Origin of the sequence: Brevundimonas variabilis (genome assembly GCF_014199945.1) — a bacterium.
In the GTDB taxonomy this organism is placed as follows: Bacteria; Pseudomonadota; Alphaproteobacteria; order Caulobacterales; family Caulobacteraceae; genus Brevundimonas; species Brevundimonas variabilis.
The window spans coordinates 112,897-170,567 of record NZ_JACHOR010000003.1 but is presented as its reverse complement, the minus strand read 5'-3'; the positions used below and the strand labels follow the sequence as shown (position 1 = coordinate 170,567).

At 61.7% G+C, this 57,671-nt stretch carries 47 protein-coding genes (2 of these 47 only partly in view); 28 read left to right on the top strand and 19 right to left on the bottom strand.

Annotated features, from left to right (window positions below):
* Positions 1-164, top strand: partial view of a YybH family protein gene (locus tag GGR13_RS09500; RefSeq protein ID WP_183213295.1) — the 3' portion only. Its footprint begins 316 nt before the window's first position; only the last 164 of its 480 coding nucleotides appear in the window; its start codon lies off the left edge, out of view; its stop codon occupies positions 162-164.
* A 3-nt stretch (positions 165-167) separates the two neighbouring features.
* Here the strand turns inward: GGR13_RS09500 and copD are convergent, their stop codons facing one another.
* From copD to GGR13_RS09485, 3 genes are all read right to left on the bottom strand, one after another.
* Entirely contained in the window at positions 168-1,073 is a 906-nt protein-coding gene (gene copD / locus GGR13_RS09495) for a copper homeostasis membrane protein CopD (RefSeq protein WP_183213294.1), read from the bottom strand.
* A gap of 1 nt (position 1,074) precedes the next feature.
* On the bottom strand, positions 1,075-1,428 hold the full coding sequence (gene copC, locus GGR13_RS09490) for a copper homeostasis periplasmic binding protein CopC (RefSeq protein WP_183213293.1): 354 nt from the start codon (positions 1,426-1,428) through the stop codon (positions 1,075-1,077).
* A 270-nt stretch (positions 1,429-1,698) separates the two neighbouring features.
* Positions 1,699-2,907, bottom strand: a complete 1,209-nt coding sequence (locus GGR13_RS09485) for a hypothetical protein (RefSeq protein ID WP_183213292.1) — start codon at positions 2,905-2,907, stop codon at positions 1,699-1,701.
* Positions 2,908-3,355: 448 nt separating this feature from the next.
* Between GGR13_RS09485 and GGR13_RS09480 the strand changes: the two genes are divergently transcribed.
* The 7 genes from GGR13_RS09480 to GGR13_RS09450 all read left to right on the top strand — a co-directional run bounded on the left by GGR13_RS09480 (position 3,356) and on the right by GGR13_RS09450 (position 12,451).
* Positions 3,356-3,715 carry a helix-turn-helix domain-containing protein gene (locus GGR13_RS09480; RefSeq protein ID WP_183213291.1) on the top strand — a complete coding sequence of 120 codons (360 nt, stop codon included), beginning with the start codon at positions 3,356-3,358 and terminating at the stop codon, positions 3,713-3,715.
* 54 nt (positions 3,716-3,769) lie between these two features.
* Entirely contained in the window at positions 3,770-4,114 is a 345-nt protein-coding gene (locus tag GGR13_RS09475; protein WP_183213290.1) for a hypothetical protein, read from the top strand.
* 57 nt (positions 4,115-4,171) lie between these two features.
* The gene (locus GGR13_RS09470) at positions 4,172-5,425 is read left to right on the top strand and encodes a TolC family protein (protein WP_183213289.1); all 1,254 of its coding nucleotides are present in this window, start codon (positions 4,172-4,174) and stop codon (positions 5,423-5,425) included.
* Entirely contained in the window at positions 5,422-6,615 is a 1,194-nt protein-coding gene (locus tag GGR13_RS09465) for an efflux RND transporter periplasmic adaptor subunit (RefSeq protein ID WP_183213288.1), read from the top strand. The genes GGR13_RS09470 and GGR13_RS09465 overlap by 4 nt, the downstream gene beginning before the upstream one ends.
* A gap of 11 nt (positions 6,616-6,626) precedes the next feature.
* Entirely contained in the window at positions 6,627-9,848 is a 3,222-nt protein-coding gene (locus GGR13_RS09460; RefSeq protein WP_183213287.1) for an efflux RND transporter permease subunit, read from the top strand.
* A gap of 97 nt (positions 9,849-9,945) precedes the next feature.
* Positions 9,946-12,012: a heavy metal translocating P-type ATPase gene (locus GGR13_RS09455; RefSeq protein ID WP_221230593.1), complete on the top strand. Its 2,067-nt coding sequence runs from the start codon at positions 9,946-9,948 to the stop codon at positions 12,010-12,012.
* Positions 12,013-12,085: 73 nt separating this feature from the next.
* On the top strand, positions 12,086-12,451 hold the full coding sequence (locus GGR13_RS09450) for a hypothetical protein (protein WP_183213286.1): 366 nt from the start codon (positions 12,086-12,088) through the stop codon (positions 12,449-12,451).
* Here the strand turns inward: GGR13_RS09450 and GGR13_RS09445 are convergent.
* Both GGR13_RS09445 and GGR13_RS09440 read right to left on the bottom strand, forming a co-directional pair.
* Positions 12,441-12,647, bottom strand: a complete 207-nt coding sequence (locus GGR13_RS09445) for a hypothetical protein (protein ID WP_183213285.1) — start codon at positions 12,645-12,647, stop codon at positions 12,441-12,443. The genes GGR13_RS09450 and GGR13_RS09445 overlap by 11 nt on opposite strands.
* A gap of 540 nt (positions 12,648-13,187) precedes the next feature.
* Positions 13,188-13,853 carry an acyltransferase family protein gene (locus GGR13_RS09440; protein ID WP_183213284.1) on the bottom strand — a complete coding sequence of 222 codons (666 nt, stop codon included), beginning with the start codon at positions 13,851-13,853 and terminating at the stop codon, positions 13,188-13,190.
* Between the two features lie 808 nt (positions 13,854-14,661).
* On the opposite strand from GGR13_RS09440, the gene GGR13_RS09435 reads away from it, so the two are divergent.
* The 6 genes from GGR13_RS09435 (at position 14,662) to rfbA (ending at position 22,088) form a co-directional block, all read left to right on the top strand.
* Entirely contained in the window at positions 14,662-15,921 is a 1,260-nt protein-coding gene (locus tag GGR13_RS09435; protein ID WP_183213283.1) for a glycosyltransferase, read from the top strand.
* Between the two features lie 273 nt (positions 15,922-16,194).
* Positions 16,195-17,322: a glycosyltransferase gene (locus GGR13_RS09430; RefSeq protein WP_183213282.1), complete on the top strand. Its 1,128-nt coding sequence runs from the start codon at positions 16,195-16,197 to the stop codon at positions 17,320-17,322.
* A 113-nt stretch (positions 17,323-17,435) separates the two neighbouring features.
* Entirely contained in the window at positions 17,436-18,227 is a 792-nt protein-coding gene (locus GGR13_RS09425) for an FkbM family methyltransferase (protein ID WP_183213281.1), read from the top strand.
* A 1,020-nt stretch (positions 18,228-19,247) separates the two neighbouring features.
* The gene (rfbB, locus tag GGR13_RS09420) at positions 19,248-20,306 is read left to right on the top strand and encodes a dTDP-glucose 4,6-dehydratase (RefSeq protein ID WP_183213280.1); all 1,059 of its coding nucleotides are present in this window, start codon (positions 19,248-19,250) and stop codon (positions 20,304-20,306) included.
* On the top strand, positions 20,299-21,201 hold the full coding sequence (gene rfbD / locus GGR13_RS09415) for a dTDP-4-dehydrorhamnose reductase (RefSeq protein ID WP_183213279.1): 903 nt from the start codon (positions 20,299-20,301) through the stop codon (positions 21,199-21,201). The genes rfbB and rfbD overlap by 8 nt, the downstream gene beginning before the upstream one ends.
* Positions 21,198-22,088: a glucose-1-phosphate thymidylyltransferase RfbA gene (gene rfbA, locus GGR13_RS09410; protein ID WP_183213278.1), complete on the top strand. Its 891-nt coding sequence runs from the start codon at positions 21,198-21,200 to the stop codon at positions 22,086-22,088. Before rfbD ends, rfbA begins: the two co-directional genes overlap by 4 nt.
* A 719-nt stretch (positions 22,089-22,807) precedes the next feature.
* Here the strand turns inward: rfbA and csgH are convergent.
* The 5 genes from csgH to GGR13_RS09385 form a co-directional block, all read right to left on the bottom strand.
* A complete protein-coding gene (gene csgH, locus GGR13_RS09405; RefSeq protein WP_183213277.1) occupies positions 22,808-23,122 on the bottom strand; it encodes a curli-like amyloid fiber formation chaperone CsgH in 315 nt (104 codons plus the stop codon).
* A gap of 873 nt (positions 23,123-23,995) precedes the next feature.
* Positions 23,996-24,670: a hypothetical protein gene (locus tag GGR13_RS09400; RefSeq protein ID WP_183213276.1), complete on the bottom strand. Its 675-nt coding sequence runs from the start codon at positions 24,668-24,670 to the stop codon at positions 23,996-23,998.
* A gap of 103 nt (positions 24,671-24,773) precedes the next feature.
* Positions 24,774-28,106 carry a hypothetical protein gene (locus GGR13_RS09395; protein WP_183213275.1) on the bottom strand — a complete coding sequence of 1,111 codons (3,333 nt, stop codon included), beginning with the start codon at positions 28,104-28,106 and terminating at the stop codon, positions 24,774-24,776.
* 136 nt (positions 28,107-28,242) lie between these two features.
* Positions 28,243-29,346 carry a CsgG/HfaB family protein gene (locus GGR13_RS09390; RefSeq protein ID WP_183213274.1) on the bottom strand — a complete coding sequence of 368 codons (1,104 nt, stop codon included), beginning with the start codon at positions 29,344-29,346 and terminating at the stop codon, positions 28,243-28,245.
* Positions 29,346-29,834, bottom strand: coding sequence for a curli production assembly/transport component CsgF (locus GGR13_RS09385; protein ID WP_221230592.1), 489 nt, complete (start codon positions 29,832-29,834; stop codon positions 29,346-29,348). Before GGR13_RS09385 ends, GGR13_RS09390 begins: the two co-directional genes overlap by 1 nt.
* Positions 29,835-30,935: 1,101 nt before the next feature.
* On the opposite strand from GGR13_RS09385, the gene GGR13_RS09380 reads away from it, so the two are divergent.
* Together GGR13_RS09380 and GGR13_RS09375 are read left to right on the top strand one after the other, a co-directional pair.
* Positions 30,936-31,430: a DUF427 domain-containing protein gene (locus tag GGR13_RS09380; protein ID WP_183213273.1), complete on the top strand. Its 495-nt coding sequence runs from the start codon at positions 30,936-30,938 to the stop codon at positions 31,428-31,430.
* Between the two features lie 87 nt (positions 31,431-31,517).
* Positions 31,518-32,852 (top strand): Hsp70 family protein, encoded by a 1,335-nt coding sequence (locus GGR13_RS09375; RefSeq protein WP_183213272.1) that lies wholly within the window; start codon positions 31,518-31,520, stop codon positions 32,850-32,852.
* Positions 32,853-32,894: 42 nt separating this feature from the next.
* Here the strand turns inward: GGR13_RS09375 and GGR13_RS09370 are convergent, their stop codons facing one another.
* Complete coding sequence (locus GGR13_RS09370) at positions 32,895-33,056, bottom strand: hypothetical protein (RefSeq protein ID WP_183213271.1); 162 nt, start codon at positions 33,054-33,056, stop codon at positions 32,895-32,897.
* Positions 33,057-33,116: 60 nt separating this feature from the next.
* Between GGR13_RS09370 and galA the strand changes: the two genes are divergently transcribed.
* The gene (gene galA, locus GGR13_RS09365) at positions 33,117-35,579 is read left to right on the top strand and encodes a beta-galactosidase GalA (RefSeq protein WP_183213270.1); all 2,463 of its coding nucleotides are present in this window, start codon (positions 33,117-33,119) and stop codon (positions 35,577-35,579) included.
* Between the two features lie 211 nt (positions 35,580-35,790).
* Here the strand turns inward: galA and GGR13_RS09360 are convergent, their stop codons facing one another.
* Both GGR13_RS09360 and GGR13_RS09355 read right to left on the bottom strand, forming a co-directional pair.
* Positions 35,791-36,171, bottom strand: a complete 381-nt coding sequence (locus GGR13_RS09360) for a DUF2147 domain-containing protein (protein ID WP_183213269.1) — start codon at positions 36,169-36,171, stop codon at positions 35,791-35,793.
* Positions 36,172-36,217: 46 nt separating this feature from the next.
* Positions 36,218-37,339, bottom strand: a complete 1,122-nt coding sequence (locus GGR13_RS09355; RefSeq protein ID WP_183213268.1) for a serine hydrolase domain-containing protein — start codon at positions 37,337-37,339, stop codon at positions 36,218-36,220.
* A 256-nt stretch (positions 37,340-37,595) separates the two neighbouring features.
* Here GGR13_RS09355 and GGR13_RS09350 point away from each other — a divergent pair, with 256 nt between their 5' ends.
* The 3 genes from GGR13_RS09350 (at position 37,596) to GGR13_RS09340 (ending at position 40,575) form a co-directional block, all read left to right on the top strand.
* Positions 37,596-38,600 carry a sensor histidine kinase gene (locus GGR13_RS09350; RefSeq protein WP_183213267.1) on the top strand — a complete coding sequence of 335 codons (1,005 nt, stop codon included), beginning with the start codon at positions 37,596-37,598 and terminating at the stop codon, positions 38,598-38,600.
* On the top strand, positions 38,593-39,315 hold the full coding sequence (locus GGR13_RS09345; protein ID WP_221230590.1) for a LytR/AlgR family response regulator transcription factor: 723 nt from the start codon (positions 38,593-38,595) through the stop codon (positions 39,313-39,315). The genes GGR13_RS09350 and GGR13_RS09345 overlap by 8 nt, the downstream gene beginning before the upstream one ends.
* A 303-nt stretch (positions 39,316-39,618) precedes the next feature.
* Positions 39,619-40,575, top strand: a complete 957-nt coding sequence (locus GGR13_RS09340; RefSeq protein WP_183213266.1) for a class I SAM-dependent methyltransferase — start codon at positions 39,619-39,621, stop codon at positions 40,573-40,575.
* Positions 40,576-41,037: 462 nt separating this feature from the next.
* On the opposite strand, the gene GGR13_RS09335 is transcribed toward GGR13_RS09340, so the two are convergent.
* The 3 genes from GGR13_RS09335 to GGR13_RS09325 all read right to left on the bottom strand — a co-directional run bounded on the left by GGR13_RS09335 (position 41,038) and on the right by GGR13_RS09325 (position 43,126).
* The gene (locus GGR13_RS09335) at positions 41,038-41,475 is read right to left on the bottom strand and encodes a hypothetical protein (protein ID WP_183213265.1); all 438 of its coding nucleotides are present in this window, start codon (positions 41,473-41,475) and stop codon (positions 41,038-41,040) included.
* A gap of 225 nt (positions 41,476-41,700) precedes the next feature.
* Positions 41,701-42,810, bottom strand: coding sequence for an SDR family oxidoreductase (locus tag GGR13_RS09330; RefSeq protein WP_246347783.1), 1,110 nt, complete (start codon positions 42,808-42,810; stop codon positions 41,701-41,703).
* Between the two features lie 127 nt (positions 42,811-42,937).
* A complete protein-coding gene (locus tag GGR13_RS09325) occupies positions 42,938-43,126 on the bottom strand; it encodes a hypothetical protein (protein WP_183213264.1) in 189 nt (62 codons plus the stop codon).
* Between the two features lie 109 nt (positions 43,127-43,235).
* Here GGR13_RS09325 and GGR13_RS09320 point away from each other — a divergent pair, with 109 nt between their 5' ends.
* The gene (locus GGR13_RS09320) at positions 43,236-43,595 is read left to right on the top strand and encodes a hypothetical protein (RefSeq protein WP_183213263.1); all 360 of its coding nucleotides are present in this window, start codon (positions 43,236-43,238) and stop codon (positions 43,593-43,595) included.
* A gap of 88 nt (positions 43,596-43,683) precedes the next feature.
* Here GGR13_RS09320 and GGR13_RS09315 read toward each other — a convergent pair whose 3' ends face one another.
* Together GGR13_RS09315 and GGR13_RS09310 are read right to left on the bottom strand one after the other, a co-directional pair.
* The gene (locus GGR13_RS09315; RefSeq protein ID WP_183213262.1) at positions 43,684-44,421 is read right to left on the bottom strand and encodes a helix-turn-helix domain-containing protein; all 738 of its coding nucleotides are present in this window, start codon (positions 44,419-44,421) and stop codon (positions 43,684-43,686) included.
* A gap of 797 nt (positions 44,422-45,218) precedes the next feature.
* Positions 45,219-46,133, bottom strand: coding sequence for an endonuclease/exonuclease/phosphatase family protein (locus GGR13_RS09310; protein WP_183213261.1), 915 nt, complete (start codon positions 46,131-46,133; stop codon positions 45,219-45,221).
* An 80-nt stretch (positions 46,134-46,213) separates the two neighbouring features.
* On the opposite strand from GGR13_RS09310, the gene GGR13_RS09305 reads away from it, so the two are divergent.
* A complete protein-coding gene (locus GGR13_RS09305; protein ID WP_246347782.1) occupies positions 46,214-47,740 on the top strand; it encodes a carboxylesterase/lipase family protein in 1,527 nt (508 codons plus the stop codon).
* Here the strand turns inward: GGR13_RS09305 and GGR13_RS09300 are convergent.
* Entirely contained in the window at positions 47,737-49,092 is a 1,356-nt protein-coding gene (locus GGR13_RS09300) for a GH1 family beta-glucosidase (protein ID WP_183213260.1), read from the bottom strand. The genes GGR13_RS09305 and GGR13_RS09300 overlap by 4 nt on opposite strands.
* A gap of 258 nt (positions 49,093-49,350) precedes the next feature.
* Between GGR13_RS09300 and GGR13_RS09295 the strand changes: the two genes are divergently transcribed.
* The 6 genes from GGR13_RS09295 to GGR13_RS09270 form a co-directional block, all read left to right on the top strand.
* Positions 49,351-50,439, top strand: a complete 1,089-nt coding sequence (locus GGR13_RS09295; protein WP_183213259.1) for a LacI family DNA-binding transcriptional regulator — start codon at positions 49,351-49,353, stop codon at positions 50,437-50,439.
* A 1-nt stretch (position 50,440) separates the two neighbouring features.
* Complete coding sequence (locus GGR13_RS09290) at positions 50,441-53,476, top strand: TonB-dependent receptor (RefSeq protein ID WP_246347781.1); 3,036 nt, start codon at positions 50,441-50,443, stop codon at positions 53,474-53,476.
* Between the two features lie 99 nt (positions 53,477-53,575).
* Positions 53,576-55,015: a glucoamylase family protein gene (locus GGR13_RS09285; RefSeq protein ID WP_183213257.1), complete on the top strand. Its 1,440-nt coding sequence runs from the start codon at positions 53,576-53,578 to the stop codon at positions 55,013-55,015.
* The gene (locus GGR13_RS09280; RefSeq protein WP_183213256.1) at positions 55,012-56,274 is read left to right on the top strand and encodes a sugar ABC transporter substrate-binding protein; all 1,263 of its coding nucleotides are present in this window, start codon (positions 55,012-55,014) and stop codon (positions 56,272-56,274) included. Before GGR13_RS09285 ends, GGR13_RS09280 begins: the two co-directional genes overlap by 4 nt.
* Positions 56,271-57,173 (top strand): carbohydrate ABC transporter permease, encoded by a 903-nt coding sequence (locus GGR13_RS09275; RefSeq protein WP_343060333.1) that lies wholly within the window; start codon positions 56,271-56,273, stop codon positions 57,171-57,173. Before GGR13_RS09280 ends, GGR13_RS09275 begins: the two co-directional genes overlap by 4 nt.
* A protein-coding gene (locus GGR13_RS09270; protein ID WP_183213255.1) for a carbohydrate ABC transporter permease crosses the window boundary here: on the top strand, positions 57,170-57,671 show its 5' portion. 314 nt of this gene lie beyond the right edge of the window; only the first 502 of its 816 coding nucleotides appear in the window; its start codon is at positions 57,170-57,172; the stop codon falls past the right edge of the window. Before GGR13_RS09275 ends, GGR13_RS09270 begins: the two co-directional genes overlap by 4 nt.

Below are 57,671 nucleotides of genomic sequence, written 5' to 3'. Positions count from 1 at the left end.
GGGTGGAGGGCGACATCGCCTGGGTTCTGACAGAGGGCCGCACCAGTGGCGCGTTCAATGGTCGGCCCGTTGATCGTCTGACCGCCGAGACCATGATCCTGCACCGCCAGGCCGAGGGCTGGCGCATCCGCCACATCCACTGGTCGTCGCGCGCGCCGGCCTGAGCCTCACATCGAGGCGGGCGGCATCTGCACGCCCATCGCCGCGACCAATCCCAGCAGGGCAAACCCCGCCAGCATCTCCAGACCTATGCTGGTCCGCAGTCGCCGCACCGCGTCGTCGGCGTCGGTCTGCGCCTCGACGGCGCGCGACAGCGCGGGCGTCAGGTTGAACCGGTTGTGCGCCGCCAGTCCCACCATCACGGCGAACAGAACCAGCTTTGCGATCAGCAAAAGCCCCCAGGTTGAACTTGAAATATGGACGAGACCCTCCGCACCAATCAGGAAGGCCGCATTGATCAGACCGGTTATGACAAGGACGGCGACCGTGACCGTCCCGATCGACGCGAACCCTGCCAAGGACCGCGCCGTTGCGCCGACCTCTCTCGTAGAAGGGCGGATCAGCAGCAGGCAAAAGCCGGCCAGTGCGCCGATCCAGACGCAGGCGGCAAGCGCGTGGGCTATGTCGGCGGCCAGATGCAACAGGCCGAGGGAGCCTTCGCTGGCGGCACCATGGCCGCTCCAGGCGAAACTGGCGACGGCCCCAGCAAAGGCGAGGATCGCGATCAACTCTCCTGACTTACGACGCCACGCGACCAGGGTGGCGACTCCCAGCATAGCCAGTCCCGCCCGCACCACATGGGCAATGCCGAGGCTTGTGGACTGGACGACATAGCCGAGGGCTGCCGGGTCCACGCCTGCCGTCCAGCCCCCCGCCATCATCGCCGTCTGGGCTAAAAGACCGCCCATGGCCGTGACCGCAAGGACGAGGCCAGCGATGACAGCCGCGCGTCTGACTGATGGCGGACCGGGTTCGCTCAAGCCAAAGCCGTGGAACAGCGGCAGGCCGAGAGCCAAGACCGCCGCAGCAAACTGAAGCCAGCGAAGACCGACGACAGTCAGATCGATCGGCACGTCAGCGGACGGTGAAGCTATAGGTCCCGGTCATCCGATGGCCGTCGGCCGCCGCGATAGCCCAGGTCACTCGATAGACCCCGGCCGTCAGCGGCGCGCCAAACGTGCCACCCAGAGTCTTGCCGTCTTCTGACACCGTCTTGCTCATGCCGACCACTCGCCCCCGACTGTCCTCGACCTCAACGGTCGAAAAAGGCGCGGCGAACCGCTCGCTGAAGGTCAGGCTGATTGTCCGGGGAGCGGTCACGGTGGCACCATTGCCGGGGGTAGCGGACACCAGTCGGGCATGAGCCAGCGCCGGAGATGCGCTGAGAATCATGGCCGAGGCGACTGCAACGGGTAGAATCCGGTTCATGACAAACTCCTTCAATGCCCTCTCCTACGCCTGCCGCTTTGTCATCCCTCATAGTCGACGGCGCGGCGCAGGCACCCGACTTTGACCAGACGCCAGGCTGCGCTGTTCGTCTATCTTATCAGGTGTGAGGGGCGGCCATTGCCAACGCCGCTATAAGCCACCTTCGGGCTCGCGGGTTACAGTCCCGGGACGTCCGCTTCGGGACGGGCAGACACACTGACCTGATGCTTGTAAGCGGACCTGCAGGATCGCCGAATTTTGAGGACAAGCCTAGTGCTTCAGGTCGCTGCCGCCTTTGCCGCGACCGGTGTCGAGGCGGTTATATTCGCCCAAACAGATTTTGCAGACGTCGACGTCGTCCGGCATGAAATCGTAGGCGAGGTTCTGAGCGGCGTCGAAGGTTTCACACTGAAACTTGTGCGAGTCGCCCCTCTTACTCTGCCGGCCAGGGGTGTCGCGCAGATGCGCGCAGGAGGTTCGGTGAATCTTGGCGTATTTCTGGTGCAAGCTGACCATGACGGTGTATTCGCCCGGCTGTTCGTCGCGGGGGCCTTTTAGGCGGATGACGTTCTCATCCTCGGCCTGACGTTCCATTTGCATCGCGCCTTCACGCCGCGCCGCCCGCTGTGCCTCGGCCCTCTCATCGACGAGGTCCATAAAATTGTCCCAGGTCCAGATGTCGTCATCAATGCCGGCTTTCATCGCCGGCGTCGTCTTGATGGTCGTGTGGATGCGCTGGAAGTTGTAGTGATAGATATATAGCGCGAGAGCCCGCTTGAGATTGATCAGCGTTTTGGAGTGGAGCGCCGACTTTCGCGCGAACCGCCCCAGGTTTTGACGCAGCTTCTGGAAGAAGCTTTCGATGTGATTGGTTGTGATCCGGTTCTCGTCCGGTGTGCCGCTGCGGACGACGGGCGGATGCATTTCACGCTTGGCGCGCTTCTTCGGCCGGTAAGGCATTTTGACGCCGGTGTATTCCTCAACGACCAGTTGCTGCTCGTTGTCATCTTGCTTTTTTACCGTCGCGTAATCGATGTCGTCGCCGAACTCCGACCCGACCGCCTCGAAGTAGGCGCGGTGCGAGTCGGTCGTCAATTGGATGCGGCCAGCGCACCGCGCCTTCAGGTCAGCGATGAAAGTCTTCGCGTCAGCGTTACCACGACCTCCGACATGCCAGGCGACGATCACCTTGCTGACGGGGTCGATGGCCATCCAAATCCAAAAGACGCCCTGGCCCTTGGGTGCGCGCATCTGGTTCTTCAACAGGGTCAGGCCCCGGATGCCGACAAAGGCGAACATCTCGTCGGCCTCGACATACCTGACGGGTAAATCGCGCATCTTTTGGTCGAGGAAGTCGATGGCGGTATCGCCTGCGTCAGCAAGCAGCTTCAGGACCGTCACTTGGCTCGGGCGGCCAGACTGCCCCGTGTTGCCGTCTTTGGTCCGCGCCAGCGCATTGATGCCCTGGCGTTCCATCATATCCCGGAGGATTGCGGACCTCTTGCTGGTGCTGAGTTGGTTGACCATCGACAAGCGTATGCGTCAGGAGCCAAAAGCGGGTCAACGCCTTAAATACGATAATACGCAAACTCTCGTAATATGTTGCTTTGGGGCAACGCCGTTATTTTGGAGTGTATGTCTTAAACTCTAGCAAAATATTTGTCTGGTTAACCTGCGGAAAATAATTAGGACTTCGAGTTGCAAACTGTTGGGTGTCAAGATTCCTGACATGAAGTGTCAGTAATCGCGACGTCAAGACCTTATCGGTGTCAACCAACGTGACACCACTTTTGTTGGAATTGCGACAATGCGCCACATGAACAAATAAGCAACGGTGGAAGGTTGCTCTCTCCGATCACTGGCGCACTGAATGGCTGCCGATCATTCTTGATCTTGACCAATACGACCATTCGACTAGGATCAAATTATGGAAACAAAATCTGCGGTCGAGTCTCTATCCGCGCTGGGTCATGAGCCCAGGCTGGAGGTCTTCAAAATGCTGGTCGAAGCGGAGCCGGGCGGGATGAAGCCGGCTGCAATGCTGCAGAAGCTGCACAGTGCAACGCCGAATGCCAGGCTGCCGGCGAGCAGCCTGTCGTCGCATTTGTCGGTCCTCAAGAAAGCGAACCTGATAACGAGCGACCGGATCAGCCGTGAGATTCTCTATCGAGCCAACATGACTCAGGTGCAGGACCTGCTCTTGTTCCTAATCGCCGACTGTTGTGGCGGCCAGAGGGACGTCTACGAACCCTTGATCGCCAACCTTTCCTCTAGGCCAATTCAGTAAAAGACGCGACGCCATGCTTCATTGTTTCGGCGCAAAACCGTGATAGAGGGCGGTATGGGTCAGACGGCAAACAGGCATGGCATAGTGGCGGCGCTCATCGCGCTGTTCATCGCCGTGTTCGTTCTGATCCCCACCGCCGATGCGGCGGCCTGCGCTTTAGAAGTGCAACCCGCTCAGGCGGCGGCATCAGTCGCCGATGATGGCGGTGATGTTCCGTCTGATGTCGACGACCACGCCATCTGTTCGCACGGCCACTGTCACCACAGCGGCACCGCGATGCCTTCACAGCCCCAAACTGTCGCGGTGACGGCGGCTGTCGCGCCGAGTCTGCTGCGCCCGGCCGACGAGCCGTTGGCGTCTCGCGCGCCCAGCGGTCTCGAACGCCCTCCCAGAGCCTGACGATGCCCTGCGCCTTTCGGCGCTCGTCATTAGTCTGGAACTGCTGGGATATGGAACATGCCACCCCTGAAATCTGGCCGGTCGCGTCTCGCGATCGGCTGCGCCGTGGTCTCGATGGCGACGGCGGTCACCGGCCATGCCTGGGCCGATCCCGCGCCCTCGTTCGAGGCGCTGCTTGAACGCATCGGCCTTACGCCGGCGACCGTGGAGGCCGGCGCTCTGCTAGACGCGGCTGAGGCGCGCGCGCGTCAGGCGCGCGTTCGCCCCAATCCCGAACTGGGGCTGGAGGCGGAAAACGCCTTCGGCAGCGGTCCCTTCTCCGGCTACGACAACGCCGAAACGACCCTGTCCTTATCCCAGGACCTAGAACTTTGGGGACGGCGCGGTGCGAGGGTCGAGGTCGCGCGGGCCGACGCCGGCACGGCAGGTCTGAGGCGTGACCTGGCGACTGTCGAGGCGGGGGCCAGGCTGGCCCTGGTCTATGCCGAAGCGGAAGCCGCCCAGCGGCGGTTCCTGCTGGCCGAGGAGGCCCTGACGGTCACCATCGCCGACACCCGCGCGGCGCTGATTCTGGTCGAGGAAGGGCGCGAGCCCCTGCTGCGCGGCATCCAGGGCGAGAGCGAAGCCGCCGCTGCCCGCGCGACCCTGGACGAGACCGAGGCGGAACGGGACGCGGCCTTCGCGCGGCTGACCGCCGTGGCGATGCTGCCAACCCCGGTTACCTCAATCGACACCAGCTTGATCGACAGGGTGCCCGCCGCAGCGGCCGTGACGTCCGGCGCGACGCCGCAGGTCCGGGTAGCGGAGGCCGAGCGCGCGGCAGCCGAAACTCGGATCGAGGTCGAGCGCATCCGCGCTAAGCCCGATGTCCGCGCCTCGGTCGGCGTGCGTCGCTATGAGGCCGAGGACGCAACTGCCCTGACGTTCGGGCTCAGCGTCCCTCTGCCGCTGTTCGACCGGAACCGGGGCAATATCGAAGCCGCACAGGCGGACTTCCGCGCTGCCGATGCCCGTCTGATGGGTGCGCGTCAGGAAGCGGAGGCGGATCGCAATGCCGCCGTGGCGCGCCTCAGAGCGTCCGTCAGCCGCGTCACCGCCACCGACGCCGGGGTCACGACGGCCGAGGAAGCCTATCGCCTCTCGCGGATCGGGTTCGAGGCGGGGCGCATCTCGCAACTGGAACTGCGGTCGTCACGCGCCGCCCTCATCGCCGCCCGCAACGCCGCCGTGGACGCCCGCCTCGCGCGGGTCCGGGCCGAAATCGACCTCGCGCGCCTGCAAGGCCGCGCCCCCTTTGGAACGTCGCTATGAAACACACACCACCGATCAACAAGACCTGGCTGATGGCCGGCGTCGCCGCCGTCGTCGTCCTGGGCGGCGCCGGGCTCTATGCCATGACCCGCTCACCCACAGAGGCTCCAGCAGCGGAGGGTGAAGCCGGTCACTCCGAGGAGGACGGCGAGCATGCCGAGGGTGAGGAAGCGGGCGGCAAAGAAGGCGCCGTCGTCCTGACGGCGGCCCAGATCACCGCCGCCAACATCGCGATCGTCGCCGTAACCGGCGGCGGCGGGGGCGAAACCCGCCTATCGGGCCGGGTCGAACCGATGATCGACGCCAGGGCCGCCGTCGCCGCTTCCGTCGGTGGGCGGGTCGAGCGGGTTCTGGTCGCGCCGGGCCAGTCCGTGCGCGCCGGGCAGCCGCTGGCCATCCTCGTCAGCGGCGACGCCGCCAGCCTGCGCGCCGACGCCGACGCGGCCCAGGCCAATGCCATCGCTGCCGAGCAGGCGCACAGCCGGGAAGAAAGCCTTGCCGACCAGGGCGTCGTGGCGCGCCGCGATGCCGAGGTCGCCCATGCCCAGGCTCTGAGCGCCCAGGCGGCGGCCCGCGCCGCCCGCGCCCGCGCCTCGGCGGCCGGGTCGCCCAATGCGTCGGGACGGCTCAGTGTGACAAGTCCCATCTCGGGTGTGGTCACCAGCGTGCAGGTCGGGCCGGGCGGCTTCGCGGCCCAAGGCGGGGTGATCGCAGAGGTCACCAACCCCGCGCGGGTCGAGATCGTCTTCAACGCCCCGCCGGCGCTCGCCGCCCAGGTTCGCGCGGGCAGCGCCATCCGGGTGCAGGGACCGGCCGGAGAGTTCGATGCCGTCGTCACCGGCGTCGCCGCCGGTGCGGGCGCCGAGAGCGGCGGGACCGTGATACGCGCCCGGCCGTCCGGGGGCAGTCTGCCGCCGGCCGGATCGGCGGTGTCAGGCACGGTGGTGACTGGTGGTGACGCTGGCGGCCTCACCGTGCCGTCTGACGCAATCCAGACCGTCGAAGGCGCGAGCGTCGTTTTCGTTCGCACCGCTGAGGGCTTCCGGGCCGTTCCGGTCCTTGCGGGTCGGCAAGCGGGAGATCGCACTGAAATCCTGAGCGGCCTGACCGGGGCCGAACGCATCGCCGGGGCCAACGCCTTCCTCCTGAAAGCCGAACTCGCCAAGGGCGAGGCCGAGCACGGTCACTAGGGGCGACGATCATGTTCACAGCTATCATCCAAGCGTCGGTCCGGTTCCGCTGGTTCGTCATCATCGCCGTCAGCCTTGTCGCGGCCCTGGGTCTGTTTGAACTGACCAAGTTGCCGATCGACGCGGTCCCCGACATCACCAACCGTCAGGTGCAGATCACCACGGTCGCCCCCGCCCTGGCGCCCGAACAGATCGAGCGTCAGGTCACCTACCCGCTGGAGACCGCCCTGGCCGGCATCCCCGGCCTGACCAGCACGCGGTCGCTGTCCCGCAACGGCTTCAGCCAGATCACCGCGATCTTCACCGATCAGACCGACATCTATTTCGCCCGCCAGCAGGTCGCCGAACGGCTCGCTGCCGCGTCGGAGGGCCTGCCCGAAGGCGTGGAGCCCGGCCTGTCGCCGATCACCACGGGCCTGGGCGAAGTGCTGATGTGGACGGTCGATTATGTGCCGTTCACGACCGAAACCTTGGCCCGACCGGGCCAGCCGGGGTGGCAGGCGGGCGGGGTCTATCTGACGCCCGAGGGCGAGCGACTGACCACGCCCGAGCAACGCGCGACCTATCTGCGCACGGTCCAGGACTGGATCATCGCGCCGCAGATGCGCACCACCAGCGGACTCGCGGGCGTCGATACGGTCGGCGGCTACGTCAAGGAATACGCCGTCCGACCCAATGCCTCGCAACTCGCCGCCTATGGTCTTGGCCTGGGCGATCTGGTCGAGGCCGTCGAGCGGGCCAATACCCAGGCGGGCGCCGGCTATATCCAGCGCGCGGGCGAGGCCCTGGTCGTGCGCACCGACGCCCTCGCCCTCACGATCGACGATCTGGCTCAGGCCCCGGTCGTCAATCGTGGCGGTCTGGTCGTGCGGGTCGCCGACGTTGCAACCGTCGAGATCGGTCAGGCTCCGCGCCTGGGCGGCGCCAGCCGAGACGGGCACGAAGCGGTTCTCGGCACGGCCCTGATGATCGCGGGCGGCAACAGCCGGACCGTGGCCCAGGCCGCCGCCGAACGGCTGGCGGAGGTGGACGACAGCCTGCCGCCCGGCATCGTCGCCCTGCCGGTGCTGAACCGCAGCGAACTGGTCAACTCGACCATCTCGACCGTGGCCCGGAACCTGACCGAGGGGGCGCTTCTGGTTGTGGTCGTGCTGTTCCTGCTGCTCGGTAACATTCGCGCCGCGACGATAACCGCCCTGATGATCCCGCTGTCCTTCCTGTTCGCCGTCATCGGCATGAACCGGTTCGGCATCAGCGGAAACCTAATGAGCCTGGGCGCCCTCGACTTCGGCCTGATGGTCGATGGGGCGGTCGTCGTGATTGAGAACACCCTGTTGATGCTGACCCAACGTCGGGCGGCGGTCGGGCGGATGCTCACCCGGCATGAGCGTCTGGACGTCGCGGTCCAGTCCGCCCGCCAGATGGTCAAGCCCGCCGCCTTCGGCCAGCTTATAATCCTTCTCGTGTTCGCGCCGCTGCTGATGCTGGAAGGCGTCGAGGGCAAGACGTTCCAGCCCATGGGCGCCACTGTCATGCTGGCCCTGGTCGGAGCCTTCATCTTCTCCTTCACCTTCGTGCCCGCCATGACGGCGTTGCTCGTGCGCGATCCCAAGACGGTCCACGTCGATGCGGACGGTCAGGCGGTCGAACACGAGACCTGGATTCTGCGCTTCGCCCGTCGGTTCATCCAGCCGGCGATCAAGGCGGCGGTCGCGCGGCCTAAGGTCGTTCTGATCTCGGCCGTCGCCACGCTGGCAATCGGCGCGGTCTCCTTCATGTCCCTGGGTCGCGAGTTCATCCCGACGCTAGATGAAGGCGACATCGCCATGCAGGCGCTGCGCGTGCCCTCGGCCTCGCTGGAGCAGTCCCTGGCCATGCAGATGGCTCTGGAGCGCGCCATCAAGGCCCAGCCCGAGGTCGAGACCATGTTCTCGCGCACCGGCACGGCCGAGGCGGCGGTGGATCCGATGCCGCCTAACATCTCGGACAGCGTGATCGTGCTGAAGGATCGCAAGGACTGGCCTAATCCGAGCCTTGAGAAAGAGGAACTGATCGAACGACTGGAGGATGTCGCGGGTCAGCAGATTGGCAACAATTTCGAGTTCAGCCAGCCGATCGAACTGCGCTTCAACGAACTGATCTCGGGCGTCCGCACCGATCTCGCCGTCATGGTCTACGGCGACGACTTCGACACTCTTCAGCGCGTGGCGGATCAGGTGGCGGCCTCTCTGCGCGAGACGACCGGCTCAGCGGACGTGCGGGTGGAACAGGCTTCCGGCCTGCCCACCCTGACCGTCAGCGTCGATCGCACCGCCGCCGCCAGTTATGGTCTGTCCGCCGCTGACGTCAGCGAAGCGGTCTCGGCCGGAATCGGCGGAGCCGAGGCCGGGCGCATCTTCGAGGGCGACCGGCGCTTCGACGTGGTCGTCCGTCTGCCCGACGACGCCCGCAACGACCCGGCGGCGCTGGCGGCCCTGCCGATCGTTTCGGACACCGGCGTCATCGTGCCGCTGTCCTCGGTGGCACGCATCCAGACGGGTGAAGGTCCCAACCAGATCAGCCGCGAGAACGGCAGCCGTCGCATGGTGGTCCAGGCCAATGTGCGCGGTCGCGATCTGGGCGGCTTCGTCACTGACGCCCAGAGCCAGGTCGCGGAGATCGAACTGCCCGCCGGGGTTTATCTGGACTGGGGCGGTCAGTTCGAGAACCTGAAGCGGGCGGAGCAGCGCTTCGGCCTCGTCATCCCGGTCGTCTTCGTCCTGATCGGCGTGCTGCTGTTCCTGGCCCTAGGCTCCTTCGCGGAGGCCGGCCTGGTCTTCGCCTGTGTGCCTTTGGCCCTCGTCGGCGGCGCGTTGGCGCTGCTGCTGCGGGGCATGCCTTTCTCGGTCTCTGCGGCGGTCGGCTTCATCGCTGTCTCCGGCGTTGCGACCTTGAACGGCCTCGTGCTGATGCAGGCGATCCGGGAACGGCTGACGGCGGGTCTGACCCCCTACGACGCCGCCATCGAAGGCGCCTCCAGCCGTCTTCGAGCCGTCCTGACTACCGCCCTGGTCGCCATCGTCGGCTTCATCCCGATGGCGCTGGCGCACGGTGCGGGGGCTGAGGTTCAGAAGCCTCTGGCCACGGTCGTAATCGGCGGCCTGCTGACGGCCACCATCCTGACCTTGCTCGTCCTGCCGACGTTTGCGGCAAGGGCGGTCAAGCACCGCAGGGATGAGGGGATCGAAGATTGACCCATCACAGCCCTGAAGATCACCGGCAACGGCAAACGCTGCCGGTGGTTCTGGCTCTCAGCGCCGCTCACAACAAAAACAAGAAGGAGGCGGTTCGATGAGTTCGCCCAATACCGCTCGCCAAACCGGAGACGAACACGACCACACCGCAGAGAAGGCGGGGGGCGATCCGCACGCCCATGGTGGTGTGTTCGGATCGAATACCGAGGTCATCTTCGCCGTGTCGAGCGGCGTCGCACTGGCACTGGGCTTCGGATTGGAGAAACTGGCTCCAGGCGTTCCGGGCTGGCTGCCTCTCGGTCTGTATCTGGTTGCCTATGGCTTCGGCGGCTTCTTCACGGTCCGCGAGGCTTTCGAAAACCTCCGCAACAAGCGCTTCGAGATCGACACCCTGATGCTCGTGGCCGCCGCCGGGGCGGCGGCTCTGGGCGCCTGGGCGGAAGGCGCGCTGCTCCTCTTTCTGTTTAGCATCGGCCACGCCTTGGAGAATTACGCCATGGGCCGCGCCAAGCGCGCGATCGAAGCCCTGGCCGACCTCGCGCCCCGCACGGCCCATGTGCGTCGCGGCGACCAGGTCGTGGAGTTGCCGGTCGAGGAAGTCGAGGTCGGCGACACCGTCGTGGTGAGGCCCAACGAGCGACTCCCGGCGGACGGATTCGTCGTGGTCGGCACGACCAGCATCAATCAGGCACCGGTCACTGGCGAGAGCATGCCGGTCGACAAGCAACCGGTCCGCGACGCCACTGCGGCCCGCGCGCAAGCAGCCCAGATCAACTCGGCCTCCATCGTCTTCGCCGGCACGATCAACGGAGCGGGCTCGATCGAAATCGAAACCACGCGCAAATCCTCCGACACGACCCTGGCCAAGGTCGTCCGCATGGTCAGCGAGGCGGAGACCCAGAAGTCCCCGACTCAGCGATTCACAGACCGCTTCGAACGCATCTTCGTCCCCGTTGTCCTCGGCCTCGCCTTCGTCCTGCTCTTCGCCTGGGTCGTGGTCGACGAGCCCTTCCGCGACAGCTTCTACCGGGCCATGGCCGTTCTGGTGGCGGCCAGCCCATGCGCCCTCGCCATCGCCACGCCCAGCGCCGTCCTGTCCGGCGTGGCGCGAGCGGCTCGGGCGGGCGTCCTGATCAAGGGTGGCGCGCCGCTTGAAAACCTCGGCTCCCTCAATGCCATCGCCTTCGACAAGACCGGCACCCTGACGGAGGGGCGGCCCCGCATCACGGACATCGTGCCCGTGGGCGGCGCGAGCGAGACTGATCTGCTGATGACCGCCGTCGCCGTGGAACGGCTGAGCGACCACCCTCTGGCGGAAGCCATAGCCCGCGACGGGTCCGAACGTCTCGGCGGCGAGACGATTGCTCCGGCGTCGGACCTGAAGAGTTTGACTGGGAAGGGCGTCACCGCTCAGCTTGACGGCGCGACGGTCCTCATCGGCAAGCCCGAGATGTTCGGCGCCGATGGCGTCGCTCCCCTAGGTCAGGAGGCGGAGGCCGCCGTAAAGCGGCTCCGGGAGGATGGACGCACCCTGATGGTCGTGCGCCAGGGCGAGCGCGATCTCGGGGTGATCGGTCTGTTGGACACGCCGCGAGCGGCGGCGGGGACCACGCTTGAGGCCCTCCGCGCCCTCGGCGTGTCGCGGATGATCATGATTTCCGGTGACCACCAGAAGGCGGCGCAGGCAATCGCGGACCAGGTCGGCCTGTCGGAAGCTTGGGGCGATCTCATGCCCGAGGACAAGGTCGAGGCCATCAAACGGCTGCGCGCCGAGGGCAAGATCGCCATGGTCGGAGACGGGGTCAACGACGCCCCGGCCATGGCCACGGCAACCGTGGGCATCGCCATGGGTGCGGCCGGTTCCGATGTCGCGCTGGAGACCGCCGATGTCGCCCTGATGTCCGACGATCTCGCGCAGTTGCCGTTTGCCGTGGGTCTGAGCCGAGGAACCCGCCGCATCATTCTGCAGAACCTGATCGTCAGTCTCGGCGTCGTCGCCTTTCTCGTGCCCGCGACCATCCTCGGCCTTGGCATCGGCCCGGCCGTGGCTATGCACGAAGGCTCGACGCTGCTGGTCGTGTTCAACGCGCTTCGGCTCCTCGGCTACCGCGACCCGGCCCGCAGCAACGGATCACAGGACGGTGTGGCCCGCGTCTCGACTTGAGCCCCGTTGGCCAGAAGCCTCGCAACGGTCAACATTGCAAAGCGCCATATTCGGTAAGGAAGCTGACCATGGCTTGAGCCTGCTCGGCCGATCCGAGAATTACGTATACTGCTACGCTCCAATCGACGGCACCCGCCGGGACACCGTATTCGTGAATGACAGCTTCAGACGGAACGTCGGCCTGATTCACAAACCGCATGTGCGCGATCAGGTCGGCGTGAATCTGCCGACCGAGCCACGCTGCACCAGCCTCAGTCGCGCAGCCGTCGATCCTAATCACGGCGGCAACCTCTCCTCCATCCAGCCATCGGGTCCCCACGAACAGTTCCTGTCCGCCCGGCTTGAAGTGTGGGCCGAAGAAGTGCTGCCGAAGGCTATGGCTCAGCGGGAGATATGGCATCTGGCGAGTGCCTGTCTGTCAGACTGCCTCAGTTGTTGACTGGGTCTGTCGGCGGCTTGCGTGCCATACGCTTTGCGAGCGCCTTGATCTTCTCGCGAGAGGGTTGGGAGAACTCGGACAACACCTTTGGATCGGCGATCTCTCCGTCGTCGATGAACGGGCTTTCATCCGGGTTGATCTGGCCGGTGGTGCGCTTCAGTTCCTGAAGGAGAGCGGCGCGTTCTGCTTTGTTCATCAACTGCCTCCTGCGCCTACGGCGACTCTTACCAAAATAGTGCTGGGCGACCAAACCCGACAACTCGACAGTCGTATATCGCGAAGAATGAGTCCAAAAACGCCAAAGGGGGTCCGTTTGCCGCTTTCAGCGTTCCCATATCGTTAACGTGGAGTCCAGCCTAATTATTAGAATGGGCGATTACACTACATCTTGACAGTTGGACTCAGAACAAATTCAACAAAAGCTTCGGCTTATTCTCGTTACTTGCTACTTAATGCACCGCGACGTGACAGGCGCGGCGCAGCAAAGCCTGGACGGCGCCCTCGAACGTGGGAGAGTGAACGCAGTCGCGACCATCGAGGGCGCCGACAAACTGGACGGAGCCATTCACACAACGGCGCCGGACAGCCATGTTGGCGAAGGGGATCGAGACGAAATCAGTTCTGTGCCGCATTGGGACATCTCCAGAGTTGGTCTGGAGGTCGTGTCTCGGGATGGGACGCCCCTCAACGCCTGAATTCAAACTGTGTCAGTGCCCCTAGCTTTGTGTATTTGATCTTATCCCGGAACAGATAGAATATAGCGCCAGAGCCGAAGACAGCGGCGAACCGAAAGCTGTTCGCGATCGTCGTGTTGATCCGCCAATGGATCGGATGAACCGTCTGGATAGCATCCAACGCAATCAGGCCAGCGACGCCTACCATCAGCAGATCTGAAACGCCGGTTCAGCAGTCCGACTACCCCAAGAGCCGCCACCGCCATGTAGCAAAGGAACTCCCAGGCGATGGTCCAAAGGGCTCCGTTGACGTGGTGGATTGGTGCGGGCTCGAACGCCCCCGGAACTGTTGGCGTGCGCAAGATCAGCGACCCGAGCAGGTTCTCGATCATCAAGTCGCCCGTGTAGACAGGCTGCATTGTCACGAATGGCCCGACCAGCAGAATCGATATCCAGAACGCTGCGAAGAAACCCGGCACGATCCTCGCGACGCGGTTGACGGCGAACTTCACCAGATCAGGGTCGCTATCCATGCTCTTGGTGATCAGATAGCCGCTCATCAAGAAGAAGCCATTGACCGCCAATCCACCGAACGTCAGCGTTCCAAAAAGCATCGTCAGCAGTTCGCGCGATCGGTCTCCGTCCAACAACTCGGGTGTATGCGAAGCTATAACTAGTGATGCAAACAGCAGTCGGAGTGTGCCGAAGTTATTGTGACGGTTGACCATTCCCCATCTACGCGGAGGCTCCTATTGGTTGCAACCTGTCAGCTTCCCATTCAGGCTAGATAGGCCTTCGGCATCGACGCGGGCACCGGCTACCTCTATCTGTTCCGGGCTTCGCCAGCCCTCGGTTGGCATAGGTCAAGTTGGTCGCTCGGCTATTGTCGTCGCAGGTGAGCCATAACCCTGTGGACCCGACGTTGGCGAAGGTGCCCGTCGTTCCGCCCGTCACCAACGAGCACTGGAACTGATAGCTGTTAGCGGTGGTCCCACTCGATGTCGCCATGGCGGTGACAACTCCGGTCCCGGCGCCACTGCCCGCGGCCATCGTTGGGGCGACCGAGGCTGAAGGGTAGGGGGGTACGCTCCAGGAACGCATCGTCGTCAGACACCAGCATACAAACCTTCCCGGGCGTCATCGAGAATACGGTTTTCTGTATAGTTTATCATTGGTGCCCGCGGCGGTGTTGGATATGGCGCTCTGCGTCGCGGCTCACTCAGTGTGAGAAGCCCGGGTGCCCCGGCAGGGTGTGGTTCTCGGCCCGCATCGGCTCAAGGCGCATTGGGATTGGGTGTGTGCGGATAAATAGGGGCTCAAAAGAAATGGCCCTTCATGTGCTGATCCCTCCGCACTCCTGACGCATCACGTTCTTACTTTACCAAACCTCCACTGTAGAATAAGGGCATCCGCAGGGAACTGTTCGCCTGAGGCAAGTCGAAAATACTAGCCGATAGCAATCCGCAACTGTCAAACGTGCCTTATGTATATAGGCTTGGGTACGTATTATATCTGTAGATTAAAGTCGAAATCATCATGAGCATCATCTTTCGCATCATTCACCGCATTCGCCGTTCACTGAATGAGGTCTCGGAAAACATCAGAGATCTCTCCTGCAAAGTTAGACCTTTTCCCGGGAAAAGGAGTGTCCCTAGGTGCAGCGATGGTCCGCTGGCTATCCTAATCATCGATGAGATGCTGCCAAACCCCCGATTTGGAGCCGGTTATCCCCGGGCAGCCGATATCGTAAACGTTGCCATAGGCAATGGTTGGTCTGTCACCGTGTACCCCTTGATCGCCTCGAAGGCAGAGCTTCCTGCAATGAGACAAGCCTTTGGAAACAAGGCCGAGATCCTCGAGGGCAGGGGAGAGCGCGGACTACGGCGCTTGATTAGAACGAGGCTCGCTCAGTTTGATACCGTCCTGGTTAGTCGCCCCGACACGATGAAAGCCTATGTCCGCCAACTAGATGCTGCACATATGAAGTCAGTGCCTGTGCACTGCGTTTATGACGCGGAGGCGATTTTCTCGGAGCGAGAGCGACAAAGGCGCGGGCTATTTGGTCCCCCGATGGGTGACGAGGAGTTCGCATTATCTCTGAATGCCGAAGTCGAAGTGGCGGAGATGGCTGACGCGGTCGTGACGGTTACTGCCGATGCGGCAAGAATCTTCGCAGACAAACTTTCTGTTCCCGCTCACGTGATCAGCCGAAGCATTGACGTTCGGCTGAATACCCCTTCATTTTCGGATCGAAGAGATTTCTTGTTCGTTGGTCGACTAACTGGGCCGCCAGAGCTTTCGCCCAATGTTGACTCTTTGATATGGTTTGCAACCGAGGTCATGCCTCGGCTTGATGATGTGATGGGATGTGATTATCGTCTGATTATCGCCGGGTTGGTCGAAGAAGACCTGAAGAAAAGGCTAGAATCGGATCGCATTGTTTTTAGAGGAGTCGTTGACGACCTAAATCCTCTATACGATCAGTCCAAGGTGTTCATAGCGCCCACCCGTTTTTCAGGCGGCATTCCCATCAAGATCATTGACGCCGCAGCCAACGGTCTACCCTGTGTTGCCCATAGCGAGATTATCAACCAGCTAAATTTTAGTGCCGAACAGATTGTAGAAGCGAAAGATGCATTCGAGTTTGCCGAGCGCTGTTCAGAACTCTATTCCCAAAAAGGATATTGGGAAACAATAAGGGCAGGTGCGTTGGCTGTTGCAGCTTCCCAGTTCAGTCCAGAGGCTTTTGCCACAGCGGTGAACGCCGCACTTTTGCCGCCGCAACAAACTCGGTGAATGCAGTTGGTCGTAGTGAAGTCTGCTGACGGTGGCGATTGAGGTCGGCTATGGACTCCGCCAATTTTGGGGGGCGGCAGTGCTGGAAATCCAGGTTGCCCTGGCCGCACTAACATTTGTGTTCGCGGCGGTGGCAGCGCTGCATTGGTCGAAATGCATCACTGTTCGGCGCCTTGTTTCAAAGTACGAAAATTCCGTTCATCTCATTGTATTGACGTTGGTTCCCCTATACTCTGCTAGAAACACATTTGATATTGGATCGGGGGTCTTTGGATGGCAGATAACAGCGTGCCAGCGACCGGTCTGAAGACGAAAGAGAATATCCGCGCATACATTCATGTTTTTCATGGGAAGGACATAGATAGATATCGCAAGGATTTTCTTGCTGGACTGGAGCCAGATGAGTCTCCGTATGGCTTTCATCTCGCCGACAATTGCGCGTTTTCTACAGAATTCTCAAGGGACTATGATGGCGGGCTGAAGATCATTCAAAGGGCGCTGGTCAGGGTCTTCGGTTTCGACGTGTTTCATGCCTTCTTCAACCGGGATCGCGTGCGTTCCGCCGACGTGGTCTGGACGATGACCGAGGGCGAAGCCTTTGCAGTGGCGGCTTTGATGGCGCTAGGGATCGTTCCGCGTCGGCCGATCCTGGGAAACATTGTCTGGCTGGCGAATAACTGGAAGGCAAACAGTCGCTTTCGGCGCACGGTCTACACTTATCTCAGTCGCTACATCAGTGTCATGACGGTCCATTCCGCGTCCTGCCTTCCCATCGTGGAAGCGGCTTTCCCGCGCATGAGGTCTCAGCTTTTCTATTTCGGGGTCAATACTGCGGTTTTCCCCGTCTCCTCACCCGTGATCGAGAAGCATGAGGGTCCGATCATCATCTTTGCAGCGGGCAACGATCCGACGCGGGACTGGGAAACGCTGCTGGCCGCATTCGGAAATGATCCGCGCTTTCGACTGGTCATGATCTGTTGGTGGCTGAGCGATGATCGGGCGTCGAGGTACGATAATCTGACGCTCATCCGCTCGCCCGCCATGGCGGATTTTCTGCAATGCTATAGGGAGGCGGATGTCGTTGCCGTTCCAATGGTGGCGAATATGTATTCCGGTATAACCGTCGCTCTCGAGGCTGTGGCCCTGGGCAAGCCGGTCCTGGCAACATTCACCGGGGGGTTGCCGACCTATTTTGGTCCCGACGAGATCCTGTACGTCCCCGAGGGCGACCCAGAAGCCATGAGGAAAGCCCTTTGCGACACTACGCCCGAGAGCCGCGCAGCCCAGGCCGCTCGCGCCCAGGAACGCTTTGTCGAGCGAGATTTCTCTACGGAAGGTATGGTCGCTCAGTATGTTGCGGTCACGCGCCAGATCTTGGGGCCCAACTCGGAGTTCAGATAGGGCAGACGCAGGCGTGCATATAACGGCGCTTGCTGAGCTCTGCTCGGGGAGGCATGATCCGGAGGGGCCGGGCAGCAGACGCTCGGCTATCCGGTTTGAGTTTCGGGGTTTCAATGAACATCGTCGGCAGCATCAGACGGCGACTTTCGTCCCCGTATCCTGAAGGCATGAGTTGGAGAGAGTTTCGGCGCATTCGTGCTGTTGCGCCGTTTCAGGCGGGGTCAGCGACCTTCCTGGGCCGAAAGATATTGTTCTCGGACAGTCCAGGCTTCCTGCACTCTGTGACGGAAGTCTTTGCAGACGAAGTCTACAGGTTCGAGGCTACCACTGACCGGCCGCATATTATTGATGCAGGTGCGAACATTGGTTTATCGGTACTGTATTTCAAGACGATTTATCCCCTGAGCACGATCGTCGCGTTTGAGCCGGATGAAGATATTTACCGTATGTTGGAACAGAATGTCGGGCATCTTCCCGGCGTGACCTTGAAGAAGGAGGCGGCCTGGGTCGAGGATACCGAGCTTACATTCTTTTCAGAAGGGTCACTCGCTGGCTCAGCCGAAATGGATTTCCTGGGAACAGGCAAGCGGACTGTTGTTCGGGCCAGCCGACTTAAGGATGAAATACGTAAAAAGCCGGTCGACTTCCTGAAAATTGACATCGAGGGCGCGGAGAATGCCGTCATGCTTGACATCAAGGATGAGCTGAAAACCGTCGACCACCTGTTTTTCGAGTATCATAGCAACCCGGAGAAACCGCAGCTTTTAGGAGAACTGCTGACCATCGTCAGCGCAGCAGGCTTTCGCTATGTCATAAATGGAACTCACGGTCCCCGCCTGCCATTCGTCGAAACGGTTTCCCATGGATTTGACCTCCAACTTAACGTGTTCTGCCGTCGTTCCTAACCCCGGTGTTTGGAAGGATGAACAGCGACTGCACTCTCGGATTTGGTGGGCCGTTTTGTGCGCTAGAGGCGCCGTTGACCACATGGGTCAACAGGCGCTTGATCACGTCGATGACTGATTAAGTCGATGCCGCAGTGCCGGTCTGGCGCTGTCAGTACGACGCCAACTCGTTTCCACGGACGGGAGTCCGCGCCGGGGAAGTGAGACCGCTTGGCAAGCGTCTTCACTGGGCCAGGGCGACCCAGCATCGTTGCGCATTTTTCTACTTATGAAGGGACGTTCCCGGTTGAAGGGCTGTGGAATGCGGCAATAACAGAGCTGAACTTCTGGAGCGTCATCATTTGCCAGAACCTCACAATGGCCCATTCTCGTTGTCGGAAGGGCAGGTGACAGTTCTAGTGCTTTTGTTGGTCCGGCACCCCATAGCCGATCTGTGCTTGAAGTTCGCCGGATCAACCGTGAGCCACAACCTTGCTACTACAAGCGTTGTAGCAGGTGCGCCAGCCGTCCGCATACGCGACGCCCAATGTTCGAATAACTTTCGCCCCCAGCCCGTCGTCATGGTTCAGAAGCGAAGGTCTAATCTCTCAATCCTTCTTGAGGTCTGTGGCGTCTGTTGGATGCTCTGCCATTTCTTTTATGCAGTCGAAGTGACGTGTCCGCCTCAAATCGCTCTAGGAATAGTTGAAGTCTGCCCCTCGAAAGTACGGACAGAACGGAACGATCAGGGTTCACATAATAGCATGTCAGTCAGATCCTGCTTCATCAGGTGGCTAGCGTTGCTGCGGCGGAGGTCTGCCCACGTCCGGCGATAGCTTGGCGACCTTCTGCCTGTGCTTTGTGCTGGCAGAAGGGTATCGATTGGCCGCTGCCGGCAACCGCAACAGTTCTGTCGGACAAGGACATTCGCCAGCCGACCTTGGCCGATTTCGGCACCCCGTTTGAATATGACGGCGTGCCGATGGCGTCTCTGGCCTGACGCGGCTAGAGGTGGCTGGCAAAGACAAGCGGAGACCCATCTTGCGTATTCTTGTGACTGGCGGAGCCGGCTTCATCGGCTCGGCCCTCGTGCGGCGATTGATCGACCACAGCGACCACGAAGTCATGGTATATGACAAACTGACCTACGCCGGTGTGCTCAGTTCCTTGGCGCCGGTGGCGGAAAGCGGTCGTTACAGCTTTGTCCAGGCTGACATCTGCGACGCTGCCGCAGTTGCGGCGGCTATGGCCGATTTCAGACCTCAGATCATTGCCCACTTGGCCGCGGAGAGCCACGTCGACCGGTCGATTGATGGACCGGGCGAATTCGTTCAGACCAATGTCGTCGGCACCTTCGTCATGCTTCAGCAGGCGCTGGGTTATTATCGAGACCTGGAGCGTGAGGCTCGGGCTGCCTTCCGCTTTCATCACATCTCTACGGACGAGGTGTTCGGTTCCCTCGGTGATGAGGGCTTCTTCACCGAGACCACATCCTATGACCCACGCTCGCCCTACTCGGCGTCCAAGGCGTCTTCGGACCATCTGGTCCGAGCCTGGGGGCATACCTACGGCCTCCCAGTTCTCGTAACCAACTGCTCTAACAATTATGGCCCCTATCATTTTCCGGAAAAGCTTATCCCGCTGATCATCATCCGTGCACTGAATGGCGAGCCTCTGCCTGTCTACGGCGACGGGACCAATGTGCGCGACTGGCTGTTCGTCGACGACCACGCCCGGGCGCTGCAGGCCGTGTTCGAAAAGGGCACGCCGGGCGAAACCTACAATGTCGGCGGCAATGCCGAGCGCCGGAACATCGACGTGGTCCGCGCCATCTGTGCCGAACTGGACCGGCTCAAGCCGCGCGAGGATGGAAAGCCCTACGCGGACCAGATCACCTATGTCACCGACCGGCCGGGTCACGACCAGCGCTATGCGATCGATGCCACCAAGATCCGCGACGACCTGGGCTGGACCCCGGCGCAGACGTTCGAGCAAGGCATCGGCATGACGGTGCGCTGGTACCTGGAAAATCAGGCCTGGTGGCAGGACATCCTTGACGACCGTTACGCGACCCAGCGGCTCGGCGTCGGCAATGGCTGAGCCCTTGCACATTCTGGTGACCGGTGGTGCGGGCCAAGTGGGACTCGAGCTCGCTGCCGCTGCATGGCCGGATCATGTCCGGCTGCACCTGCCAACACGCGAACAGCTCGATGTGGCGGACGCCAGTGCGGTTGCGGCCCTGTTTGCCGCCACGCCGTTCGCCGCCGTGATCAACTCCGGCGCCTACACCGCGGTCGACACGGCCGAGACAGAGATCGCGGCCGCCTTTGCTGCCAACGCCATGGGCCCGGCCCTGCTGGCCGAGGCAACGCGACGGGCGGGTATTCCGCTGATCCAGGTCTCCACCGACTATGTCTTCGACGGCTCCGCCGACCGGCCCTATGTCGAGACCGATGCCGTCAGCCCCTTGGGCGTCTACGGGGCCAGCAAGCTAGCAGGCGAACTGGCGGTGCGGTCCGGCAATCCACGCTCTGTCGTCCTTCGCACGGCATGGGTCATCAGCCGCCACCGCGCGAATTTCCTCAAAACCATGCTGCGGTTGGCGGCCGACCGCCCCGAAGTGCGAGTCGTCGACGACCAGCACGGCTGCCCGACCGGTGCCGCTGACATTGCCGAAGCGCTCAGGACCATCACGCTGCGGATGATGGCGGATCCTGATGCTCCGGCCGGCCTCTATCATTTCGTGAATGCGGGCGACACGACCTGGGCCGGCCTGGCCCGCGAGGTGTTTGCCCGGAGCGCATTCCGGGGCGGCCCGTCGGCCAGGGTCGAGGGCATCACCACCGCCGACTATCCGACGCCCGCCCAACGCCCAGCCAATTCGCGTTTGTCCACCCACCGGATTGCAGCAGACTATGGCGTGGCGGCCCGCCCCTGGCAGACGGCCGTATCCGATATCGTGGACGCATTGTCCAAGCAGGAGATCTCAAAATGAAGGGCATTATTCTGGCAGGTGGTTCGGGCACCCGGCTGCATCCAATGACGACTGTAATGTCGAAGCAGCTAATGCCGATCTACGACAAGCCGATGATCTATTATCCGCTTTCGACCCTGATGCTCGCGGGAATCCGCGAAGTTCTGATCATCTCGACACCGCGCGATGTTCCCTCATTTCAAGCATTGCTGGGCGACGGCTCGAAATGGGGGATGAGCATTGAATATGCTGTCCAGCCGAGCCCCGACGGACTGGCCCAAGCCTATATCATCGGTGCTGATTTCGTCGGCAATCACCCCTCGGCTCTGATCTTGGGCGACAACATCTTTTATGGGCACGGTGTCACCGACCTGTTTACCAGCGCCATGGGCCGCCCGGATGGCGCATCGGTCTTTGCGTATCATGTCACCGACCCGGAGCGGTACGGCGTGGTCGAGTTCGACATGCAAATGCGCGCCCTGACCATCGAGGAAAAGCCGAAGACGCCGCGTTCGAACTGGGCCGTGACCGGACTGTATTTTTATGACGCGGACGTGGTGGACATCGCCGCTAACCTCAAGCCCTCGAAGCGAGGGGAACTCGAGATCACCGACGTTAACCGCGTCTATCTGGAACGCGGCAAACTGTCCGTTGAGATCATGGGACGTGGCTTCGCCTGGCTTGACACCGGGACCCCCGACAGCCTGATCGAGGCGGCCGAATTCGTCCGTACTCTTGAAAAACGTCAGGGCTTCAAGATCGCCTGTCCAGAGGAAGTAGCGTTCGAAAAAGGCTTCATCGACGCTAGTCAGCTTGAGACCTTGGCTGGCAATATGGGCTCCAGCACTTACGGACATTATCTCAAGACGGTAGTGCTTAGCAGCAGAGGTCGAGCTTCAGCGCAGTAGGAGCGAATGCGACCCGTTGTGTTTGATGTCGTAGACTGCCCTCCCGGCGGGCCTTTTTGTCGGGCTCCAAGATTTGGGCGGAAAATTTGCCGCATGAACTGACCGTAGGGGCGCAGATTTCTAATCTAGTTGAATTGAGCACGCTGAAAGGGTTGCAGCCGCCAGTTGTTATTGCTTCAAGTGAAATGGGTCTCTGTTGCTGTAAGTTTTCGCGCTGGAAGGCCTCGTCATGGTGCAGTCAATTCAGCGCTGACTCGTCCCCGCTGGCGGGGGTACAAGCAGGTAAGCCGAGGGCTAGGCGGCGAGCATACTGCTTTCGGTCAAAGTGGCCAAAGATTAGGCTTGTATGCCTCTGGGCTGATGAGGTGGCGGTTTTGGTTGAAGTAATTGTGGAAGGCAGCGTAGAAGGCGCTGAACATTTGCTGCGTCTTTGATCTGCCGCAACCTCCATGGCCCGTTCTCTTTGCTGGAAGGACGGGTGTGAGGTCTTCACCCTGGCGTTGGCCCAGCGCACCACCCCCTGTTTGGCGGTGTTGACGCACTCTTTCCTGGCGGCCTTGCTGGACCGCAGGCCATCGGTCGTGATGGCCTTCACCCGGCCATGTCGCTTCACGACTTTCTCCGTGAATGTCAGAGCTTTCACACCCGAAGCCGTTGACTTTAATCAGCGGGCTCTACAGCGCGAGCGCGAAAGTTCGACACAATAGCGTTAGCGCATGTCAGTTTGGCTCGGCCGATTTGCCAATGCCGAGGTCAATCACCTCGCAGGCAACCTCTTTTGCGCCGTCAAATACAATCAGCACGACTGTCCCTTCGCTCCCGGAAGAGACAGACACTTCGCTGACCGGACGATCGGGTTGTCCCTGGGTGCGACCCGCCTGAGTTACATTGCTCGTGCCGCTAGGCGTGCGCGATGTGGTTGTCAGTTGCCAACGGAGCGGTCGGGGCGTTACCGCCGCGACATAGGCCCGGATAGATGTTGTCCGATCCTGCTGGATCAGTTCGAGGTGCGCTTCTACGCCGACGTCCGTCATGGCAGACCTCACGACTTCAGGGGGTGGGGGGAAGGCCGGTTACGAGTGTGGTGATACCGGCCACGATTGCGTCTATCGCCGAAGGCGCCGAGGCAATATCACCCTCTTCTTCAGGTGAAGTCACTGAGCTTCGAAGCGCTATAGATGCAACGGCCAGCTCGACATTGGATGCGTCTAACTCGCCGTTGCCAAGTCGCCGGGTCGCGGCATTCAGATCTGATGCGGGTGGTCTCAGCTCTCGCTGATTGGCGAGGAGACGCTGCTCGGCAGAAAGGGGCTGGTGATCCGGTGGCTGGAACTCGCTGGCCCGAGCTTCGATTACACGTTCACACCCTGCGGGCTGGGGACTTCGCTGTGGATCGCACCGGTCGGGGCCGGAGGGGGCGGCTGCAGTGGTATTGCGACCATCGGAGCGACGCGATAGGGCGGGCGACGCTTCAGCGCTGGGCTCCAAGACGTTCGGATCTGGTTTGAAATAGGCTTGGCCACGCTCAATCGTCACTTGGGGCGTCGGGGTCGTCGAGGTCGAGGTCGTCTCTGAACGTGCGATCCGCCGGTCGTTCAAGGGTACGATGCCCGGAACGAGGGGCCGGGCGTCAGGGTCGATCTGGATGGTAGCTGTTGACGCGCGCTGCGCTGGTCTGTCGCTGTTCATCTGATTGATAGCGACGCCCGAGGTCTCTTGAGCCGCGACCGTCCCACTTAGCGCTAAGGCAAAGACGACACCAAGCGTGATACGGGACATGGGCATACTCCTTTTCGGATCGTACCTCATTTAAGACGCGCCGTCAGAATCTGGACGTCTGCACCGTCGCAAACTTGCCGGACGCGCTCTCAAACACGGTCCAATCACAAAACGCTGTAACGAGCAGGTCACCGCTGCCCGGACGGATTGGACTGGTAAATGCTGATGGCGCGCCCATTGCCCTCCATCGTCACAATGGGTCCGCTCAGCCCGCTGCCGTTCTGCACCCAGGTCAGGACGTTGTCGTAGCCAGTCTGGCTGGCGTTCATGGCATTGCCTTCGCCATCCTGCTCCAGGATGGCCGAGTTGCCGTTTCCAGACTGGTTCAGGTCGATCCTGTTGCCATTGCCTTTCTGCTGAAGGTTTGCGGTGTGGCCGATCAGCGCTGACATCTGGTTGACCGAAGCTGTGTTGCCCCCTCCCGATTGGGAGATCGAGGCGGAATTGTGGGCCGTACCACTCTGGGTGACGGAAGCGGTATTGTCATCGCCGCTCTGCGTCACGTCGGCGAAGGAAGAGGTCGCGTCCTGGCCAATAAATGCCGTATTCTGTTCGCCGCTCTGGAAGATGCGGGCAAAACTATTCGTCGATCCCTGACGCTGAGTGATGCCTGCACGGTTGTCAGCGCCAACTTGATCAACGTAGGCCCCGGTGCCAAAGCTCGCGGTCGCACGGTTCGAGCCCGTCCGACACGATCCAGCATAGGCTGCACAGCCTTCTGCAGTCGGCAGTGCCTGAGCCGCAACACTTGTGCCCGCCGATAGGTGCAAAGCCAATCCGACAAGCAGCAGACGCATGGACATCCAACAATCTCCGTGGGTCCGAGACCCGTGTCGTTATCCGGTGACTTCACCGGAAAGGACGGCCGGCACCGTGAGGTACCGGCCGCTTTTCTTGTCTCTAAGCCTAGAGGCCGCCACCATTCTGAATGACGGTTGCCGAGTTGCCATTGCCGGACTGATTGACCATCGATCCATTTCCGTCCGAAGACTGCGTGACCGTGGCTGTGTTGCCGTTGCCACCCTGCAAGATCGTCGACGTGTTATCGCCTGCAAGTTGCTGGAGCGTGGCAGTGTTGTCGATTCCGGACTGGCCGATAGACGAGGTGTTGAGATCACCTAGCTGATTGGAAGACGCAGAGTTCGAAAGCATGGCCGTGGAGGAGAAGCCGGTCTGGCTGATCGTTGACAGGTTGCCCTCACCGTTTTGCGTAGCGGAAGCCGAGGCACCCATCGCGAACTGAGCGGGGGTGGTCGCGAACCCGGCCGAAATCTGATCGATGAAGACATTGTTGTCCGCACCGCCGTCATTATTCTGGTTCACCGTCGCCAGGGCCGAGCCGTTCTGGAAGTCTTGCTGGACGTCAGAGTTGTTGCCGACTCCGGTCTGGGTGATGTTGGCGTCGTTGTCGGTCGAGGTGTTCGACGCATAGATCGAGTTGTTCTCGCCACCCGTCTGATTAACGCTGACCTGGCCGCTGGAGGCATTATTGCCCTGAGTCACCAGTGAGTAGTTCTGGCCTGCACCCGCCGCGTTCTGAGTCTGGTTGACCAGAACGGTGGAGCCGGTGCCGCTGGCACCGAAGCCGTTGACGTTCAGTTGGTTGACGGTCGAGACGTTGGCCTGGCCATCGACGGAAGAGCCGGCACCGTCGTCCGTCTGGGTGACGGTGACAGTGCTTTCCGGAGCACGGTCGTCGGCGCCGGTAAGGACGGTCGAGGTCGAGCCGGTCAAGCCACTCTGACCCACGGTGACGGTGCCGCCGCCGTTCTGGGTCACGGTCGAGACGCTGTTGTCGCCGCTCTGGGTTACGCGGGAGACGGCCGACCTGCCGTTCTGGGTCAGTAGCGAGTCATTGTTGTCGCCGGACTGAACGATTTCCCCGGCATTTTCCGAGCCATTCTGCGTTGCGGTTGAGTCGTTGTCATCGCCGGTCTGGCGGACATCAACGATGTTAAGGTCGCCGCCTTGCAAGACGTCTGACTCGTTGTTCATACCGCCCTGATCGACGAGCGCAAGGTTGTCCGATCCGGTCTGGAAGATGCTGGAGTCAGCGAAGGTGCTGCCGACGCGTTGCGTGACGGCCGCTTCACTGCCGATGCCGGACTGATTGACGACGGAGTCGCCTTCATTGCCCAACTGCCTCACATTGGCCGCATACAAACGACCGCCGGTCAGGCTGAGCGACGCCGCCGATTGGGTCACCGAAGACGTGTTGGCAGACCCGACCTGTTCGACCGAGGCGCTGGTATTGGCCGACTGGATGATAGTCGACGCATTCACGTCGCCAGCAACCGCGGGGTTCAGCAGGTTGGTTTGCCGCACCATGGCATTGGCACCATCGGCACCGGCCAGTTGGTTGACCGTCGACGTGTTCTGTTGGCCGATCTGACCGACATTTGCTGACGCGGATGCATTCTGAAGAATGGTAGAGTCGTTCGACGGGAAGAAGGTGCTGGCCGTCGAGTCACCCTGCTGGTCAACGGTCGCATTCGCTCCACTGGCGGTTTGCGTGATCAGCGAGTTGTTGTCACCATACACACCGTCCTGAGTGACGGACGCGATGGCATCCCCGGACTGGTCAACTTGAGAGTTGTTGAAGATCCCGGTCTGACTGATCGTTGCCAGTCCACCGCCCGACTGGATGATCCCTGAACGGTTCAGATCACCCGTCTGGGTCACAGAGGCAGCATCTCCGGCACCGGCCTGGCTGACTTCCGAGAAGTTCGCGCGAACGGTGTCACCACCGGCGACGTCGAGCCCGTTTGCTCCACGCACCCGCGGACGGGGGAAGGCCGAAAGGACTTCGGTCTGTGTGACCGTCAGAGTCCCATTCGAACCAGTTTGGCTGACGGACGAGTCGTTTTCGTTTCCGTTCTGGCCAACGATTGCTGCGTTGTTGAAGTTCGTCTGGGCAACCGTCGAGACGTTGCGATCGCCAGTCTGCGCCACATTCGCATTGTGATCGCGTGCAGGGCCCTGAGTGATGACGGACGCATTGTCATCGCCGTCCTGCTGGACATCGGCGTCTTGGTTGATTCCCGACTGAGAGACACTGGAGTTGTTGTCCAAGCCGCCGGCCAGCTGGCGAACATTGGCCGTCTGGTCCAGACCGGATTGCGTCACGTTGGAGATACCGGAGTCGCCAGCCTGCAGGACGATGGCACCCTGGTTCGTGCCGGACTGTCCAACTGTCGAGCTGTTGTCATCTCCCGACTGGGTGACGTTGGCTTCGTGGAAGCCTGCCGAGCCGGTCTGGGTGACGAGTGACGTGTTTTCGTTTCCGCCCTGGTTAACGATGGCGTCCTGGTTGCCACCGGTTTGGGTGATGGTGGAGTCGTTGTCGCTTCCGCCCTGTGTGACAGTAGCGTCGTGGAAGCCGCCGGTTGTTCCGCCCTGGTTGATTGTCGAGACATTTCGGTCAGCGCTCTGCACGACTGTCGCTTCTTGCGAGCCACCGTTCTGGGTAATGGTCGATCGGTTGTCATCGCCGTCCTGGAAGACGCCGCGGACGTTTGCATCCCCGTCGCCGACCCCGTTGGCGATCCCGTTCTGCGTGATGGTTGAAGTGTTTCTGTCGCCCTTCTGATCGACGAAAGCGTCGTGGAAGGCGTTGCCCGTCAAGAAGCCTCCACCACCCTGGGTCACAGTCGACACGTTATCGGTTCCGTCCTGCACGATGCGGGCGTCGTTCTCGTCGCTGGTCTGTGCTACCGTCGAGCTATTGCTTTCACCGTTCTGGCGAACGGTCGCATCGCTGTCATTGCCGGATTGCGTGACTGTGGAAATCTGGCTCGAACCGTCCTGACCCACATCAGCGTCATCGTCGTCACCACTTTGTGACACTGTCGAGGTGTTAAGATCACCTGATTGATCAACGAAGGCATTTGCGCCGTCGTTTGATTGCGTGACGCGAGAGAAATTGTCGCCAACCTGCACTACAGTGGCTTCGTTGTTGTCGTCGCTGTTCGAACCAGTGGTGTTCGATTGGTCAATGATCGATTCAGCGGATGCGCCGGTCTGTGTAGCGGACGCTTTGTTACCGTTGCCGCCCTGAATGATGGTCGAGCGACCGGCCGAACCCGTCTGACCAACCGTGGCCTGAGCGTTGATGCCGGTCTGGGTGATCGTGGATACATTGTCCTGGGCAAACGACGATGTCGCCGCCAAGAGGGCGACGGTCGAAACCGAAGCCAAAATTGAGAGTTTCATGGCTGTAATTGTCCTCTTGAACAGCACGCCACACGGGTCGCGCCGTTGATTTGATTGGAGCCAACTGTCAGGCTGGCGATGTGAGGCTGCTAAAACCCGCGCTCTACTCGCCCCGCGGAAAGGGCGTCTGGTCTACTCACGTTCAGTTCGCTCGCCCGGGAGGTCAGAGTCCCGGGCGGGCGGACTGTTCCGGTCGTGCGACCGAAACGGTTGATGCGGAGGGGAGTCCGCTGAAGGATTGGGCGGGCGATCGCTGCGGAGAGGAGACCTGCAAGCTGCGGGCCTGGTCACCGGGCGAGATCGAAGACATTTCACGCGGGCGTGAAGACTGCGGGGACGTGGCTTCGGTGGCCAAAGCGTAGGACATTCGCTGACGCACGGCCTCGGCCTGTTCGGCGGTCAACTTACCCGCCCGTTCCTGCTGATAGGACCACAGCATCGGCCAGCCGGCTTCGGTGTCTGCAAAATTCCAGAGGTTCAGCTCGACGCCTTCCATCACCAGGCCGTAGACGGCCTTCTCGATGGCTTGCTGCAAGGCGACCTGGTCGGGCTCGTTGGTGGTCAGGCCGGCCTCGGCCTCGAGCAGTTCCTTGAACCCGATATAACGGAAGGCCCCGCCGCCGATCCCGTACGAGGCGATGGTCTTGGACGCGGTGACGGATGTCAGCACCTCGCCGGTGCGGACCGAAACGGCACGCAGATAGACAGTCACGGTGTCCTGCCGATATTCGCTCCGGGCATTGATACCCAGGAACCCGGCTCCGACACCTCCGGTCATGGTGTTGGAGTCGTAGCCAACGATCCCGCCTTCAAGAATGACGCCCGCAAACAGCAACGAGGGCAGGGCTTCCGGGTTGACACCGGTCTCGCCGAGGTAGCGTTCACGCATTTCGCGGATGATTTGACGCTCGTTCAGCAAGTGAGACAGCTGCTCGCGCTCGATCACCGTGAACCAGCTGCGGTTGCCGGTATCCTGCAGCGCCTTCATCAGGATGGACGCCCCGCCCTGACTAACGGCGCGCGACAGGGTCTGGCCGGTTTCCGACGGCCGGAACTGGCCGGTCTGGTCGGTAAAGCTGTAGACAGCCACGGCGACAGGCCTTGATGGAGCCGGAATCGCGGCCAGCGCGTCACGACTGGACGTCGCAGCGGGCAGTACCGGGGCCGAGTAAGGCTTGGCCCTGACAAGGCTCAAAGGCGGGGCTGCGATGGTTCCGCAACCGGCGAGCAAAATGGCGCAGAGCGCGCTGAAGATAAGCGAACGCATCAGAGGATGTTGAAGAAGAGAGGGACGACGATGGTGGTGATTTCTCCAGTGGCGTCATCCGTCACCGTGATGGTCACATTCTCAAGATCGCGGAAGAAGCTGATCGTCTGGCCGCCGAGGGTGAACGTGCCACGCTCCTGCGGGTTATCGCCGAAGATGGCATCAACCAGTTGTGACGACACGGCAGACAGCAGGCGAGACTGGAGTTGGCGAGCGAAGATATCGCCCTGGCTCGATCCAGAGGTCGAGTTGGGGTCACGGTAGTCATTCTGCGCATTGGCAACGCCCAAAAGGTGCGCAGAGTTGAATGGATTGCCCCCAAAGGTCGGATTGATCGGCTTGTAGGTGATGTCCTGCGCGACGCTTTCGCTTGTCGCTGCAACACCAAGGATAACCGTGACCCCTGCAACCCAGCCTGCCAACTGTGGCGCAATTCGTACCATTCCTCGTCCCCCGTACGTCACCTTTGCGGCGCTCTCCACAGCCACGTAGCAACGTTAGGGATTTGTTAACATACTCCGAATTGGGGATGAAGCGACGCTGTAATCGCAAATAAGGCGCAGGCAATAAAGCTTAACCATAAATCTCTCAGTGTATAAGCCACATTCGCCTGATAGGCGAGTGAATGATTTTGCTCAAAAATTTTTATGTGAATTCAGTTAACCAATTCCGTGGCGACATAGGATGTACTGGAGTGACGTGCTTCTTTGATGACGTTAGGGCGAAGGTCGGTCTTTTCACTGACAATCATGTTTTCAGTACATGGCTTAGGTAAGCTTAGAGTCTCTGAAATCGTTTTCCGGAACGCGCCCAAGAGCGGCTTTCTAGGTAGCTGCAACCCTTGGTGCGGGGGCTTGGTGAGATGTGCTTGAAGTCCAACGCCAACAGGATCTGGTGGACACGTCGACGTTAGAGGGTCTGGAAAAATGGTGATCGTCCAGACAACCGGCGATCTGGTCACTAAACACATTATCGACGATGAAGACTGACCGCTGTCGCATTTCTTCGGTGCCACGTTTGATGAATGGCTCGGCAAGCTTTGGCCGCGCGGCCGGGCGTTGAGAGAATAGCCTTTCGGTTGCCGACACCGGAGACAACTCCTGCTTCGAATGGCCAAAGCCGCAACCTCCTTGATCATGGCAAAGCAGGATCAGAGGTCTCGATTGGGCCCAAAGGCGACGTGTCGCCCAGTTGCAGGAAGACCACGAAGGTGATCGGTTAATCTGACTGAGGGGCGCCTGACCAACATCATGGACAGCCTGAAAGCGATTCTGTCCATGAGGCCCTGTCCGCCGGTGGGCCCGATCATGTGAGCCTTTTGCATGACTGGGATAGCGAGACCTTCACCACGGCCCGGGGTATGACGGGACCGGGCGGGTCCTGTTCCTTCGGACCTTGGACATTCAGCAATCTCCGACGCTGGATTGCCGAGTTGAAACAGGGTGCCCGGACGAAAACCTGCGCCCAGTTGCCTTGGAACCGAACGTCGCAGCGGGCTGATTTCCCGACCATCCAACCCATATCGTCCCAATGTCAAAGCGTCTCCACGTCCGCAACATGCGCCACGCAATCTCCTGCCGAGGGCGGGCATGAGACCCAGGCCTGACCCCGTCATGCCTGGCCAGGAGAGTGTCTGGGACTTCCCGCGGCCTGCGATCGCTCAGTTGACGACGGCGCGGGTGTTGATCACCCATGCGGGCACGATCGTGGCCGATACCCGCTCGGCCGTGCGAACGCTCGAGACCAGCCATCCTCCGAGCTACTACATCCCCACTTCCGACATTCCGGCGGGACGCATACGCCGGGCTGGCGGAGGTTCATTCTGCGAGTGGAAGGGGCAGGCCGTCTACTGGGACGTCGTCATCGGCGACCTCGTCCTGCCGCAGGTGGGCTGGAGCTATCCCCGGCCCACGCCACTGTTCGAGATCCTGAAGGATCACATTGCATTCTACGCCGGGCCCTTCGACCACTGCAGCGTCGATGGAGAGATCGCCGTGCCTCAGGCCGGGGGCTTCTACGGAGGCTGGATCACGCGGGGTTATGCCGGGCCATTCAAGGGCGGTCCCGGCACCCTGGGTTGGTGACGGGCAAGCCGAATCTCGCGCGTGTGGTTTGCCTTGATGGCCTCGGGTGGCGTCTAAGGAAGCCCTCCCAGCCGCCTTGACCTGCCCATGACAGCCAAACCCGCCATAACCCTTGGAATTGACTTCGGTACCACCAATACCGTCGTCGCCATGGCTGGACCCGATGGCGAGGTTGAGGTGATGCGGTTCGCTGCGCCCGATGGCGACCTCACCACGTTCCGCTCGACCCTGGGTTTCCAGCTGCACGAGGAGCGCGGTCGTCCACCGGAGCGGATCGTCGAAGCGGGGCCATGGGCGATCGACGCCTATGTCGAGGATCCTCTCGAAACGCGCTTCATTCAGTCGTTCAAGACCTTTGCCGCCAGTCCCGCCTTTACCGAGACGGTCATCGACAACCGGCGCTACGGCTTCGAAGATCTGTTGTCGTCGTTCCTGTTCCGGCTGCGTCATCACGGTGGCACAGCCATGGAGAGGCTGCCCGCGCGGGTGATCGTTGGTCGTCCCGTCAGTTTCGCCGGCGGGTCCGACGCGCGGCTCGCGCTGGAGCGATACCAGACCGCTTTCAGTCGTCTGGGTTTCACCGACATCCGCTACGCCTATGAGCCCGTCGGCGCGGCCTTCTTCTTCGCGCGCCAACTCGAGTGCGCGGCGACGGTCCTCGTCGCTGACTTCGGCGGCGGTACAAGCGACTTCTCGATCGTGCGGTTTGAACCCGGTCCGGACGGCCTGCGTTCGACGGCGCTGGCGCGCTCCGGAGTAGGCGTCGCCGGTGACGCCTTCGACTACCGCATTATCGACCGGCTGGTATCGCCTGAGCTTGGCAAGGGCAGCGAGTATCGCAGCTTCGACAAGATCCTGCCGATCCCGCAGCGCTATTTTGCTGCGTTTGCGCGATGGGACCAGTTGGCTCTGCTACGGGCCTCACGGGACATGAAGGACATCCGTGACATCGCAAAAACGGCGCTCGAGCCGGAGAAGCTGGCCAGGCTGATCGAGGTGCTCGACGACAATCACGGCTATCGGCTCTACCAGGCGATCTCCCGTCTGAAGATGGACCTTTCAGACGCCGCTGCTGCGACATTCGAATTCTCTGCGGGATCGATCCACATCCAGGCCAGGGTGGCCAGATCGGATTTCGAGGAATGGATATCCCCTGAACTGGCCGCGATCGAGCATGCTGTCGATGAAGCGGTCGAGCGATCGGGTCTGCGGGCGAGTGAGATCGACCGGATATTCCTGACGGGCGGCACCTCTTTCGTTCAGGCGGTCAGAGAGATCTTCCATCGACGCTTCGATCCCGGGCGGATCGAGACCGGCGGGGAGTTCGAGTCCATTGCGTCGGGTCTGGCACTGATCGGTCATGAGGCTGACCTCGACCTCTGGACCGAGCGACAAGCAGCGGGCGAGACTGCGGAAATCTGATCAGGTCAGGCTCCGGCCAACAATCCCTGCACAGCCAGCCCCTCAAGTCTCGGCTCGCGGACAGTCGGAACCGCCGGATAATCTGAGTTCATCCATAAAATTATTTTTACCTGTCGTTATGAAAATGTTTGACGACGGTGTCTTCGCGGCGCTTTTTGGTGCGCAAGCGCCAAGGATGGGCGTGCCGGGAAGATCGAGTTTCATGGTCCATTTCGCCGACAGATCAGACCGGATTGCCAGCGTGGCTCAAATCCGAGGCCAAGCGTGAAGCCCTCCCGCCGCGGCGTGCTGCATGGCTCAGCCGCCACCGCTGCTGTCCTTGTTCTCGTGCGCCCCGGTTCCGTCTCGGCCCAAGCGGCTTCGACCGTCGCTCCGCGTCGCACGCGCCTGGCGTTCGATTGGCGTTTCGCCCTCGGGCACGCCCAGGACCCCGCGCGCGACTTTGACTTCGGAATCGATCAACGGACCTATGCCAAGGCGGGAACCCGTGTGGCCACGGCGGCTGCTGCCGATTTCGACGACGACGGCTGGCAGGCTGTGCAGTTGCCGCACGATTGGGCCATCGACCTCCCGTTCGTCGACAACCCCAACCCGCCGCCCATGGGCGAAGACGATCCCAAGGCCGCGCATGGGTTCAAGCCGCTGGGACGTGAATTTCCTGAAACGAGCGTGGGCTGGTATCGCCGGTCGCTGGACCTGCCTGCCGATCTTGCCGGAAAGCGACTGTCGCTGGAGTTCGACGGTGCGTTTCGCGACGTTGTGGTGCTGCTGAACGGCTTCATCGTTCATGAGCACGAGGGTGGATACTCCCCGTTCCGGGTGGATATCACCGATGTCGCCACGCCGGGCGAGGCCAACATTCTGACGGTGCGTGTGGACGCCAGTCTGGGCGAGGGATGGTTCTACGAGGGAGCCGGGCTCTACCGCCATGTCTGGCTGGTGGTCACCGAGCCAGTGCATGTACCCCAGTGGGGCGTGACGGTGCGCCCGGAGCCGGTCGGCTCAGGTGCAAAGGCCTTCGTTTCGGTCGAGCTCAGCAACGAGGGAGAAACGGACGCCACCTGCGAGGTCGCGATGCGGGTCATCGATCCCGACGGCGTTGAGGTTGCCAAAGGCGGGGTGGCGACGACTCTGGCGGGCTGGAGCGAAGGGACGGTTGACACGACCCTGGCCTGGGACCGGGTCATGCTGTGGTCCACCACAACGCCGCGGCTGTATCGCCTGGTTACAGAGGTGCGGGTCGCGGGGCATCTGGTCGATCACTATGAACAGCCGTTTGGCGTGCGGACCGCTGTTTTTGATGCGGCACGTGGCTTCTTCCTCAACGGCCAGCATCTCAAGTTCCTGGGCGCCTGCTGCCATCAGGACCATGCCGGTGTGGGTGCGGCGATCCCGGACCGGCTCCAGGTCTGGCGGCTGGAGCAGCTCAAGGCCATGGGTTGCAACGCCTACCGCGCCTCACACAATCCACCGACACCGGAGCTGATGGATGCCTGCGATCAGCTGGGAATCCTGGTCATTACCGAGACCAGGAGGATGGCGTCGGACGACGCCGCCATGGCCGAGCTGGAGTCGCTCGTGCGGCGCGACCGCAACCGGCCCTCGGTCATTGCCTGGTCGATCGGCAATGAGGAACAGGCCATCCAGGGCACCGAGCGCGGTGCACGCATCGCCACGACCATGGTGAGGCGCATCAACCAGCTGGACCCGACCCGACCGACCACCGCAGCGCTGGATCAGAATTTCGGCGAAGGCGTCTCGTCGGTCGTGGACATCCTGGGCTTCAACTATCGCACACAGCTGATGGAGGGCTATCACGCCCGCGTGCCGGACCAGCCGATTCTGGGCTCGGAGACGGGCTCGACCGTCCAGACCCGGGGCGAATACATTCGCGACGACGCCCGACACATCGTTCCTGCCTATGATACCGAACATCCATGGTGGGCCTCCACCGCAGAGGACTGGTGGACCCTAGCGGCCGAGCGTCCCTATATCGCAGGCGGCTTCATCTGGACCGGCTTCGACTATCGTGGCGAGCCGACGCCGTTCAATCGCTGGCCCAGTGTCGCCTCCTATTTCGGGGCGATGGACAGCTGTGGCTTCCCAAAGGACAATTACTTCTACTACCGCGCCTGGTGGCGGCCGGAGCCAATGGTTCACCTGTTCCCCCACTGGAACTGGGAAGGTCGCGAGGGGGAAGCGATTCCTGTCTGGGTTCATGCCAATGTGGACCGGGTCGAGCTGTTTCTGAATGGAAGGTCGCTGGGGTCCAAGGACGTCCTGCCGAACCGCCATCTGGAATGGTTGGTCCCTTATGCCCCGGGCGTCATCGAAGCGCGGGGGTTCAAGGCTGGCCGTGCTCTGCCACCGGTGCGGCGAGAGACCAGCGGCCCCTCGGCGCGTATCGCTCTGACCAGCGACCGGACACGTCTGCGGGCCGACGGGGAGGACGTCGCCATGCTGAAGGTGGAAATCCTCGATCGGCAGGGACGACCGGTGCCCAGGGCCTCCGAGCAGATCACGTTCGAGGTTACAGGACCCGGCCGCGTCATCGGCGTCGGGAACGGCAATCCGGTCAGTCATGAGGCTGATCGCGCCTCGACCCGCCTGACCTTCAACGGCCTTTGCCAGGCCATCCTGCAGACAGAACAGCGTGCGGGCGAGATCGCCCTGACGGCTCGCGCGCCAGGCCTGCGACCGGCGATGTTGCGATTGCAGGCAAGCTGACGGTCGTCCAGGAGGCCTCCGATGAAAAGGGAGCGACCTGCCTTCTCGATGGCGTCTGATCACCGGCAAGGGTGTTCAGGCTGGAAAGGGCAGGGGCTCTGGGCCTGTCTGAGGCCCTAAGTCGCGCTCCATGTCGCTGACCTCACACGGCAAGGCGTTCTCGGTGGTGGTACGGTGAGACCGGCCGGTTATGTGGCGCAAACTCGGCGACCTAGCGTGACACGCCCCTTCGAACGGCCGTCCAGGCGAGAAGGAAGTTTCTACCCTCTGACCAGGTCTGCCCTTCGATCTGATCGCCGACCAGACACCCGGAGGTGTGATAGGCACCAGAGTCATCAAATGTCCGGAATGCGAAACATGCGCGGCCGCTGACCGCACTGGCGCGGCCCTTGTCGATTGCATGATCATAGAATGTGCCGGTGATCGACCCGTCGGACCCGACCGCGATGACCATGGGTTTCAGGTAGGCGGGGGCGTTCGGATCGGGACGCAAGTCAACAGTCCACTCCCCGGATACGGGAGAGCCCGTCTGTGCAAATGCTGGCATGGCGAAAGCCAGTCCGATCATCGTTGCGACCTTGAGCGTGCGCATGAGGGATCTCCAGAAAGAGGACTCAGTGATCTGAGACATGGATGTGTCAGCTCTCGGAGGAGCATAGAGCGGCGGCGAGGAGGTCATGCGACAAGCCCGTGCCCTGCCAGATCTCGCCAAAATCGACCTTTTCGTCGTTCACGAAGACGATGACCGCGCGACCCAGGCTGGGAGCGATGATGTTGCGGACCTGCGTGCCCGCGAAGTCGCCGCGACGTTCCACAAGATCGATCGGCGCACTGCAGCCCTTGAGCGGTGCCGAGAACGACCAGACACCAAGAGCCTGGTAGCCGAGTGCCGGCACGCCCGACCACAAGGTCGCGCGAGCTTCGGGAGACAGCAGTTCACCGGTCATCAATGCCCGGTCAAGTCTGGCCAGATCGCGCACGCTTCCCACCAGTGCGCCAGCAGCCCCCAGCGTGGCGACGTTGATCGCCGGGTAAGCCTTTCCGTCGGTATAGCCGACAACATCTGCCCCGCCTCCCTGCTCGCCGTCGGCAGCCATCCGGAGCGATTCAAGCCCGAGGGGACGAGCGATGCGTTGATCAATAAGCTGATCGTACCGCAGCCCCGTAACCACCTCCAGTAAGGCGCCCAGGACCTGGTAGTCGCAGTTGTTGTACTCGAACGCGCCACCCGAAACCCGTTTCGGTACACCCGCACAAAAACCCCGTGCTCGCTCGGCATCGCTGATCACGCTTCCGGTTTCGCGATAATAGGACTGCATGTCCTCCGCATCGCGAGGCGTGTCCGACGGATTGGGCAGGCCTGATTGATGCTGCAGGAGTTGGCGAACGGTTATCGGCCTGCCGGCGTAGGTATCGAGATAGGTCCCGACCGGCGTATCGAGTGCAAGCCGTCCGCGCTCGACCTCCTGCATGATCAGGATTGCAGTGACCTGTTTTGTAATCGACGCCCAGATCCAGCTTTGACCCTCGCGGTGGGGCGTGCCGCGATCCCGGTCCGCCAATCCGACAACCGCCTCCTGAATGTCGCCGCTTGTATCCACGATCGCAAAAGCGCCGCTGATGTTACCCGCCCGGGCAATCGCGACGACGGAAGCCATCGCATCACCGGCAACCGGAATGACTTTGTCTGGCATGGCGTGGGCGGGCACAGCGAAGGCAGCGAGTATTGCTGCCAGACCGAACTTCAGGACGGTGTTCATAGGTGGCTCCTTTGTGATTGCCCCTCATGGCCTTTCGGCATCCAGCCGTCGCGTGCCAGGCGACCAACGTTGTCTCCGGGCGACGAACGTTGCTTCCATGGCATGACCCATTCGGCAATCCTGCTATGTTGCCGTCGTGACAGACCCACATGAAGATCCTGAAGTCGCCAATGGAGTCACGAACCGGGAAGCGCTCGCTTCGATCGCCGGCTTCTGGATCATCTGGCTCTTTCTGGTGACAGCGCGAGCCGCAGCCATGGGATGGTCCGACCAGACCGGCATGCTGTTCCGTCGACTGTGTCTTGCAACTGTCGGGATTGCTCTCGCGTGGAGCGTTCACCTGGTCCTCGCCCGATTTACCGGGCGCCAGTTGACGGCGAGGGCCACCATCGCCTTCGTGCTCTGCGTTCCGGCAACGGCCGCATTCGCAGTCCTGAACACTCTGGTGTTCTATGACTGGTTCCCTGTTCCGTCCGTAGCAGATGATCTGGCGCGGTGGGATTACCCATCAGTGATCAAGACGGCCATCGCGGATGGTCTTGTGACCTGGTACTTTTTCTTTGCAGCCTGGGCGGCATTTTATCTTGCCCTTGGTCATGTCTCAGAAGTGCGTGTTGCTGAACGCGCAACGGCACGCGCCAAGCTGAATGCGCAGGAAGCCCGTCTTGCGATGCTGCGACTGCAGGTCGATCCTCATTTCCTGTTCAACGCCATGAATGCCCTGTCCTCCCTGGTCGCGCGCCAGCAGATCAAGCCCGCGGGCGCAATGATACGGGATCTGTCGGACTTCTTCCGGGCTGGTCTCGTCATTGACCCGGCGGCGGACATCACGCTCGGCGAAGAGATCGAGCTCCAGCGACTGTATCTTGCTGTCGAGCGCGCCCGATTTGGAGACCGGCTGGACGTTACGTTCGACGTCCCGGATCAGTTTTTGAACGTCCGGGTGCCCGCCCTATTGATCCAGCCCCTCATCGAAAATGCGATCAAGCATGGTCTTGGTGCAACAAGCGCACCGGTGCGGATCACCGTGAAAACCGAGTGCCGGGACAATCGTCTGCTTATCTCGGTCGCAAACGACACTGACGGTGGATATCCGCTGCCATCAGCAGAGCGTCCCTCGACGGGGGTTGGGTTGAGCAACGTTCGTGCCCGCGTGGAAACAAGATTTGGGTCGGGAGCAACGCTTGATGCGCGCGCCCGCAAGGGTGGGTGGATGAGCGAAATCATAATCCCAATGGCAGGTCTGTCGGTCCGTGGCTGATTCGCGACTGACGTGTGTTCTGGCTGACGACGAACCGCCCGCGCGTGAACTCCTCCGGTTTCTATGCGAGGCGCAGGACGTCTCCGTGATTGGCGAGGCAGAGGACGGCCGTATTGCGCTCGCGTTACTTGAGAGGCTGAAGCCTGATTTCGTGATGCTGGACATCACCATGCCCGTCATGGATGGAATGACCGTTGCGAGGCGGCTTTTCGATCGCCCACAAGCGCCAGCCATCGTCTTTACGACCGCGTTCTCACAATATGCCGTCTCAGCATTCGACGTCGCGGCGGTCGATTATCTCCTCAAGCCCATCGATCCCTCACGCTTTGCCGTCGCCGTCGAGCGGGTGAGGATCGGCCTGGGCGTGAACAACGGGAAGCCGATTGATTGTCTCTGGGTGCCGAACCGCTCCGATTTGCTACGCATCGAGATCACTGCGATCGAGCGCATTGAAGCCGAGAAAGACTATGTGCGCATTCACGTCCCAGGTCGGTCCTATCTCCTGAGAGAAACAATGGATGGGCTTCAAGATCGCTTGCCCCGACCTGATTTCTTGCGTTTGCACCGGTCGACGATCGTTCGCCGGCATCTCATGACAGGGGTCCACCACGAGGGCAGCGGAGTGTGGAGCGCCATCATGAAAGACGGGACTCTGCAAAGGATCGGGCGAAGCTACCTCAACGATGTTCGAGCCGGAATCATCGGTCCAGACTGATCGCCATCGAGGGCGCAGCGTGCTCTGTCCTTCAGCGCCTCAAGACCTGCGGATCGCGGCCACCGATCTTGTCGACTTAGGGGCGGATACGCTACTCAGAATAGTGATGATGCATGCCTGGTGATCGCGCATGGCTATCTCCGATATGCGGTTTTAACAGGTCATGCTTTCCGTTACAGCCGGCATCCAACCTCCGGTAAAGAGTGACTTATGGTAGAGCCGAAGCGGAGGCCCACGGTCCAGCCCCATCGCAAACCTGCCGGTTTGTTTGCAGCGCTGGCAACATTCTTTCGGGATATGCGCTTGCTCGGACGCCAGATAGCTGGCCTTCGCGCGGAGCTGGAAGAACACCGCCGAGAGACCCGCCTGATGCTCGGGGCGCTCGCTCTGCCGGACCGCGCGCTGTGGCTGTCAAAGCCAGAGATGGTCGCCGGTGCGCCGGCGTCCAGCGCCTTTCCTGCATCCGTTGTCTGCCGTCAGGAAAGCTTCGATGCACCCTATTTTGCCTATTGGACGGCGCGGTTGGGGGAGGGGCTCCGGTATCATCGCAAACTCTGGGAATTCGTCTTCCTGTGTCAGGCTTTCTGGGAACGCGGGGTGTTGAGGGAAGGGGCCCGGGGCCTCGGGTTCGGTGTCGGGACAGAGCCGCTGAGCGCCTATTTCGCTTCACAGGAATGCCGGATCGTCGCGACCGACATGAACGTCGAGGACGCCCTGAGGAGCGGCTGGACCGACGAGAGGCAGCATGCGGCTGGCCGCGAGGCGCTTCGGCGGACTGCCATCTGCGCTGACAGCCTGTTCGACAGGAATGTGATGTTTCGCGAATGCGACATGAACCACATCCACGAGGACCTGGTTGATTTCGACTTCTGCTGGTCAGCCTGCGCCCTTGAGCATCTGGGATCGATCGAAAAAGGTCTCGCCTTTATCGAGAACTCGGTCAGATGCCTGAAGCCGCGGGGCTGGGCGATCCATACGACGGAGTTCAACCTCAGTTCCGACGAGGGGACTGTTGACCATTTTGGAACCGTGCTCTTCCGCAAGCAGGACATGGTTGCCCTTGCAGCCCGCTTGCGGGCTGATGGTCATCACGTGGCAGAATTCGACTTCGATCCCGGCAGCCTGCCGATCGACGACTACATAGACCTGCCCCCGTATCGGGATCACCCGCATCTCAAGATGGCGCTTATGGGCTACGCCACGACGTCAATCGGCATCATCATTCAGCGGGGGCGGCATGGATGTGACCCCGAGGTCTGAACGGTAAGCCCCTGAACGGGCCGCTGGAGCCGGGATCAGTCAATACGCCTTGCCACATCGGGATCGCTGAGCGACGCGATCACCTCGAGATAGAAGGCGTTTTCTGCTTCGCCCTCATCGGCCCAGACCCTCGGATGGCTCGGCCTCAAGCTGGATAACCGGTAAACCTGCTGCAACACCCGACCCTGGGCGCAAAGGCCTTCTATGCGCTCCAGTCTCACACCCGCTCGGGCCTTGATCAGCGTCTTTCGCGTTTTCATCCGTGCAAACTTGCACAAGAAGTTAACGCTTTGACGTCGATGGCCTCCAGGTCGTGAAATGCCTCGCTTTGCTGCTGGCACCCTTGTCGCCATCAGACCTTGAGATCAGACCGCCGGACACGCCCGAGCGCAGACCTGCTGAAAGGCCGTCAGGGTCGGGACCCCATGCCACGCAGCGCTGTGCCGCAAACTTCTCCAGAAGCTAGGTGCGTTTCATCAGCACGGAGCCGACAGGTATGTCTCCCGGCATTCCGTTGACCCTCGCGAGCGCGGTGCCGCTCAGACCCAGATCCGTGACGGTTGAGAAGGTAAAGACCATCGTTCCCTCGCCTGACCTTGAAGGCGCGCTTATGACCAGTTCGCCGTCCTTGATTTCACACGGTGCAGAGCGGGCTTGAACATGACATGGAAGGGTGCCGTCAGGCTGAGCAGAGATGGTCAGGGGAAGCTCGGGGCGCCCCCCACTGCTGGACTCCACCCGCACGTCCGCCCCGCCTCCGGCTGAGGGTGTGAACGTGACGGTCCAGTTCCCGACGACGCCGCGGGAAACGACTTCAGTCAAGGTTTGCGCAGACGCCGAGGCATTTATCGCGATTGCCGACGAGAACGCCGCGGCGGCGAAGGCGAGCGATCTGAACATCTATGACCCTTACGCAAGACGAGGCTCAAACAACATCGCCTCACACCTGACACGTCAACGCGGCGCAGGATTGCAATACCGTATGGGGCCCCGGGCGCTCCAGGCCTGGCGCGAACCAACGAGTTGGCGTCGCAGCCCGATCCGGAAGGCGGGCGCACGGCGCTTGGAATGGGCGTCCCTGACTTCCGCCATGGGTGCGTGCTGACTTGACGTGACGGCTGCCTGTCAGGGGATCAGCCGGTCGGCCCGCATCTGTGCAAACAGTTCGAAGAATGCGTCGTCCGTCGGCTGGTATTCGGTGAAGCCGAAACGGCGGCTCTTGCCCATGTCTGTGACCACCTCGATGGGCCGACCGAGATCGGCGTCAGTGTGCCAGGGCGAAGCCATTCGAGTCAGATCGGGCTCGGCAAGACCCTCGCGTTCGGCCAGGGCCCGCCATAATGGCTGATCATCCTTCATTTGCACGCCAAGCGGCAGAACCGAGCCGTCGAAAGGCGCGGGATCCAGACCGAACCAGTCGGCGATCCGTCCCCACATCCATTTCCAGCGGAAGACGTCGCCGTTGACGATGTTGAAGGCCTGATTGGCAGCAGCCGGAGTCTTCTCGGCCCAGACCATATGCCTTGCCAGCTGGCTGGCGCTGGTCATATCCGTCAGGCCTTCCCATTGAGCCAACGATCCTGGAAAGCGGAACGGCCGCCCAACCTCCCGGCAAAGGCTCGCATAGGCAGCCAGGGTCGAGCCCATGTTCATGGCGTTACCGACGGCCTTGCCGATGATGGTGTGAGGACGGTGGACGCTCCAGCTGAACCCGTCGCTCTGGGAGGCCGAGATGACTTCATCCTCCTGAGCGTAGTAGAAGTTGTCGACGTCCAGGCGGGGCTGCGTATCGCGAAAGGGTGTCTGCGGCAGGACCCCCTGCCCATAGGCTTCGAACGGGCCGAGATAGTGTTTCAGCCCGGTCACCAGGGCCACATGACGGACCGAAGCGTCTCCCCTGACGGCGTCCAGCACATTTCGCACCATGGCAGCGTTGACGCGGATGTTTTCGGCTTCCGTCGCCTGACGCGCCCAGGTGGTGAAGAACACGGCGTCGGGTCGGGTGCCCGTCAAAGCACTACGGATCGCATCGGCATCCTGCAGGTTGGCTGCAATGGGGGTGATGCCGTGCTGTTCGACCGGACGTCGTGCAAGGCCCAGCACGCGCCAACCTTGAGCGACCAGCTCGGCACCGGCGGCACTGCCGGCAATCCCCGTCGATCCGACCACCAGGGCTGTTTTCGTCATCATGAGTTCCTGATGTTTGCGATGCGCGTTTTCTTCGGCATCGGCCATGTCGATCTGTCAAAAAGAATGCTGCGCAAGACGCGCCGCTCAGAGGAATGTTTCGATGAAACAAGCCATAACGCCGTCCTGCTAGCGCTCCATGTAGATAGGAAGCGATCGACGGGCAGCCAAGGCTTCATCCTTGCATCAGTCGGCCAACGGCAGTGCGGACATCAGCCTTGCTTTGGAAAACGGGAGCAAATAAATCTTCGGTACTGTGCGGGTCAGGTTTCGTGCGGCCTTTTCTAGGCCATCGAATAGACAGGACCAGCAGAACCTGAGATGTCTCTAATTCAGTAATCGTTGGTGGATCTTTGTCTGCCATTCTCGGGATTTTAGCAATGCTACAATCCCGAATGCGTATCGACGCCAGTGTCGTCCACGACATGTGGGCAAGAGATAAAAATCATACTCTCATCAAGAAGGGGCTGTAGATGTTTGTTGGATTGGCGGTGCTGGCATTCGCGTTTCAAGAGCTTGAGCGTGAGCGTCTCGTTTCGCACGATATATACTGCGCAGCGGTGAGCATCGTGGTAACTGAAGAGATCCAAAGTCGGCCGGTCCCAGACCCTGCTGCTGAGGCAGGTATGATGGCGATGACCCTCTTCTTCCTTGGCCGCGTAGGCGGGGCACTTCCCAACCAGGACGCAGCGGACAGCGTGATCACCATGGCGCAGGGGATCGAGCGCGAAACCCTGGCTGCCTCAGACATTGCGGACTGTGGGCGTTATTTCGGCAACCAAGTCCAGTCGCTGATGCAACAGGCTCAGGCGCAGGGGCGGCCTTTGAAATAAACAGGAGGTCAGCAGATCAGTGGACTGAGACGTACGTCAGCAGAACATGGCCTGACGGTACCCTTTGAAGTCGGTCAAGCGGTCGATCTCAGGCCTCGCCGTCCGCCAAGGCGCGAAGGACGTCCGGCTGTTCGATGCGGACTTCGCTCAGAGAAATCAGCCGGATCACGCCCTGGGTTTTCAACCGGGTAAAAACTCGGCTGACGGTCTCGATGGTCAGGCCCAGATAATCAGCGATTTCCGCACGCGTCATCGGCAGGTGAACCCGTTCCTGGGGGCCCGGCCGCGCCGGATCCTGGGTCGGCATTTCAAGGAGGAAGGTCGACACCCTTTCCAGCGCCGTTTTCCGCCCGAGGAGCAACATCTGGTTTTGCGCTGCGACAAGCTCGTGGTTGGCGCGGTCCAGCAGGGCCGTCTCCAGCGCAGGTGTCTCGCGGATCAGTGTCCGGTAGTCGCTCTTGCGAAACCGGCAGGCGGTAACCGGCTCAATCGCTTCAGCGGAAAAGACGTAGGTGTCTCCGGTCGCAAGTCCCAGAAAGTCGCCGGCGAACAGAAAGCCGGTGATCTGACGGCGACCGTCAGACAGGAGCCTGTAAACACGGACCGAACCCGAGGTGATGTTGAACACATGGCTCGCTGCCTCATCCGCCTGGATCAAGGTCTCGCCGGACTGCAAGTCAAGATGCTCGGCCAGCGCATCGAGACGGCTGAGATCGGCGTCATCGATGCTGGCGCAGACGCTCAGGGGACGGGCACCACAGGTATCACAGGCATTGCTGCGCCGACGGTTTGCACAACCGGTCGGGAGAACCTTCAGCTCAAGCATACTGTGCTGCTCCTTGGCGGCCAGCCCTTGACGTATGGCTGTCGGGTTTGAGCGAGATCAATGCGATCGAACCTGTCTGGGCCAGAATCTACCCAAAGGCCATTCCTGTGAAGCCTGTGGCGTCGAAGCGTCTGCTGGCACGAGTGGTGCGGACCCTTGCGAACCGTCTGTTTCCTGCTCACGCCCGCCGAGACCCGCACAGCGGCCGTTGCAGCAGGGGCTGCAAAATCTCCGCCATGATTTGATCTGCCTCAAGGCGGGGCGCTCTGGGTCCTGCAAGGATGATCCGTCACAGGAGATCGTCATGCCCCCGGAAGCTGTCCCGTTCGTTGTCGCCGTTGTCGCGTTCTTCGGCACGTTCATATTGGCCGTCGGAGGTGCCGCTCTTTGGACGGCCTTCCCGCGGGTCGAAGGCCGGAGCGATGAGCCGACCCCTCCAACCCGCTGAGCAGGCTGCAGGATGCTGCGTCAGCGGCGTCTGCAATGTCAGGGGCGCTCTGCCAGAGACCGCCGACGCGAAGGGGGTGTCAGACCCGTGCTCGAACCCTGGTCGGGCGGGGCACGGGCCTTTTGACCCGCAGCCATAGACTGGACAATTCCATGTGCGACGGTCTACGATACGTTAAATGTCCAGCGGCATGTGGCCAGCCGGGCGACGGTGCACGTAGTCCAACGCAAACTTGTCTCCAATGCTGAGACGAAAAGCGATTTTGAACAATCCGTTTCGGCAACGCTATCGCATGATCGCGATAGCGGCCCTTACTGCAAGTCCGTCCAAACTAAACTTGCCAGCACTCTCATTTCGGCTTGACCCGCGCCGCCCCTGTTACGGCGAAATGGTCTGAGGGCCAAGTTTCGCCGACCGGGACATCGCCGGAAATGGAGGCACTGAGCGGTGTGAAGTATGCGGTCTCAACCAGGATGTGGTCAATCTGGTCCGACCTATGGCCATAAGCGGTGTTCAACGTTGACCGTTCGGCCTGGTCCGGATGCACGCCCGCCAGCAGGGATGTGAAGCGCGGAGTCTGCAGAAGGGTCATCTCGGGATTTGTCAGGGCGGCGTTCAGATCACCCAAGATCACCAACGGCGCGTCTCGCTCACCCAGCCAAGCGAAAAGGCGGGCAATCTGACGATCTCGGATCGCTCCGCCTTCAGGTGTGTGATGCAGATGGGTGTTGACGATGTCGACGGGGCGGTCGCCGACTTTGACGCGGACACGCAGGGCGGTGCGATAGTCGTCAAGTGGCTCAAGCTTCTCCCAGTCGTGCTCCACGATCGGCAGACGCGTCAAGATGGCGTTGCCATAGCGTCGCGGCGATCCGTCAACATCCGTGGAGACGAAGACATGACGATAGCCCAGGATCTGGGCAATCGTGGCCGCCTGGTTGGGAAGGCCGGTGGCAGCGTCCTCCAAAACCTCCTGCAAACCGATCACGTCGGCATCTGCTGCGCGAAGTGTATCAACGATCATCGGCAGCCGATTGGGCCAGTCTCCACGGTCGTGCCAGATGTTCAAGGTGGCCAGACTCAGAACTGGCCCCGCCGTTTTGGATGGTCCTGTAGCGCAGCCGGCAAAGGGGACAGCGGTCAGTGCCATCATGAGTTGGCGGCGGTCGAACATAGGGAACTTTTTGGATTGAAAACGTTGTGAACTTGCAGGCTTGCTATCGAGGAACACATGAGAGTTTGCCGCAATCATGGCGACGGTCATGAATTCGATTTGTGAATGCGGCTGTTTGCAGTCGCGCTTGTCGCTTCTATGCGTTCGCTCGTTGAGGGATAGGATAGCTCATGATTTTCAGATCTTCTCTGCTGGCGATCATGGCAATAATTGACGCCCTCGACCCGGCGAGGCCTCGTGCAGAGGTCGCCGAGGGCCAGTTGATTGGCGACAGCAACAATGGGGTGGCCATCTTCCGTGGAATCCCTTTTGCAGCGCCCCCTGTAGGTGCGGGGCGCTGGGCTCCCCCTCAACCGCCACAGACCTGGACAGGGCTCAGGGATGCGACGGCACCGGGTGCAATCTGCATCCAGCCGCCTTCCAACGGCGACCCGGGCGTTGGGCCGCTTCCGATGAGCGAGGATTGTCTCACCCTCAACGTCTTCGCGCCCCAGGCGCGCACTAGTCCATTGCCGGTCATGGTCTGGATCCATGGCGGAGGATACAACAACGGCTCAGGTACGGCGGCGCTTTACGACGGAACCCATCTCGCGCAGCGCGGTACGGTCGTCGTAACCATCAACTATCGACTCGGACGGCTGGGCTTCTTTGACCATCCCGCCCTGGCTGCCGAGCGCGACGGGAGCGAACCGGCAGGCAACTACGGCCTCATGGATCAGATCGCAGCGCTAGGGTGGGTTCGCGCCAACATCGCGGCGTTTGGCGGCGATCCCCGGCAGGTGACGATATTCGGGGAATCGGCGGGTGGGGCGGCAGTGCTGCAGTTGATGACAGCTCCGTCAGCTCATGGGCTTTTTCATCAGGCCATCGTCCAGTCCGGCCTCGGTCGGCAGCAGTCTGCACGCCTCAATCAGGATCAGGCCGGGCGACCTTCGGCCCAGTCGCTGGGAATGGCGTTTGCCAGCGCGGCAGGGGTTGGCCCCATCTCTACGGCGGATCAGCTTCGAGACCTTCCAGCCGAAACGTTTTTGAAACCGGCACCCGTCTTCTCAACCGACAACCTGATCGTTGATGGAAATCTCCTGACCGAGGACGTTGTCACGGCGTTCGAAGCAGGCCGTCAGGCCAATGTTCCCTTGATGATTGGCACAAACAGCGCGGAGTTCTGGTGGATACGGCCGAACGACGCCGGAGCCTACGGCAGGCTCGATGATTCCATGACGGAGAAAGAACGTCTGGATCTGGTCGACGCCTACGGTGGACCGTCGGGCTATGATGCCCATGTCGTCAGCGACCTCGTGTTCAATGAGCCGGCACGTCATCTGGCACGCCTCCATGCCCGGACAGGCAACCCGACATGGCTCTACCGCTTCGATGTCGTCCCGGCGTCCAATCCCGAGCCCAGCGGCGGGGCGACCCATGCGTCCGAGCGGCCCTATGTGTTCGACAATCTGCACACCGTCGGCAGACCGATGGGCGAGCGCGACTTCCGGGCTGCAACGGCCATGGCCGACTACTGGACTACATTTGCGGTCACGGGCTCCCCGCGCCCGGTTGAACATCCACAATGGCCGCGGTTCGACGCGGGGACCGAGGTGCTTTTGGAATTCACGAACACCGGCCCAACGGTCAAGCCGGTCCCTTTCGGGGACCGGCTTGATCTGATCGCCCGCTACCGGGAGCGTATCGCGCCCTAGAGGGCGTCGAGCACGGCCCCGTGGGTGCGGATCACGTCTGCGTACAGCAGACCGGAATCCTTGATGGTCCGCTCCTGGGTCTGGAAATTCACATGGGTGATCCCGAAGCGCTTCGAATAGCCGAGTGACCACTCCAGATTGTCCAGCAGGGACCAGGCCATATAGCCTTCGAGGTTGACGCCGCGACCGATCGCGTCGTGCGCTGCCTTCAGGTGATTGGTCAGGTAGTCCACCCGCATCGGGTCGTGGATGCGGCCATTGATGGCGTGGGGCGGGTCATACCAGGCCGAGCCATTCTCCGTGATCATGAGGGGCAGACCATTGGTCTGTTCATGCAGCCAGACGAGGGTGTCGGTCAGGGCGGGGGGATAGACCTCCCAGCCGGTCTCGGTGTGGGCATGCTGGATCTGCTTTACCGGTCGCGCGCGAACCGGCCATGCGTCCGGTGCGTTTTCGGGCACGGCGCGTGTGTACCAGTTCAACCCCATCCAGTCGGTCGGCTGACGGATCAGGTCGAAATCCTCGGCCGGGAATTCTCGCCATGCCTCGCCGTAGACGTCCTTGAGTTCTTCCGGGTAGCCGCGTCCCATCAGGGGGTCCAGGAACCAGCGGTTCATCTGCGCTTCGGCGCGTTTGCGAGCGGCCTCGTCTTCGGGCTTGTCGCTGGCCGGGTATTTCGGTTCGATGTTCAGCACGATCCCGATCCGGCCCTCGCCGACTTCACGGAAGCGTTTTACAGCGGCACCATGGGCGCGCAGCACATTGTGCGCGGCGATGACGGCCTCGAAAGCCGAGCGGTGACCCGGGGCCAGGGCTCCGTGAAGATAGCCGCCATCGATGATGACCCAGGGTTCGTTGATGGTCCCCCACGTCTTCACGCGTCCCTTGAACCGCTCGAACAGGACCTGTCCGTAATCGGCGAACCAGTCGGCGATTTCGGGGTTCAACCAGCCACCTCGGTCGTCGAGCGCTGCGGGAAGGTCCCAATGGTAGAGGGTGCAAAGCGGTTCGATCCCGGCCTCGAGAAGTCCATCGATCAGCTGGTCGTAGAAGGCGAGCCCCGCCTCGTTCAGTCGACCCGTGCCGTCCGGCATGACCCGGCTCCAGCTCACTGAGAATCGATAGGCCTTGAGGTTCAACCGCTTCATGATTTCGATGTCTTCGCGCCATCGATTGTAATGGTCGCAGGCAACATCGCCGGTGTCGCCATCCTTCATGTTGCCCGGCGTGTGGCTGAAGCGGTCCCAGATGGATTCGCCCGCTCCGTCGGCCATCGAGGAGCCTTCGATCTGATAGGCGGCAGTCGCGGCGCCCCAGAGAAAATTGTCAGGAAAGGTATAGCGCGTGGGCATCGGCAAGCTCTCGAGTGGCGAGGTCCGCCGAGCGTGGGAGGCTGACGGACGATAGGGCTTCTGGCGGGAAAACGTTCGTGTGGCCAGACTACGGCACTTGCAAGGCACATGGCCAGTGTGTCATGTAACCGATTACAGAAATTAGTCGACGGACCTTCGATAAGGGGGCCGGCATGACATCCCGGGGACGCAGGAAATCCGTTTGGCATCGCTCTCCTGTCATTTTCGGCCCCATGAGGGGCTCCTCGGGTGGCGTCCATGAAGGCCGCGACCATCCGGGATGTGGCTGCCCGCGCCCAGGTCTCAGTGGCCTCGGTGTCCCGTGTCCTGACCGGCGCAGGTGCCGTCACGGAGCCCACCCGTCAACGTGTCCTCGAGGCCGTCGCAGCCCTGGCCTATGTCCCTCATTCCGGAGCGCGCAGCCTCTCCACCAGTCGGACCGACACGGTCGGCGTGGTCTTGCCTGACCTGTTTGGGGAGTTTTTCTCCGAGCTGATCCGCGGCATGGATCTGGCGGCGCGGACGCACGGGCTGCACCTGATCGTCTCGTCCAGCCACGACGACGCCGACGAAGCCTCGGCGGCGATCCGGTCGATGCGCGGGCGGGTCGACGGGATGATCGTGCTGTCGCCGCATCTGGACGCCGCCAACCTGGCCGCCAGCCTGGCGGGATCGCTGCCTGTACTGCTGATGAACGGCGGGGCGACCGATGCCGGAAGGCCTTCTATCGTGGTGGACAACCACGGCGGAGCAGTCGCGGCGGTCGAGCATCTGATCGCCGGCGGCGCGCGCGACATCGCCCATATCTGTGGCCCCACCGGCAATCTGGAGGCCGAGGCCCGGATGGCCGGATATGTCCAGGCCATGGCCGCCGCCGGTCTGAAGGCCCGGGTCGTGGACGGAGACTTTAGTCAGAGTTCGGGTCATGCCGCCGTGCGTGCAATGCTGGCCGAGGGCTCGCATTCGGACGCTATCTTCGCCGGCAACGACGTGATGGCGGTCGGTGCCCTGTTGGCCCTTCAGGAGGCGGGCGTCCGCTGTCCGGAAGACGTCGCCGTTGTCGGATTCGACGATGTGCCGATCGCCCAGCTGGTACGGCCCTCGCTCAGCACCATGCGGATCAATATCGCCGAGACCGGTCGACGCGCGCTGGATCGCCTGGTCGACCTGATCAGGGCCAAGGACGACGAGGCCCTGCCCGCCGACGTTGCCTGCGAGATCGTGCGCCCTGTGCTGGTCGCCCGCGATTCCAGCCGCGCCAACCCATCCATCAACACTCAGGCCTCGGACGACGGTCGAACCGCCGTCAAGAGCACCATTTCTTCAGGGGGACATCAGGATGTCTAGAATGACCACACGAATCCGCACACTGGGCACCGCCTCTGCCCTCGCCGTCGCGGCGTCAATGATGCTGGCGGGCGGCGCGATGGCGCAGGGCTCGACCTCGACTCTTCGCGGTGCGATCACCGACGCCGGTGCGGCCGAAAGCGGCGGCACCATCACCGTGACTGATACTGCCACGGGTTATGTGACGCGTTCGCGGATCGGCACGAACGGAGCTTACACCTTCTCAGGCCTGCGTCCCGGCACCTACCGCGTCGATGTCACGACCGCCGACGGCCAGACGGCCACGGACACGGTGACGATCACTCTGGGTGGCGTCGCCACTTTGAACCTCGACGTCGCTTCGCCTGCCGCGCCGACCGCTCCGGCCGATGCCAGTGCAGCTGATCTGGGCGAGATCGTCGTCACCGGTCGCCGCATCTTCGAGGTTCGCACCTCGGAAGTCGCCACCAACGTCAGCCGCCAGCAGATCAACGACCTGCCCCAGATCAATCGCAACTTCCTGAATTTCGCGGCCTTGGCTCCCGGCGTCGTCGTCCAGGAAGGCGATACGGAGCGCACGATCTCGGCCGGTGGCCAGCCCTCGATCGCCGTCAACGTCTTCATCGATGGCCAGAGCCAGAAATCGACCATCCTGGACGGCGGCATCGCCGGTCAGGACGACAGTCGCGGCAATCCCTTCCCCCAAGCGGCGGTGCAAGAATTCCGGGTCATCAGCCAGAACTTCAAGGCCGAGTATGAACAGGCCGGTTCGTCGATCATCACCTCGGTCACCCGATCGGGCACCAACGATTTCGGCGGCGACATGTTCGTACAGTACCAGCCATCGGACTGGGTCGCGCAGGACATCTTCTCGCAACGGCGCGGCGCGGCTCCCGCCAAGCTCGATCGGCTCCAGTACGGCGGATCGGTCGGCGGCCCGATCATCGAGGACAAGCTCCACTATTTCCTTACCTACGAGCGCAAGGACGAGACGCGCGAGCGCCAGGTCTTCCTGAACCGTACTGAGTACGCCGCTCAGTTTGCCAATCAGCTGGGTACGTTTGAGGCACCGTTCGAGCAGGATTTGTTCTTTGGTAAGCTGTCCTGGCAGGTGGACGACCGCCAGCGCATCGACCTGTCTGCCACTTACCGGACCGAGGCCGATATCCGTGATTTCGGGAACGGTGCAACGGCCTTCTCTCGTGCGAACCAGATCAATCAGGAAACGACCGGCATCGTTCTGAAGCATCAGTTCCAAGGCGACTCCTTCGTGAACGAGTTCTCGATCGACTATCTGGATTCGCTCTATAATCCTGTGGCTTTGAACTTTACCGACGTAGGGCAGACGTTCGTTATCTATCGCGACAACGTGGCGGCCACGCCTGCGTTTGACTTCAACTACAACAACACGGAAGCCACGGTCTTCAATCAGGGCGGTGGTACGAACAACCAGAACATCCAGCAGCAAAGTCTAACGTTCAAGAACGACCTGACGTTCAATGCCATTGAGTTCGGTGGCACCCATACGATCAAAGTCGGTGTCAAATATTCGATGCAGGACTACTATGTTCAAAAAGACTTCAATCGGAATCCGCAGTTCACCTACGATATCACGGCTAATCCTGCAATTTTTGGCTCAGCTACGATTCCGACGCGTGTCACGCTGAACCTGCCGGTCGAGCCGACGGACGCTCAGAACAACGTATTCGGCATCTATATCCAGGACGACTGGCAGGTCACCGACAAGCTGGAACTGAACCTGGGGCTGCGTTGGGACTATGAGGATAATGCTGTCAACTCTGACTATACCACGCCCCAGACTGTGCGTGAGGTCGTCACTCGGATCGCGGGAGCACCGGGCCATGTGCCGTGGGTCAATATCAACGACTATCTGACCGACGGCGGGCGCGAGCCTTTCAAAGACGCTTGGCAACCGCGTGTCGGCTTCTCCTATGACATCTTCGGCGACGAGCGGACTGTATTGTTCGGCGGTGCCGGTCGCTACTACGACCGGATCGGGTTCAACTTCGCCTTTGACGAACGCTACAAGCCCTTCCAACTTAGCCGGACGATCTTCTTCTCGCCCAACGGCGGTACATTCGGAGGGCAGACCAATACGGTGGCCTGGAACGAGACCTATCGAACCGCTGCCGGCCTCGACGCCCTGCTGGGTGGTACTCAGGGCCGGGGGGAAATATTCCTGGTCAAAAACGAAGCTCCGAGCCCCTTCACCGACCAGTTCAACTTGGGTGTTCGCCAGAAAATCGGCGACATTCAGACCTCGCTGACCTTCTCTTATGCCAAGACCCAAAACGAGTTCCAGTGGTCGAGGTTGAACGTGAATCAGTTGAACCAAGTGATCAACAGGCCTTCCAGCTTCACCAACGCTGCGACCAACCAGCCCTATGCTTTCAACGACAGCGTCTTCTATTCCGATCACGAACGTGAACGGACCTACATGGCGATGTTCTTCCAGATCGACCGCCCATATACAGCGGAGTCCGGCTACGGTTACCAGCTGACATACACGCTGGCGGATGGTGAGCAGAACGGTAGCCGCGATCAGGGCCTTGGTAACTTCGACTTCGATTACCCGAACGTGGGCCTCAGCCCGACCTTCAACTCGCCGGGTGTGGAGCGGCACCGGATCGTGGCGTCAGGGACTCTTGACCTGCCGTTCGATTTCCGCCTGTCATCGATCATCACCCTGGGCTCGGGCCGACCATTTACTGGTTTCCCCGGCATCAATGGCACCCCGATCGAATGGAATGCCTACTATCCGGAGAAGAAGGCCTTCCTGCCCGGCCTGAACTTCGCCTATCGCCAGGTCGATCTGCGTCTGACGCGCCCGATCGAACTGTGGAACGGGAATAGTGTCGAGTTCACGCTTGACGCGATCAATGTGTTCAACTTCCGGAACTACAGCGGCTTCAACCAGACGCTCAACCTCGATGGCAACAACGCGGCCCTGCGTCGTCCGAACCCGCTGTTCGGTGCGCCGACGGCCCAGTTCGTGCCGACCCAGAGCTTCCAGGTCGGAATGCGCTACGTCTTCTAGTTTACTCCTGAGCCTGCCGTCTCTCGTTCGCGAGGGACGGCTTTTTTTTTGGGCTCAGGCCATTCGATACGATTTGAAATTGCGTAAGAGGTACTCCCCATGGATCGTCGCCGTTTTCTGATGGGCTCGACCATGGTGGGAGCCATGCTGGCGGCCGGGGCGTGCGCGCCGATACCGGCGGGTCGGGCGGCGATGCCGGGCCTGCCGCTCGATCCCGAGGTGGACGAATTGCAGAAGCGGACCTTCGACTGGTTCGTTCATGTCACCGACCGCGAGCGGGGGCTAACGCCGGATCGTTGGCCGACGAAATCGTTCTGTTCCGTTGCGGCGGTCGGGTTCGCCCTGACCTGCTGGCCCGTCGGCGTCGAGCGGGGCTGGATGAGCCGTGACGAGGCCAGGGCCCGCACCCTGAACACCGTCCGCTTCTTCCATGACGCGCCCCAGGGGCCGGATGCGCGCGGCATGACCGGGCACAAGGGGTTTTTCTATCATTTCCTCGACATGGAGACCGGGCATCGGTTCGGCCGCACCGAACTCTCGACCGTGGACACCACCCTGTTGCTGGGCGGCATGCTGTTCGCGGCGCGATACTTCGACGGGCTGGATGCGGAAGAGGGCGAGATCCGGCGGCTGAGCCAGGCGATCTATGAGCGGGTCGAGTGGGACTGGGCCGTCGTGCGGCCCGACCGGATCAGCATGGGCTGGCATCCGGAGACGGGATACATCCCGGCGGACTGGCATATCTTCAACGAAGGGATGCTGACGCTGTTGCTGGCGATCGGCAGTCCGACACACCCGGTGCCACCCGCCGTCTGGACCGAATGGTGCAGCGTTTATGACAGGAGCTGGACCGACAAATGGGGGCCGGCGCACCTGCATTTCGCGCCGCTGTTCGGACATCAGTACAGCCATATGTACGTCGATTTCCGGGGCATCCGCGATCCCTGGTCGCGGGCCAAGACGGCCGAGACCGGGCGGCCGTTCGACTATTTCATCAACAGTCAGATAGCCGTTGAGGCACAGCGGAAATATGCCGTCGACAACCCGATGGGCTGGGCGGGCTATTCGGCCGATGTCTGGGGCCTGACCGCCTGTGACGGGCCCGGCGATTTCAAACAGACGCTGGCGGGGCGCGAGCGGGCGTTCTTCAGCTATTCCGCGCGTGGGCCGGGCGACCGGGACGACGGCACGATCGCGCCGACGGCGGCGATGGCCTCGATGCCGTTCGCGCCCGATGCGGTGACGGCCTGCCTGAAGACGATGAAGGCGCGGTATGGGCAGGGGGTCTATACCGAGTTCGGCTTTTTGGATTCCTTTAATCCGACGCTGACGGAGCGGGCCGGTCAGTTACAGCATGGGCGGATCGTGCCGGGCGTGGGCTGGGTGGACGGCGACTATCTGGGCATCGATCAGGGACCAATCGTGGTGATGATCGAGAACCATCGCTCCGATCTAATCTGGTCGCGGATGCGAAGTGAGCCGAACCTGCGGCGCGGGCTGGAGCGCGCCGGCTTCACCGGTGGCTGGCTGGCTGCATGATCGACCGGCGGGCCACGCTTGGGTTGATGGCGGGGGCAGGGGCCGCGCTGACAGGCTGCGGGCGCAGTGACGGCATCACACGTCTGACCTTCTGGGCCATGGGCAATGAAGGCTCCAGTGTTCCGCAGATCCTGTCCGCATTTGAGGCCGCCAATCCGGGCATCCGCGTCGAGGTTCAGCCCTTGCCGTGGACGGCTGCACACCAGAAGCTGCTGACGGCATATGCCGGGGAGTCGCTTCCGGATGTCAGCCAGATCGGCAATACCTGGGTCGCGGAACTGGCGGCCATCGGGGCGCTCTCGCCGACCCCCCAGGCCGCAGCAGACCTGCTGGACGACCAGTTTCCGGCGGTCCTGGAAACGAACCAGATCGGTGGTCGGGCAATGGCGACGCCCTGGTACGTCGATACCCGCCTCATCTACTACCGCACGGACATTCTTGCCCAGGCAGGCTTCGACGCCATGCCGATCACATGGGACACCTGGAAGCGGGCCATGCACGCGGTCAAGCGCCGATCAGGGTCCGGCAACTATGCGATCCTGCTTCCGGTTAATGAGTTCGAACAGCTGCTGACCTTCGGACTGCAGGGTGATCAATCCCTGCTCCGCGACAGGGATACGCGTGGCAATTTCTCCAGTGCGTCCTTTCTGGACGCCCTGGCCTTCTACAAAAGTCTTTTCGACGAGGGGCTCGCCCCGGTCGCATCGTCGGCGCAGATCTCCAACGTCTGGACCGAATTCGCCCGAGGCTATTTCGCCTTCTATTTCTCGGGCCCATGGACCATTGGCGACATGAAGAGCCGTCTGCCACCGGAGATCCAGCCCCACTGGACAACCGCAGGCGTGCCCGGGCCGGACGCTGCGGGCGCTTCGGCACCGGGCGGGTCCTCCCTCGCTGTCTTCAGATCTTCCCCGCACCAGGAGGCGGCATGGAAACTGGTGCGCTATCTGTCCGAACCTGCCGTCCAGGCCGAATTCAATGTCATTTCCGGGGATCTCCCGGCGCGGCCGTCGGCCTGGGCCGCGCCCAAGGTCGCATCCGATCCCTATGTCGCCGCCTTCAAGGGCCAATTGGCCCGCGCGAAGGCCGTACCGAAGGTGCCGGAGTGGGAGCGGATCGTCACCGAGATGCAGATCGTTGCCGAGCGCATGGTGCGCGGTGAGTTTACTGTGGCAGAGGCGGGGGCCGAAATCGACCGCCGCGCCGACCGGCTCCTGGAAAAGCGGCGCTGGATGATCGAACAGGGGCGGGCATCGTGACCGCGGCCCGAATGGGAAAAACCGAGCGAGCAGCCTGGGGTTTCGTGGCTCCGTCCCTGATTGCGATCGCCGTCTTTTTCGTCCTGCCGGTGATTTCGGCCCTGCTCCTGAGCCTGACCGACTTCGACATCTATGCCCTGGCAGACCTGTCCAACATGCGCTTTGTCGGCCTGCAGAACTACGAACGACTGCTCGGCAATCCGCTGTTCTGGGGAGCCATGCGCAACACGATGTGGTTCAGCGTCCTGGGTGTACCGCTGACCATCGGGGCCTCCTTGCTGGCCGCCGTGATCCTCAACGCCCGAACCGTGAAATGGCGGCCCCTGTGGCGGGTCATGTTCTTCGCGCCCTATGTCACCACCCTGGTCGCAACGGCCGTGTTGTGGAACTACATGCTCCACACCCGTTACGGAGTCATCAACTGGATGATCACCAGCCTCGGTCTGCCGGCTGTCGACTGGCTGGGCAGTCCCAGCACCTCGATTCCCGCCATACTGATGTTCGTGGTCTGGAAGATCTTCGGCTACAACATGCTGATCTTCCTCGCGGTCCTGCAGACCGTACCGGATGATCTCTACGAGGCCGCCCGGATCGACGGGGCCGGGCCGTGGGCCCGCTTCCAGCATGTCACCTTGCCAGCGATCGGGCCGACGCTGCTGCTGGTGTCGATCATCTCGGTGGCGGGCTTCTTCCAGCTGTTTGCCGAGCCCTATGTCATGACCCAGGGCGGGCCGTCCCAGTCCACCGTGACCGTGCTCTACTTCATGTACGAAGAGGGATTCAAATGGTGGAATCTGGGGTCCGCCAGCGCCGTCGCCTTCATTCTTTTCCTGTGCATCTTCGTCGTCACCCTGCTGCAGCTCGCCGTGTCGCGTCGGCTGGGGGGAGACCACACATGAAGGTCCGGGACCTGCTGCTGAACATCGGCGTGGCCGGAATCGGTCTGATCGTCCTGTTCCCGCTGTTGTGGATGGTCTCGGTGAGCTTCATGTCCACGGGCGAAGCCGCGACCTTTCCGCCACCCCTCCTGCCGAAGACCTGGACGCTTGAGCACTACCGCGACCTGTTCGTGAACCAGGGGATGGGGCGCTACATGTGGAACAGCTTCGCACTCGCCACCCTGGCGACCGCGCTGGCCCTGCTCTTCACGGTGCCCGCCGGCTACGCCTTTGCCAAGCTCGGCTTCCGGGGGCGAGACCGGCTGTTCCAGCTTCTGATCGGGGCCCTGGTCATTCCGGCGCAGATCGGCACCCTGCCGCTGTTTCTCATGCTCAAGTCCATGGGGCTGGTGAACACCTATGCCGGCGCATTGGTCCCGTGGCTGGCGTCGATCTTCGGCCTGTTCCTCGTTCGCCAGTACGCCCTCTCCATTCCCGACGAGATGCTGGAGGCGGCCC

Coding starts and splice junctions, on each gene's coding strand:
- GGR13_RS09465 (WP_183213288.1), top strand. CDS start 5,422: ATGAAACACACACCACCGATCAACAAGACCTGGCTGATGGCCGGCGTC.
- GGR13_RS09295 (WP_183213259.1), top strand. CDS start 49,351: ATGAAGGCCGCGACCATCCGGGATGTGGCTGCCCGCGCCCAGGTCTCA.
- GGR13_RS09460 (WP_183213287.1), top strand. CDS start 6,627: ATGTTCACAGCTATCATCCAAGCGTCGGTCCGGTTCCGCTGGTTCGTC.
- GGR13_RS09480 (WP_183213291.1), top strand. CDS start 3,356: ATGGAAACAAAATCTGCGGTCGAGTCTCTATCCGCGCTGGGTCATGAG.
- GGR13_RS09470 (WP_183213289.1), top strand. CDS start 4,172: ATGCCACCCCTGAAATCTGGCCGGTCGCGTCTCGCGATCGGCTGCGCC.
- GGR13_RS09430 (WP_183213282.1), top strand. CDS start 16,195: ATGGCAGATAACAGCGTGCCAGCGACCGGTCTGAAGACGAAAGAGAAT.
- GGR13_RS09335 (WP_183213265.1), bottom strand. CDS start 41,475: ATGTTCAGATCGCTCGCCTTCGCCGCCGCGGCGTTCTCGTCGGCAATC.
- copC (WP_183213293.1), bottom strand. CDS start 1,428: ATGAACCGGATTCTACCCGTTGCAGTCGCCTCGGCCATGATTCTCAGC.
- GGR13_RS09280 (WP_183213256.1), top strand. CDS start 55,012: ATGATCGACCGGCGGGCCACGCTTGGGTTGATGGCGGGGGCAGGGGCC.
- GGR13_RS09375 (WP_183213272.1), top strand. CDS start 31,518: ATGACAGCCAAACCCGCCATAACCCTTGGAATTGACTTCGGTACCACC.
- GGR13_RS09355 (WP_183213268.1), bottom strand. CDS start 37,339: ATGAACACCGTCCTGAAGTTCGGTCTGGCAGCAATACTCGCTGCCTTC.
- GGR13_RS09310 (WP_183213261.1), bottom strand. CDS start 46,133: ATGACCGTCGCCATGATTGCGGCAAACTCTCATGTGTTCCTCGATAGC.
- GGR13_RS09325 (WP_183213264.1), bottom strand. CDS start 43,126: ATGGCAGACAAAGATCCACCAACGATTACTGAATTAGAGACATCTCAG.
- GGR13_RS09350 (WP_183213267.1), top strand. CDS start 37,596: ATGGGATGGTCCGACCAGACCGGCATGCTGTTCCGTCGACTGTGTCTT.
- GGR13_RS09485 (WP_183213292.1), bottom strand. CDS start 2,907: ATGATGGAACGCCAGGGCATCAATGCGCTGGCGCGGACCAAAGACGGC.
- GGR13_RS09360 (WP_183213269.1), bottom strand. CDS start 36,171: ATGCGCACGCTCAAGGTCGCAACGATGATCGGACTGGCTTTCGCCATG.
- GGR13_RS09315 (WP_183213262.1), bottom strand. CDS start 44,421: ATGCTTGAGCTGAAGGTTCTCCCGACCGGTTGTGCAAACCGTCGGCGC.
- GGR13_RS09435 (WP_183213283.1), top strand. CDS start 14,662: ATGAGCATCATCTTTCGCATCATTCACCGCATTCGCCGTTCACTGAAT.
- GGR13_RS09455 (WP_221230593.1), top strand. CDS start 9,946: ATGAGTTCGCCCAATACCGCTCGCCAAACCGGAGACGAACACGACCAC.
- GGR13_RS09285 (WP_183213257.1), top strand. CDS start 53,576: ATGGATCGTCGCCGTTTTCTGATGGGCTCGACCATGGTGGGAGCCATG.
- GGR13_RS09390 (WP_183213274.1), bottom strand. CDS start 29,346: ATGCGTTCGCTTATCTTCAGCGCGCTCTGCGCCATTTTGCTCGCCGGT.
- GGR13_RS09380 (WP_183213273.1), top strand. CDS start 30,936: ATGAGACCCAGGCCTGACCCCGTCATGCCTGGCCAGGAGAGTGTCTGG.
- GGR13_RS09320 (WP_183213263.1), top strand. CDS start 43,236: ATGTTTGTTGGATTGGCGGTGCTGGCATTCGCGTTTCAAGAGCTTGAG.
- rfbA (WP_183213278.1), top strand. CDS start 21,198: ATGAAGGGCATTATTCTGGCAGGTGGTTCGGGCACCCGGCTGCATCCA.
- GGR13_RS09445 (WP_183213285.1), bottom strand. CDS start 12,647: ATGAACAAAGCAGAACGCGCCGCTCTCCTTCAGGAACTGAAGCGCACC.
- GGR13_RS09330 (WP_246347783.1), bottom strand. CDS start 42,810: ATGGCCGATGCCGAAGAAAACGCGCATCGCAAACATCAGGAACTCATG.
- GGR13_RS09425 (WP_183213281.1), top strand. CDS start 17,436: ATGAACATCGTCGGCAGCATCAGACGGCGACTTTCGTCCCCGTATCCT.
- GGR13_RS09300 (WP_183213260.1), bottom strand. CDS start 49,092: ATGCCCACGCGCTATACCTTTCCTGACAATTTTCTCTGGGGCGCCGCG.
- GGR13_RS09305 (WP_246347782.1), top strand. CDS start 46,214: ATGATTTTCAGATCTTCTCTGCTGGCGATCATGGCAATAATTGACGCC.
- GGR13_RS09475 (WP_183213290.1), top strand. CDS start 3,770: ATGGGTCAGACGGCAAACAGGCATGGCATAGTGGCGGCGCTCATCGCG.
- rfbD (WP_183213279.1), top strand. CDS start 20,299: ATGGCTGAGCCCTTGCACATTCTGGTGACCGGTGGTGCGGGCCAAGTG.
- csgH (WP_183213277.1), bottom strand. CDS start 23,122: ATGACGGACGTCGGCGTAGAAGCGCACCTCGAACTGATCCAGCAGGAT.
- GGR13_RS09290 (WP_246347781.1), top strand. CDS start 50,441: ATGACCACACGAATCCGCACACTGGGCACCGCCTCTGCCCTCGCCGTC.
- GGR13_RS09400 (WP_183213276.1), bottom strand. CDS start 24,670: ATGTCCATGCGTCTGCTGCTTGTCGGATTGGCTTTGCACCTATCGGCG.
- GGR13_RS09370 (WP_183213271.1), bottom strand. CDS start 33,056: ATGAAACTCGATCTTCCCGGCACGCCCATCCTTGGCGCTTGCGCACCA.
- GGR13_RS09440 (WP_183213284.1), bottom strand. CDS start 13,853: ATGGTCAACCGTCACAATAACTTCGGCACACTCCGACTGCTGTTTGCA.